The organism is Hymenobacter lutimineralis (assembly GCF_008271285.1).
GTDB lineage: Bacteria > Bacteroidota > Bacteroidia > Cytophagales > Hymenobacteraceae > Hymenobacter > Hymenobacter lutimineralis.
In genome coordinates this window covers 115,042-172,712 of the sequence record NZ_VTHL01000006.1, presented here as the reverse complement: position 1 = coordinate 172,712, position 57,671 = coordinate 115,042, and the positions used below count along the sequence as shown (strand labels likewise).

Genomic DNA, 57,671 nt, shown 5'->3' with positions numbered 1-57,671 from the left:
GCAATGTTCAGCCACAAACCCAGGGGCTGCAAAGGGTTGTGCGGCAGCTTCCAGTTGGTGCGCAGGAGCCGGGAAAGCAGCCAGGCCAGCGGCAGCGTGAGGGGGCCAACAAAAAAGGTGATAAGCCCCTTTTGCGCTACCGGGCCGGGCAGCAGCCACACCCCCGTAATAGCCACCCACACGGCACTGGCCGCCAGGATGAAGTCGAGGCCATTTTTGGCTTTCACCGATACTTCGAGCCGCAGCACGGCAAATTCGTGCTCGAAAGGAGTAGCGTAGTTTTCCATAACGTAGGCGCTGGGTTTTTTAAGCAGAGAAAACGATTCGACCAAACGAGGACATTGCTGGCCTGGCCGCAGGCCAGGCCAGCAATGCCGCAAGATGGCGAGTTACTTTTTTGCTACCGCCTGCTCCCGCAGAAACGCGTCGGCCTGTTGGAAAAACCACTGCATATCGTCGTACATAAGAAAGTGCTTGCCGGCTTCCGACATTTCCACGCGGTGCCGGGGCAGCTGGGCATATTGCTGCTCGAAAATAGCGCGGGTGCTTTCTTTGGTCGAGCCATAGGCCTGGTAGGCAGCCCAGGCCCCCAGCACCAGCACGGGCTGCTGAATGCGCGCTACCTCGGGGCGCAGGTCGGTGGTGTACATGTCGTACATGGCCTGGGCCACGGTAGCGGGGTCGGAGGCCAGGCCCCAGCGCGTTACCTGGGTAATGCGGGCCGTATCCGTAACAAGGCCGCTCACCATCTGGCGCTGCTGGGCAGGCTGGGCCTTGCTCTTGCTCATTTGCTGGCGCATGCCCTCGGCCATGGGGCGCACCATCTCTACCGTGGCGGCCGGGTTCTGCACGGCGCCGATAAACGGCAGCGAATCGACAATAACCAGGGGGCCTACGGCCTCGGGGCGGGTGCTGCTCATCCAGAGGGCTACAAACCCGCCCAGGCTGTGCCCCACTACGGTGGGCTTGGCTAGCTTCTGCGTCTGGATGTAGGCAAGGAGCTGGTCGCGCACGTTCTGCAGCAGTTGGCTGGTGCTGGCCGGCGCCGCCGTGCCCCCAAACCCGGCCAGCGACACAATGTGGCACTGGTACTGCTTCTGGTAGTGGGCCACGGTTTCGTCCCACACCGCGCCGGGGCAGGTCAGGCCCGGAATCAGGAGCATGGGCTGGCCTTTGCCCACCACACGCACCGTAAAGCCGGGGTGCGCAGCAGGATTATCGGGCGTGGCGGTGGCTTGCTCGGATGTGAAATGCAAGGCAGCCGCGGCGGAGCGCGGGGCGCTGAAAGCCGCAGAGACTAGCAGTAGGGCGGCGCAGACAGGGCGGAGGGCAGTGGTAAGTTTCATAGGAAGTAGGGCTTTGTGGCTGATTGATAAATCAAATCTAGCACCCCGGCCTTCCTGCCTGAAACTACTTTTTCGCGAACGGTAAATACCCCGGCCGAACTGCCGAAAAGCCCCGGCGAACGGCACCACGGATTCGCGCGGATTTTTCGGATTCCGCGGATTTTGTAGTCGGTGCGCTTTATCCGTCTGTCATCCTGAGCGTAGCGAAGGACCTTATCACGCCTGAACGAAACTGTTCTAACGTGATAAGGTCTTTCGCTACGCTCAGGATGACAGACAACAAAAAGGCCTCGCACCATGCGAGGTTTCTTTATTGAACGACAATTGCCCCCGAAATCCGGGGAATCCGAAGCCGCCGCCGGATGCGTGTCTCCGATGTCTAGATAATATTGCGCAGGTCGTTGCGCAGGTTTTCAATACCCTGCCAGATTTCTTCCCAGGTCGAGCGGTCGGTGGGCGAGGCGCTGTCCTTGGCGGGAGCATCAGCCGCGGCGGGGCCCAGACGCTCCAGGAGCCCGGCGCGCTTTACTTCCAGCGCCGCAATGTGCTCGTGGTAGGTGTGCGGGGAGTTGGCGGTGGTGGTATGGGCCCGGTTGCGCAGGGTCTTGATTTTTTCGTCCAGCTCAGTAAGTGCCTGGCGAAGGTGGGCATCGGAAAGGTTTTCCGGTACGCGCACGTGCTGGGGGGAGGGAGTATGCGACATAGGGTGAAGAGGTTGAGCGGAATGGCGCCGCGGGTAAGTAAGCGGGATACTCAAACTACTGTTTTTCGCCGGGAAAGGATACCGGAATGTTACCAACCTCCCCGCAACACAACCATAACGCAGCGGTGAAGCACCGCGCTCGGGGGGCGCCTACTTTTGCCTTCGTCCAACGCGCTATCTAGCCTGGCCTTATGAAACAGCTGCTACTTACGTTCCTGCTGAGTACCACGATTTTTGCCGCCCGGGCGCAGCAGCCCAGCCCCCTGGCGCTGGTCACCCCCGCCACCGAGCCCGGCTCGGCCGCCGCCCGGCCCGCTGCTCCTAAAGTATACGTGCTGGCCGAGGAAATGCCAGCCTTCAAAGGGGGCGAAAAAGCCCTGCTGCTCTTCATGCGCGAAAAGGTGCAGTACCCGGCCGAGGCGCTGCAGCAGAATATTTCGGGCAAAGTGTACGTGCGCTTCGTGGTAGACGAGCAAGGCCGCATCCGCGACGCCGAGGTAGTGAAGGGCCTGGGCCACGGCCTCGACCAGGAAGCCCTGCGCCTGGTGCGCATCATGCCCTGGTGGACGCCCGGCCGCGTGCAGGGCCAGCCCGTGCGCGTGTACTACACCCTGCCAGTAGCCTTTCGCACGGTGGATTAAGTATTGAACTGAAGGGGCACGCCCAGCTCCCGGGCCAGCGGGGCGGCGGCCGACTGGTACAGTTGGCTGAGCACCTCATTGATGGCCGGGGCTAGCTCCACGTGGTAGTCTTCGTGCAGCTTGTAGGCCTGCCGCAGGGTGTCGTGGGTGCGGCGGGCCAGGTGCTGGAGCAGGGGCTGGGTGGGGCCGTGCAGGCGGCTCACGGCTTCGGGCTGGTGCCGGAAGACGTTGCCGAGCAGGCGCAAACTCAGCTCAATTTCGCCCAGCAGGTCGTCGGTGATTTTGGTGTGGTAGGTGAGGCGCTGCTGGAGCTGGCGCACAATGTGCAGCAGGTCGTTGGGGGTTTGGTGGTAGCCGCGCACGGGGTCGTCTACCTGCTGCCGCAGGCGGTGGCGACGCTGCTCCAGGGCATCGTCACCTTCCAGCAGCCGGAAGCTGAGCTGCTCTACCAGCACGGCATCCTGGGCCACGAGGCGGGCCAGCAGCTGGTCTTTTTCTTTCTGAGGAAGGCTGAAAAGGGCTTTGCGAAGGTCGGGGGAGAGGGCCGGCATAGGTGTGATAACAACGTTAGCGAACTTCTGATTCCGCCTGAACCAGCCCCAGTAGCGCGGCCCGGTTTTTTTCTTCGTCAAACGCCCCTTCGCTCTTGGCCACCACCACCGTCGCCACCGCGTTGCCGATGATGTTGGTAATGGCCCGGGCCTCGCTCATAAACCTGTCTACGCCCAGCAGCAGGGCCATGCCCTCTACCGGAATAACTTTGGTGGCCGCCAGTGTGGACGCCAGCACGATAAAGCCCGAGCCCGTGACGCCGGCCGCGCCCTTACTCGTGAGCATGAGAATACCGATGATGGTGAGCTGCTGCCCCAGCGTGAGCGGCACCCCAAACGCCTGCGCCAGGAAAATGCTGGCAATGCTGAGGTAAATAGTGGTGCCATCGAGGTTGAAGGAGTAGCCCGTGGGCACCACCAGCCCCACCACCGGCCGGGCGCAGCCAAAGGCCTCCAGCTTGTCCATCAGCCGCGGCAGCGCCGACTCCGACGAGGACGTGCCCAGCACAATCAGCAGCTCCTCTTTGATAAAACCCAGCAGCCGCCACAGGCTGAACCCGTAGTAGCGCGCCACCGCGCCCAGCACCCCAAATATGAACAGGGCCATGGTGCCGTACACCGTGAGCATGAGCTTGCCCAGCGGCAGCAGCGTATCGAGGCCGTACTTGCCAATGGTAAAGGCCATGCCCCCGAAGGCGCCGAGCGGGGCCAGCTTCATCACCATGCCCAGCACCGCGAAAAACACGTGGCTGAGCTTTTCAAAGGTGCTGATGAGCGGGCCGCTCACCGTGGGCGCTACGCGTGTAAGGGCCAGCCCAAACAGCACGGCCACCAGCAGCACCTGCAGCACGTCGCCCTGGGCAAAGGCCCCCACGAAGCTCTCCGGAATGATGTGGGTAAAGAAGGCTACCCAGTCCATGTGGGCCGCCTTCTCGGCGTACTGCTGGGTTTCAGCGGCCTTGGCCGCCACACCCCGCGTATCGATGCCCGCGCCGGGCCGGGCCAGGTTGGCGGCGGCTACGCCAATGAGCAGAGCAAAGGTGGTAATGAGCTCGAAGTACAGCAGGGCCTTGCCGCCCACACGCCCTACCTTCTTCAGGCTGCCCATGGAGCCGATGCCCAATACCACCGTCAGGAAGATGATGGGCGCAATCAGCATCTTGATGAGGCCGATGAACACGTCGCCGAGGGGCTTGAGGGCCGCGCCTACGGCCGGAAACAACGCGCCTACTGCTATGCCCAGCGCAATGGCCGTGAGTACCTGAAACGTGAGGTTGCGAAAGTGTTTGGGCATACTGAAACCGGCCAATTAGTCCCGTAAGGTAGCTACTTGCCGCTACACCCGCCGGGCTACCTAGCTTACTCCTTATCCGTCCTGGGTATTCAACCGGGATACTTCCGCCAGCACCCCCAAGTAGTACTATCCTGTGATGAAAGCCTGCTCTGAAGCCCACCAGGATTCGTTGTTCCTTCGATGTAGGTTCGATGAAGCTTCGTATAAGCTTCGATGCAGATACGAAGGCGCATTAGTTGGACGATACAAAGAAGCTTTGCCAGCAACCCACCGGTAAGCCGGGTTACCGACAAGCTGGCTAGACTACGCATTTGTACCTGCAGAACGACGTAGAGACGCGACACTTCGCGTCTCCTCATTGAATGACCCGGAGCCGCTTAGCCTACAAAACGTCAGCAACGACGAGACGCGAAGTGTCGCGTCTCTACACCGTTCTACGGAATCAGAAAAATAAAAAAGCCCTGCCGGAATGGCAGGGCTTTCGATGGTAGCCCGCTGCTACCCCTTCTTCTTACCCGGCTTGGCGTCCTTGCCGCCGGCGTAGGTCACGCGGTAGATTACGCCGTTGGTGTCGTCGGTGATGAGCAGGGAGCCGTCGGTGTGCTGGATGATGCCGCACACGCGGCCGAAGTGGGCTTTGTTGTTATCCACCAGGAAGCCGGTCAGAAAATCCTCGATGCCGGTGGCTTGGCCCTGCTCGTTGTAGCGCACCCGCACCACGCGGTAGCCGCTGGGCTGGGCGCGGTTCCAGGAGCCGTGCATGGTCACGAAGGCGTCGCGCTGGTACTCCTTGGGGAACTGGCCACCGGTGTAAAACACCATATCCAGCGGGGCCGCGTGGGCGGCGTAGAGCTGCACGGGCTTCACGGTGCGGGCGGCGTATTGCTGGGGCGTTTCGCCGGCGGGCTGGGGGTGAGGCGGGATTTTGCCGTCGGCGTACACGTAGGGCCAGCCGTAGTCGGCGCCTTCCTTGATTTCGTTGAGCTCCTCGCGCTGGTCCTCGTCGCCCAACCAGTCAATGCCGTGGTCGAAGCCCCAAAGGGCCTTGGTGCTGGGGTGCCAGTCGAAGCCGATGGTGTTGCGCAGACCCTTGGCCACTACGCGGCGGCCCGAGCCATCGGTATTGATTTGCAGGAGCGTGGCCTGCTCCTTGTTGCGCTCATCGCAGGCGTTGCAGGTGCTGCCCACCGAGAGGTAGAGCTTGCCATCGGGCCCGAAGTGCATGGTGCGGTTTGGGTGCTGGCCGGCGTCGGGTAGGTCGGTGTACAGGGTTTTCAGCTCACCCAGGGTGCCATCAGCCTTGATGTCGGCCACCAGCAGCTCCCGAATGGTGGTGAGGTAGAGCTTACTGCCCTGCAAAGCCAGCCCGTGCAGGTCGGGGCGGCGCGCCACCTCGCGCGTCACGTCGGCCTTGCCGTCCTTGTTCGTGTCGCGCAGCAGGGTAATGGTGCCCTTGGTGCGGTCGGAGAAATACACGTCGCCGTTGGGGGCCACCGTGAGCATGCGCGGGTTGCCGGTTTTCTCGGCAAACTTGCTCACCGTGAAGCCGGCTGGGGCTTTCAGCTGGCTTACGCGGGCATCGGTGGCCTCTACCTGCTGGGGCTTAAACACGTTGACGGCGTAACCGTCTTTCACGCTTTGCTGGTAGTCGTTTTGGGCCAGGGCCGCGGAAGCGGAAAGCAGGCCCGCTGCTAAGAGGGAATGTCGGAGGAAGTGCATCGTTGAAGTGCTGAGGAGCTTTCTTCAACTGCGAACAAAGGGCTGGGGTTGCGTAGCAGGTCGGGTAAATGGTCTGTGCTGGGAGTGCGAGGCTGGGTCAGACGCGGGCTAGTTGCCGCAGCTTCCGGGCGGTTCTATGTGCTTTTTAATTTAAGCTTAGTTCGGCGCTTTAGCCTGTGAGGTCAGTTGGACAGGGGGCAGGGCCAGACTCTGACCAATAGATGGGGGAACTTATAGCCGTTTCAGGAACGGTGCAGAGACGCCTACTTGCGTCTGGGCGTTCGCGCCGCCTGGGCATCAATCGTTCAACGAGGAGACGCAAGTTGGCGTCTTTACACCTGCTACACCATCCGTAAATCCGCTATAGGCTCTGGGGGTGGTCTGCCTAGTTATGCAGAGCTATTATTTGCTTAAAAAATCGTATAAAATACCAAAAATATTGTGCATGGAATGGACCAGGGCTGTTAGGAAAATAGCAGATTCAATAGCCCGGGTATACTGCTGGGCCAACCCATTAAACAGATAAGCATATAGTACACCGGAGACAAATGATTTGACTATGTAAGCGGAGTTATAATAATGCGAAATAGAAAAAAGTAAAGCTGAAAACAGAACATAGTATACAGGATAAATCCGCAACTTTTTGCATAAAAAATAAATCAAATACTGAAAAACTGCAACTTCAGTCAATGGGGCAAGTATAGTCAGAATAAAGATATTTATTGCATCAATATCGGTAAAATATTGCGGCGGATTAAGATTTGGGAAACCTGCATATACAAGCAGCTTTGGCGTAATAAGAGAATTGAGTATAAGAAGAACCAAGACAGTAACTGCCTTTTTTAAAGGTGCCATTTTAAGGTAGCATGCTTTTGAACGTGTCCCAATTCTTGAATATGAATATCGCTATAATGAAGGAAAATATACTAATCAAAATTGAGTACTTGTTCTTTCTCATGGGATTTTCTCTTGGACTTTAAATTTGATCCTCACAAGGTACAAAGCCCCAAAATCTGACGATTTCGTGCACGGAGCAACCATCACTTGTTTACTTCATAGCCAAGGTTGAAGCCCGACCGGGCAGGGGGATAGGGTTTGCGAAACCGCTGAGAAGATAGATTATACAAAATGAGGCAGCCCAGAATCTGCCTGGGCTGCCTCACTTTTTAGCATCCGCACATTACTTTGTTCACGGCGTAGTCTACAACGGCCGCAGTCTGGCCATAGATTGCGTACATACCCAGAAAGCGGAGCGCTACCCCAGCGTCGTGTCCAAAGCTTCCGCCGGATGTTTCAGCAAGATCTTGTTGAGTCAATTCAACTACTTTAAAATCAGAAGAATCCATTGTTAATGATTTTTTGAGAAAAAAGGTTTATAGTTTGGGGCCTTACGCTGAACGGCATTCAGTTACACCAACTATTTGATTGGAACAGCGCAAATCAGTCGTTGATTTGCATGACTGTTCTACTGTCCGTAGGGCCGCCTTATGCTCATTTAGTTAGGGCAGCTTCCTGATAGACCCGCCTTGAAATCGTCCCAGTCGGCAAGTATTTGTACGCCTGCAGCTGCGGCTACTCCACCAACAATTCGAATTACCACAGGCCAGAAGCCCCCATTAATACCAGTTAACTCGGTGGTATTAATTTCCACAACCTCAAAAGAATCCAGATGAAAATTTTTCATATCAATGTTTGCTATACACGCATGGCGTGTGCTTAGGAGAAAAAATACAACAGATTGTAGGTCGCGACACGTACTGCTGTTTACTATGCAAACATGATACTCCGGTTCATATCAACCAATAGTAGAAGTATATTAAAAAACAAGTTGCTAGGTAGTATAGTTGGCGGTGGTCTAAAGAGAGGTGATTATGATTTTGCAGATAGAATCAGTAGCCGCGAAGAAGGAGTGTCGGAGCGAGGGCATCTTGAAGTGCTGAGGAGCTTTCTTCAACTGCGAACAAAGAGCTGGGTTTACGTAGCAAACCAGGCATATGGTCTGTGCTGGAAGTGCGAGGCTGAGTCAGACGCGGGCTAGTTGCCGCAGCTTCCGGGCGGCTAGTAGTGTCAGCACTAGCAGGAGCAGTAGGGAAGAAGCGCGCCAGGGGGAGGAGAAGAGCAGGGCGTAGAGCCCTATTTCGTTGTTGGGGGTGTAGCTGGCCGTTTCGGGAAACACTGCTGGAGTAGAAGTATCGAAGGACATGGACATTCCCAAGCATTCTACCGGCCCTAGCAACGGCTGCGGATGAAGGACAGCTGCCAAGCCCGGGCTGAGAGATTTGTGAACCACGAATCCAACGTTGGGGTAAGTTTGTAATCGGGCCACCGTAGTGACCAAAGCAGCATAAAAAGGGTGAGGTTTGACTAAAACGGACAGATACGACTGGCTGGTAGCATTACCCGCTGAGGTTATAAAAGCATCTAGCTGCTGATAAATAAAATAATCTGCCCACATAGAATCTCCCACATTAAGAGTGGGCTCACTATACTCCTGTTTGGCAGCCAAGACATCCGCGTAAAAAGTAGGCCCTAATGTGGGTGGATACAGGGCAAACACTTGTTCTGGCTCTCTATAATTATCGTGATGCCTGGAAATTACCCCACACCCCAGCCACAGCAGCCACGCCAGCGCCAGCAAACCCGGTGGGAAGAATAAGTGCCGACGGTGGCGGCGCGGCAGATGCAGTGGATAAGGCATAACAGCAGTCAAGTACAGAATAGCGCAACGGGTTACTATACGCTGTGGCTCCGGCTTTTCGTATGCCTGTTGCGAACGGCCCGCCAACATATCGTGGCCAGAATAGTTAAGCTAGCTTCACAGTAGTACCTTGCCGGGCTTCTGTCTGCCTGACCTATCCGCTTTTGCCCTGTTGCGCTTATGACTACTCCTAGCCTGGAAACGGACCCTATAATCCTACGTGAAATAGAATCATTTACCAGCGTACTGCACCAAAATGGAGTACATGCGGCCCTGGAGTTTCTGAACCGCCGCACCCCGCACCGCTACACCGGCATCTACCGCTTCGATGCCGACGTGCTGCGCAACGAGGCGTTGTTTGACCGGTATCAGCCCACACCTCAGCAGGCCGGGCCCGTGCCCATGGCCGTTACCTATTGCTCCCTGGTGGGCCAGCGCCAGCAGCCCCTCGAAATCCAGGACGCCAGCACCGATGCCGACATCCAGGGCCTGATCGACACGCCCGTGGTTTCTTACTGCGGGGTGCTCATCCGCGACGCCGAAGGCCAGCCATACGGCACGCTCTGTCACTACGATATGCAGCGCTGCCAGGAGCGTACCACCGACCTCCCGCTGCTGGAAGCCGCCGCCGCGCAGCTCTACCGGTATATCCGTCCGGCCAACCTCTAAGCCGGCTTCCGCGTTCGGGGCAATACCTTTTCTTTGCCCACATGCTTTTTCGCTACTCTTTGCTGCCGCCGCTGCTGTGGCTGCCGGTGCTGCTCTGCGCCCAAACCCCTTCCCCCGACACTACCCGCACCGTGCGTCTGCCCGAAGCCACCGTAACGGGCTACGGGCAGCAGCTGCCGCTGCGCCGCACCGCCGCTGCCGTGGGTGTGGTCGATGCCGCTGTCTTTGCCCGCTTTAGCGCGGCCAACCTCACCCCGGCCGTGAACACGTTGCCGGGGGTGCGCCTGGAGGAGCGGGCTACGGCCAGCTACCGCCTCAGCGTGCGGGGCAGCACGCTCCGCTCCCCGTTTGGGGTGCGCAACGTGAAGGTGTATTACAACGGTCTGCCCTTCACCGAAGCCAGCGGCAGCACCCCCCTCAACCTACTCGATGCAGCGACCATTGGGCGCCTGGAAGTCATTAAGGGGCCCGCCGGCTCGGTGTACGGGGCCGGCACGGGGGGCGTGGCGCTGTTCTCTACCCCGGAGCCCACCCCCGGACTAACCCGGGTTGAAGGGGGGATTACCGTCGGCTCCTTCGGATTGCGCCGGGCTACCGTGGCCCTGGAAACCGCCGACTCCCTGCAGAGCCTGCGCGCCCAGTACGCCCACCAGACTCTGGACGGCTACCGCCAGCACAGCGCCCTGCGCCGCGACGTGCTGACCCTGGATGGAAAGTGGCGCCCCAACTCCCGGCAGACCGTTTCCGCGCACCTGCTGTATTCCGATATCAACTACGAGCTGCCTGGCTCGCTCACCCGGGCGCAGTTTGCGGCCAACCCCCGGCAGGCCCGGCCCGCCACGCCCACTGCGCCCGGCACCGTGGAGCAGAATGCCTTCTACGCCTCGCGCACGGCTTTGCTGGGCGGTACTTATGAGTACCGCTTTAGTGAGCAGGTCACACTTACCAGTACGCTCTACGGCAGCGGCAGCGCTATCCGCACCCCCTTTCTGGTCGACTATGAGCGCAACACCCAGGTAGGTGGGGGCGGACGCACGGCCCTAGGCTACCGCACCCGGCTGGCGGGCCGGGTGCTGCGCCTGGCGGCCGGGGCTGAGGGGCAGACGTCGTTTGAAAGCTCCCGCAACTACCGTAACCGCGGCGGCCAGCCCGACACCCTGCGCTACGACGACGAAATCCAGACCAGCACCGGCTTCGTGTTTGCCCAGGCCGACTGGGAGCTGCCCGCCGGCTTTCTGCTAACGGCCGCCGCCAGCTACAACCGCCTGCGCTACCGCCTGGGCCGCCTTTCGGGCCGGGCCCGCGCCGCCGAGGAATACCAGCTCACCCGCCGCTTCCGCCCCGAGGTGTCGCCGCGGCTGGCGCTGCTGAAGGAGCTGACGCCGCTGGTATCGGTGTATGCCAGCGTGAGCTCGGGGTTTTCGCCGCCCACGGAAGAGGAAATCCGCCCCTCGGATGGCTCCGTGAACCAGCAGCTGCAGGCCGAGCGCGGCACCAGCTACGAGGTAGGCACGCGGGGGCAGCTCGGGCAGAACCGGCTTTCCTTCGACGTGGCTGCTTACGATTTCCAGCTGCGCCAGACCATTGTGGCGCGCTCTAACGACCAAGGCGTGCAGCTGTTCTACAACACCGGCCGCACCCGGCAGCGCGGGGTAGAGGCGGCTCTCAGCGGCTGGCTTTGGCGTAAGCGGTTCGTGCGGAACCAGTATTTCCGAGGCGGGAGTCATCAGCAGAATTCCTACCAATATGGCCTGCGGGCCTGGGCTAGCTACGCCTACAACCACTACCGCTTCGGGCAGTACGAGGCGGGCGGCAACAATTTTAGTGGCAACCGCCTCACGGGCGCGGCGCCGCATACCCTCTCGGCGGGCCTCGATTTCTCGGAACGCCTGGGATTTTACCTCAGCCCCACGCTCAGCCACCAGGCCCGTATTCCGCTGAACGATGCCAACACCACCTTTGCGGCCGGCTACTGGGTGTTTGGGGCCCGGGGCGGCTGGCGCCACCCACTGCCCGGCCGCCTGGAGGCTGACCTCTACGCCGGCCTCGACAACGCTACCGACCGGCGCTACAGCCTGGGCAACGACCTGAACGCCTTTGGCAACCGGTTTTTTCAGCCGGCCCCGGGCCGCAGCTACTACACTGGGGCGCAGCTGGCCTGGCGCTGGTAGCACAAAGCTAAATTGCTGGAAGAAAACGGCAGGAAGCCGGATTAGCGGCCCGACAAGGGGTGGCTGGTCCGGCTTCTCCGTGCTGGTACGGAGGACAGCTACGGGGTAGGGGGTAGGGCAAAATGCCGCATGGCTCGGATTGCGGACGGGGGGGCAGAATGCCCACTTTTACCCCAGCCGGAGCCCCGCCGAAGGTTGGGCCGGGAATCCTGCTTACTAGTCGTTTTTGTCACTTTTCGCTGCTTTCTATGCACCTGTTGTCTACTGCTTTCCGCGCGTTGCGCCGGCCCTGCCTGCTGGCGGGCCTGGCTTTGCTTCCCAGCCTGGCCCTGGCCCAGAACCCCGACGATGAGGGCGGCCCCGCCCCCGACGATGCCACCGCCGTGCCCATCGACGGCGGCGCCAGCCTGCTGCTGGCGGCCGGAGCCGCTCTGGGCGTGGCCCGCCTGAAAAAGCGCCGCTAGTTACCGGCTGCCTTTCTGTTTTACTCACCTATCACCCCACCACCACTACCATGAAAAAACTGTACGCTTCCCTGCTGCTCGGCCTGAGCACCCTCCTCGTTGTTTCGGGGGCCTTTGCCCAGACCATCCGCCGCGTCAATAACAACGGCATCACGGGTACCAATATCTACAGCACCATTCAGGCCGCGCACGATGCCGCCGCCGCCAATGATATTATTCAGGTGGAGCCTTCGACGACCACCTACGGTAGTCTTACCTGCACCAAGAAGCTCACCATCGTGGGGCCCGGCTATTTCCTGGATCTGAACACCGGCCTGCAGGCCAGCCCCATTCCGGCCAGTGTGTCTTCCATTGATTTCCAGTCGGGCAGCGCGGGGTCATCGGTGTCGGGCCTGACGCTTTCGAACATCTACTTGCGGGCCAACACGGTATCTATCACCCGTAACAGAATTGATTATCTCTACGTGGGGTACTATGGCGAAAGCAGCCAGTGCATGGTACGGCAGAACTACATCTATTATATGACCACGTACGGCTATACCAGCAATGACCTGCTGATTACCAACAATATTTTCACCTATTACGTGGCCCTGAGCAACGGTGCTACCAAAGGCGAGTTCAACAACAACACGGTAATGGCCAACGCTGGAGCCTCGTTTGATGGCTTCACGGTGAAAAACAACTACTTCGGCTACTCCTTCACGCCCACCAGCAACACGTCCTGGAGCTATAACAAACTCGCCCAGGCTTCCTTGCCCGCCAGCGGCACCCAGAGCAACAACACCGCCAACGTGGCTTACAACACCATTCTGACCTGGGGCTCCGGCACTCAGTACGACGCCTGGTATAAGCTCAAAGCCGGTGGCCCCGGCATCGGTGCCGGCGAAGGCGGCGTGGACATCGGCGCGTTTGACTCGCCCACGGGCTACGACTACAAGCTCTCGGGCATCCCGGCGGTGCCCAGCATCTACGAGTACAACCAATCGGTGAACGGCAACACGCTGAACGTGACCTTGAGCACGCGCTCCAACAACTAACCGGCCCGCCACTATGCATACCGCAACCCACTCACGCAGGTGGGGGCGGGCTGGATGGGGCCGTTGTGCCGCCGGACTCGTGCTGCTCCTGAGCAGCCTGCTGCCCGCGCGCCTACTGGCCCAGAACATCACCCAGGCTGAGTACTACCTGGATGGCGGCCCCGGCAACGGGACGGCCACCGCGGTACCTATTGCCTCGCCCGCCCCCAACCTCAGCAACCTGGCGTTCAGCCTTAACCTGAGCAGCCTCTCCGCCGGCTTTCACTCCCTGGCCGTGCGCACCAAAGACGCCAACGCCCAGTGGAGCCTGGTGCAAAGCCGCTCGTTCTACTACGAGCCGCTGGCGGCCACGGCGGCCAACCTCAGCCGCATCGAGTATTTCATCGACACCGACCCCGGCCTGGGCAGCGCCACCAGTGTGCCCTTCACGGCGGGAGCCACCGCCAGTGGGGTAACGTTTGCGGTGAACCTGAGCAGCCTGAGCGCCGGCTTTCATTCCCTGGGTATCCGCGCCAAGGATGCCAACGGCAAATGGAGCCTGACCTCTCAGCGCACGTTCTACTACGAGCCCCTGGCCAGCACTACCTTGCCCAACATTACCCGGGTTGAGTATTTCGTTGACACGGACCCGGGCTTTGGCAGCGCCACCAGCGTGCCCATTACGGCCGCCAGCAACGTCAGCGGCGTTACGTTTGCGGTGAACCTGAGCAGCCTCAGCACGGGCTTTCACTCCCTGAACCTCCGCACCCGGGATGCCAATGGTAAGTGGAGCCTGGTAACGAGCCGCACCTTCTACCACGAAACGCAGGCGGCTACGGCACCCAACATCACCAAGGTTGAGTACTTCCTGGACGCCGACCCCGGCTTCGGCAGCGGCACCAACGTGCCGGTCACGGCCGGTACCAATGTCAGCAATATCTCCCTGAACGTGGCGCTGGGCAGCTTGTCGGCGGGCTTTCATACGCTGAGCGTACGGGCCAAAGACGCCAACGGCAAGTGGAGCCTGACCACGGCCCGCACGTTCTACTACGAGCCCGTGCTAGCCGTAGCGCCCAACATCAACCGGGTGGAGTACTACTTCGACACGGACCCTGGCTTCGGCAGCGCCACCAACGTACCCATTACGGCCGCCGCCAACCTGAGCAGCGTGAACGTGGCGGCCGACGCCACCGCCCTGGCCGACGGTGTGCACCGCCTGTTTGTGCGGGCCCGCGACGCCAATGGCAAGTGGAGCCTGGTAACCAACCGTCGCTTCCTGAAAAACGGCTGCGCTTCCTCGCCCAACTTCGCGGCCGAACTGCCAACTGGCAACTACGGCTACGGGGGCAGCACCAACGGCCTGGCCGAAACCGCCTTTAACACCGACCCGGCCTCGCCCAACACCAGCAACTCCTTCTACGGCTACAACGGCAGCCTGCTCCAGGCCGACCTAGGCAGCTCCCAGACCATCAGTGAGGTCCGCTACAAGCTCACGCCCAGTAGCTCCAGCAGCTTTACGGTGCTGGTGCAGACGGCTCCGAGCGTGGGCGGCACTTACACCACTGTGGATACCTACACGGCCAGCTTCCTGGCCAACACAACTACGCCCGTAGCCCGCACCCTGGCCACGCCCGCAAGCGCGCGGGTGCTACGCCTGGTGGTACAGAACGCGGCCGGGCAGTATGCCATTATTTCGGGAGTCGGTGGGTACTACTTCAACTGCGCCGGGCCTACCATCGTGTCCTTCACACCCACGGGCGGGGCAGGGGGCACCAGCGTAGCCATTACGGGCACCAACCTCACCGGGGCCACGGCGCTTACCTTCAATGGAGTGGCGGCCCAGAGCTTTACCGTAAATTCGGCCACCAGCATCACGGCCGTGGCGCCGGCTGGCGGCTCTACCGGGCAGATCTGCGTGACCACGCCCGGCGGCACGGCCTGCTCGGCGGCTTCCTACGTGTACCCACCCACCATTACCACGGGGACGGTATCGCCGCAGTCGTTTTGCAGCACCACCTATATCTCGGTGCCGTTCACCACGAATATGGCCTCCTATACGGCCGGCAATGAGTTTCACTTCCAGCTTTCGGATGCCAGCGGCAACTTCACCGAGGGCAGCCGCCTGTATGGCTACCTGAGCAGCCAGAACGCCAATGGCGGGGTGCTTACCGACTCCATTGCCTTCCGCACGCCGGTCGGCACGGGCTACCGCGTACGCGTGGTGGCCTCAAACCCGGAAATTACCGGCACCAGCAACAGCCAGAACCTGACGGTGCGGGCCACGCCCCTGGCTACGGCCGGCGCGGCCCAGACCACGGTGCCCTACAACGGCACCATCCAGCTCACGGCCGGCCCGACGGGCCAGAGCAGCTACCAGTGGTACGTGCGCTACACCAACGGCGGGGGCACCAGCTACGTGGGCAGCGGCCAGACCCTAAACCTGACCAAGGCCCAGCCCTCGCAGAGCGGCCGCTACTTTGTGTACGTGCAGAACAGCCTGGGCTGCCAGGACTCGGCTTCGGTGCGCGTGACGGTGCAGCCCTCGGCTCAGCCCATTCTGAGCATGGCCCAGTTCGGGTACTCGGGCTGCGCGGGTCAGCAGATCAGCTTTGGCTTTACGGTGCAGGGCAACAACTTCCAGCCCGGCAACGTCATCACGGCCCAGCTGTCCAACGCCAGCGGCTCGTTTGCCACGCCTACCAGCATTGGCACGGCGAGTTTTGAAGGCCAAGGCTCCGGAGCTATTTCGGTGACCATTCCGGACGGCACGCCTACGGGCACGGGCTACCGCATCCGGCTGGTGAGCTCCAGCCCCGGCGTAACCAGCCAGAACGACAACGGCTCCAACATCAGCCTGACCACCAAGCCCACCGCGGTGCCTTCCTCGAACTCGCCGGTGGCTTACGGGGGGACTATTCAGCTCACAGCCCAGACGGTGGCCGGGGCTACCTACCAGTGGTACGGGCCCAACTTCTTCTCTACTCAGCAGAATCCCACCATTACGGGGGCCTCGCAGGGCGCCAACCAGGGCACCTACACGCTGTACGTGACGGTGAATGGCTGCCAGAGCGCGGGCGTGGCTACGCAGGTGACGGTGAACCCCTCCACGGACCCTATCCTGACGATGACCAACCAGCCAAGCGGTACGCTCTGCGGGAACACGGGCATTACCATGAGCTTCTCGGTGACGGGCAACTCCTTTGCGGCGGGCAACACCATCACGGCTCAGCTGTCGAATGCCAGCGGCTCGTTTGCGGCGCCTACTAACCTGGGCAGCGTGGCTTTCACGGGCCAGGGCAATGGGTCATTCGCCATTTCGCTGCCGGCCAATACGCCGGCCGGCACGGGCTACCGCCTGCGCCTCGTAGGCTCCAGCCCGTCCGTCGTCAGCATCAACGACAACGGCTCGAACCTGACCATTAACCCAGCACCAGCGGCTGTGGCCTCCAGCAACTCGCCGGTAGCCGACAACGGGACCATTCAGCTTTCGGCGCAAACCGTGGCGGGGGCCAGCTACCTCTGGGGCGGCCCGAATGGGTTCAGCTCCACGCAGCAGAACCCCACCATCGACTTCGCCAGCCAGGCCAATGCCGGTACCTACACCCTGACGGTGACTCTGGGCACCTGCGCCACGAAAACTAACACAACCGTGACCGTGCAGCCTGGCGCACCTACGCTCACGCTGACTAGCAACGCTGACCGGCAGATCTGCGCCGGCAACTCCGTGGGCCTGGGCTTCACGGTGGGCGGCAGCGGCCTGACCTCGGGCGGCACCGTGACGGCGCAGCTTTCCAACAGCAGCGGCGCTTTCACTTCGCCCACTACCATTGGCTCGGTGAGCTTCACGGGCGCGGGCAGTGGCTCCGTGAGCGTGACGGTTCCGGCCGCCACCACGGCTGGCACGGGCTACCGCGTGCGGCTCGTAAGCACCAACCCCGCCCTGACTTCCACGGAAAGCGGGCTGTGGAGCATCACCAACCTGACCACGGTAACGGCTTCCTCGAACTCGCCGGTAACGGCGGGTGGTACCATTCAGCTCACCTCGGGCGGTGTGCCCGGCGGCGCCACGCTGCAGTGGTCGGGGCCCAACGGCTTTAACTCCACAGCGGCTAACCCCACTATTGACTTCGCCGGCTCGGCCAACCAGGGCACGTACACGCTCACGGTTAGCCAGAACAACTGCTCGGTGGAGCGCCAAGTGGCCGTGACGGTGAATAACCCCGTGGCTTCCGTTACGACGGGTTCGGTATCGGGTGGGTTCTGCCCCGGTTCGGGATTGAGCGTGCCGTTTACCAGCAGCGGCACGTTTGCCAGCGGCAACCAGTTCCGGGCCATTCTTTCCAACAGCAGCGGCTCGTTTGGCTCGGGCACGCAGGTGATTGGCACGCTCAGCCAGAGCGGGGCCGTCACCAGCGGCACCATTGCGGCAACCATCCCAAGTGGCGCGGCGGCCGGCTCCAACTACCGCATTCGGGTGGAAGCCACCAATCCGGCCGTGACCAGCGCCAACGACAACGGCAGCAACCTGACGGTGCAGGCCGTGAGCTACACCTGGACGGGTGGCTACAACACCGACTGGTTTGACACGCGCAACTGGAGCTGCGGCCAAGTGCCCACCAGCACCAGTACCGTCACCATTGGCGTAGGTACCTACTATCCGGTGATTGTGGGCGCGGGTGCGGTGGTACGCAACATCACCGTGGTGTCGGGGGCTTCGTTCCGGGTATCGTCGTCGTTCACGATTTACGGGAACGTAGTGAACAACGGCACCTGGACCAGCGGCGGCTCCTACGTCTTCGCCGGCTCGGGCACGCAAACCGTGGGCGGCTCCTCGGCGGTGTACTTCGGGGGCGTGACCATCAACAGTGGGGCTACCATCAGCCTAGGCACCGGCATTTACGTGGCCGGCAACTGGGTAAACAACGGCGGCTTCGTGGGGGGCACGTACTTCGTGAACTTCAACGGTACCGTGGGCCAGATCATCGGCGGCTCGGTAGTCACGAACTTCTACCACGTGGTGGTGTCGAATACGGTGGGCCTCACGCTGAACCAGAACATTTACGTGCTGGGCAACTGGACCAACAACGGCGTATTCGTGGCCGGTACCTACGGGACGACCTTTGGCGGCTCGGTGGTGCAGCTTATCGGTGGCACGAGCCTGACGAACTTCTACGGCCTGACGATTCTCAACAACGTGGGCGTGACGCTGAACGCGGGCATCGGCCTGGGTGGGCCGTTTGTGAACAACGGGGTCTTCACGGTGAACACGCAGACGGTGGTCTTCAACGGCACGGTGCTGCAAACCATTGGCGGCACCACCGAAACCACGTTCTACGACGTCATCATCAACAACACGGTGGGCGTGAAGCTAGTATCGAGCATCCTGGTGCTGGGTGACTGGATCAACAACGGGCAGTTCCTGGCCAACTCGTACAGCGTCATCTTCGGCGGTACGCTGGCCCAGATCATTGGCGGCACGCAGGTGACGAACTTCTACGACGTGACCTTCCAGAACCCCGTATCGGTGACCTTGCACCAGAACATCTACGTGCTGGGCGGCTTCGTGAACACGGGCGTGTTCTACGGCTACTACACGGCCGGCGGCGTGACCAGCGGCTACTGGGTGCGCTTCGGCGGCACAGTGGCCCAGGTTATCGACGTGAACAGCACCACCTACTTCTGGCACTTCTACGCCGATAACGCGGCGGGCATCAGTCTTGCCTCGCACATCTACGTAGCGGGCAACTTCTACCTGTACTCGGGCACTTTCGCGCCGGGCACCTACACCGTGTACTTCAACGGTACGGGCGGCGTGGTGCAGACGGTGGGCGGCTACGCGGGCCTGAGCTTCTACGGCTGGAACATCGGGAGTGGGGCCTCGGTCCGGCTGCTGCAGAACGTGACCTTGCTGGGCGGCTTCGTGAATGCGGGCACCTTCTACGGCTACAACCTGGTGGGCGGCGTGTACACGGGCTACACCTTCGTGTTCGGCGGTTCAGCGGCGCAGCTACTCAGCGGCGTGGGTACCTACAACTTCTGGCACGTAACCTGGAACAACGCCGTGTCGGTGACGCTCCAGCAGAACATCTACGTGCTGGGCAACTGGGTGAATACCCGCGGCTTCCTGCACGGCGGGTACACGGTGTACTTCAACGGCACGGTGGCCCAGACCATTGGCGGGGCGGTGAATACTACCTTCCACCACATCAGCATCGGCAACCTGGTGAGCGTGACGCTCAACCAGCAGATTGCGGTGCTGGGCAACTGGCTGGGTACGGGCAAGTTCCTGGCCGGCCTGTACGCGGTGTACTTCCAGGGCACCACGGCCCAGACGATTCTGACCGGCTCGGCCACGCGCTTCTACCACCTGTACTTCGACAACCCCACGTCCGTCACCCTGCTTTCGAACATCTACCTGAACGGGAACTGGGTGCATAACGGCGGCTTCGCGGCGGGTACTTACGAGGTGTTCTTCACGGGCACCACGCTGCAAACCATCGGCGGCACGGCCCTCACGCGCTTCCACCACATCAGCATCGGCACGGGCGCCAACGTGCGCCTCGACCGGGCCGTGACGGTGCTCGGCAACTGGACCACCCACGGCACCTTCGGGGCCAACGGCTACGTGGTGACCTTCGGCGGCACGGTGAATCAGCTCATCGGCGGCACGGTGATAGTGCCCTTCTACGGCGTCATCATCGACAACACCACCGCCGGCGTCACGCTGGGCCAGGACATCCGCATCGTGGGCGGCAACTGGACGAACAACGGCGTGTTCTCGCCGGCTACTTACCGCGTCATCTTTGAGGGCACGGTGGCTCAGATTATCGGCGGCACGGCCACCAGCACTTTCCACGGCCTCACTATCCTGAACAACGTGGGCGTGAGCCTCACCGGGCCTATCTTTATCAAGGGTAACCTGGTGAATGATGGCGTGTTCAGCTGCGCGGGCTACCTGGTGACGTTCAACGGCACGGCCGCGCAGAGCATCGGCGGCTCGGCCGTGACGGTGTTTGGGGGCGTGACCTTCAACAACGCGGTGGGCGTGAGTTTGCTCCAGGACATCCGGGTGCGGGGTGATTTGCGCAACCTGGCCGTGTTTGCGGCCGGAGCCCGCACCGTGTACTTCGACGGCTCGGCGGCCCAGGCCATCTACTGCCCCTCAGGTACGCTCACCTTCCACCACGTGGTGTTCAGCAACCTGTTGGGCGTGACGCTGCAGGACAACATCTTCCTGACCGGCAACTGGCTCAACAACGGCGGCTTCGCGCACGGCGGCAAGCTGGTGACGTTCAAGGGCTCGGTGCTGCAGACTATCGGCGGCTCGGTGGCCACGGTGTTCCATCACCTCACCCTGGCCTCGGGCGCCAACGTGCGCCTTGACCGGGCCATTACGCTGCTGGGCAACTGGCTCAACAACGGCGCCACCTTCGCGGCCAATGCCTTCACCGTGTTCTTCAACGGCACGGCTCTGCAAAGCATCGGCGGCACGGCCCTCAGCGTGTTCCACCACCTCACCCTCAACAACACGGTAGGGGTGAACCTGGACTTCGACATCGACCTGACCGGGAACTTCGTGAACAACGGCAAGTTCTGCGGCTGCGGCCACCGCACCCGCTTCCTGGGCACGCTGGCGCAGACCATTACCTGCTCCTCCGGCCAGACGCGCTTCCACGACGTGACGTTTGCCAACGTGGCCGGCGTGACGCTGCTGGATAACATTGGGGTGACGGGCAACTGGGTCAATAACGGCGGCTTCGTGGCCAATGGCTACCTGGTGCTGTTCAGCGGCACGGCTCTGCAAACCATCGGCGGCACGGTGCTGTCGGCCTTCCACCACGTGCAGATTACCAACGCCGTGAAGGTGCAGCTGCTGCGCGACATCACGGTGGGCGGCTACTGGCTCAACTCGGGCATCTTCGCGGGCAATGGCTTCGGGGTGACCTTCAACGGCACCGCCCAGCAAACTATTACCACCACGGGGGCCTCGGCCAAAACCACCTTCCACCACGTAACCTGGGCCAACCTAGTGGGCTGCCTGCTCGGCGGTGACATCTACGTGGCCGGCAACTGGCTCTGCAACGGGCCCTTCAACCCGGCTACCTACACGGTGTACTTCACCGGCACCGTAGCCCAGACCATGGGCGGCTCGGCCACGCTGCGCTTCCACGGCCTGAACGTGCAAAACACGGTGGGCCTGACCTGCAACGGCCCGGTGTACCTCTACGGCAACCTCACGAACGGCGGCCTGGTGAACGTGGGTACTTACACCTGGTACTGCGTGGGCACCTCGGCCCAAACCCTGGGCGGCACGACCACCACGCCCATCCGCTTCTACGACCTGCACGTGCAGAACGGCAGCGGCGTAGGCTGCACCTCCAACCTGGGCGTGACGCACATGCTCACGCTCACGACCGGCAACCTGGCGTCCGACGGCCACCTGACCCTGCACTCCAATGCCTCGGGCACTGCCATGGTAGTGAACCCCGCCGGTGGCGGCAGCGTAACGGGCCGCGCTACGATGGAGCGGTTTATCACCGGTCTGGGCGCCCCCGGCTACCGCCATTACAGCTCGCCCATGCAGCTCGGCACGGCCACTGTGCAGGAGTTTGCCGACGACCTGCCAGTGTTTGAACTGAACCCGGCTTATAACACGGTGGGCAATACCGTGAAGCCCTTCCCCACCTTGTTCCGCTACGAGGAAACCCGCCTCACGGCCGAGAAGAACACTTTCTCCCAAGGCTGGATGGTGCCTTCCGCCAGTGAAAACCTGGTGCCCGGCCGCGGCTACTCCGCCCAGACGCTGCCTTCCACAGTGGTGGATATTTCGGGTGTGCTTGGCAACGGCAACGTGAGCTACTCCATGACGCGCGGCGCCCAGCTGGGCGCCGGCTGGAACCTGGCCGGTAACCCGTACCCCGCCCCCATGGACTGGGACGTGGTGCGCCACACCAGCGGCATGCTCTCCGGCGTGGATGATGCCCTCTACGTGTTCGTGCCCTCGGGCAAGTACACGGGTGCTTACCGCGGCTACGTGAACGGCGTGGGCCAGAATGGTGGCAACAAAGATGTGGCAGCCATGCAGGGCTTCCTGGTGCGGGCCTCCTCGGCCTCGGCCAAGATGAACCTGACCAACGCTGTGCGCCACACGTCCTATACCAGCCCCGCCTATCAGCGCGGCACCGCCGAAACGCGCCCTGTCATCCGCCTCGAAGCCCGCAGTGCCCAGGGCTTGGCCGATGAAGCCGTCTTCTACCTGCAGGAAGGTGCCGGCGAAGGCTACCAAGCCAACTTCGATGCCTACAAGGTGACGCAGAACGGCGCGGGCCGCCCCACCATCTGGAGCCAGGCCGGGAACGATGCCCTGTCCATCAACGGGCTGCCGGCGCTGCCCGGCCAGGCTATTCCGCTGGGCGTACGGGTAAGCGAAGCCGGCCGGCACACCCTCGTGCTCACCAGCCAGCTGAACCTGCCTGCCGGTACCCGCGTGCTGCTCGAAGACCGGCTGCTCAACCGCAAGCAGGACCTCTCGCTCGACTCGGTGTACGCCTTCACCCTGCACCCCGACTCCGTGCGCCAGCGCTTCTACCTCTGGTTGGGTGCGGGCTCGGTAACGGCTACCGCGCCGGCGGCGCTGCAGGCCGGCACTGCCCTGTATCCCAACCCCACTACAACCGGCTTTGCCACGCTGGAAGTGCACGGGCTGAAAGAGCAGGGCCCAGTAACAGGTAGTATCTACAACAGCATCGGCCAGCGGGTACAGCAGCTCACCCTGCGCCCCCGTCAGGGCGTGGTGCGCCAGCAGCTGGACCTGCGGGCCCTGCCTACGGGCGTGTACACGGTGCGCCTGCAGGCGGCCGAGGGCACCGTTGTCAAGCGCCTCGTGAAAGACTAGCCGCCTCGTTTTTTCATGCATTCGAGCACCCCGGTGGGCTTCCTGCCGGGGTGCTTTTTAATTAAGCGCAGTGCTTAGGCTACTGGTGATGGTAGCTTCTAAGCGCCACAATAGGCAAGGCCTTTTGGTGGTATGAGAAAATAATATCTGTTTTGAGTAATATACCTTGGGTATCGGATAAAAATCTGGTTTCTGACGGTAGTGCTGTTCCCAAACTTCTGGTCGACATATACATGCGTGCTTTCGTTGTTGTAACTGCTGGTCTATTGGCGGTAGCCGGTCTACTGGACGCTTTTCCGGCGGCGGCCCAACCAGACGCGGGCCGCAATGCCCGCCTCGATTCGCTGGAGGCGCGCCTGCCCCAGCAGCCGCAGCCCGACACCAATCGGGTGAAGACGCTAAACGAGCTGGTGTGGGAAAACCGCAACAGCCGCCCGCAGCGGGCCCTGGCGCTGGCGGCTGAGGCCCTGCAACTGGGGCAGCAGCTCAGTTACCGCAAGGGCCTGGCCAAAACCTATATTCTGCGGGGTATTCTTTACGCTACCACGGGCCGCTACCGGGAGGCCATTGCCGATTTTGAAGCCTGCCGCCGGGAACGGGCCGCCCTTGGCGACTGGCAGGGCGTAGCCGGCGCCATCAACAACGTGGGGGAGGTGCTGGCCATGCAGGGGTATTACCGGCAAGCCGTGGAGCACTATATCCGGGCGCTGAGGCTGGAAGAAAAGTACGGCACCCCCGAACGCATTGCCGCCGACTGGGCCAACATCGGCATGGTCTACCAGCAAATGGGGCGCTACCGCGAGGCCCTGGCGTACCACCGGCAGTACCTGTATCTGCCCGGCCGCACCCGCGATGCGTACAACGATGCCCAGGCCCACAACATCGTGGGGCAGGATTTTGCGAAGCTCGGCCAGGCCGACTCGGCTCAGGTTCATTTTCAGCAGGCCCTGCGCATCAGCCAGCAGGCCGCCGACCGCCAGAACCAGGTGCAGGCTCAGGCTGGGTTGGGCGGTTTGGCCCTGGCCCGGCGGCAGCACGAACTGGCTCAGGCCTACTTTCAGAGTGCCCTCACCCTGGCCCGCACCCTCGACGACCAGGCGGCCGTAGCATCCCAGCTCAACTCCCTGGGAGAGCTGGCGCTGCGCCAAAATCAGCCGGCCGCCGCGGTACTCTATTTTGAGGAAGCGCGCCAGCTAAGCCGCCGTATTCGCTCGGCCGAGGCTGTACGTACAGCCCTGCAAGGCCTGGCTGCTGCCTACGCTCGTATGAGCCGCTACCCGGAGGCCTATCGGTATCAGCAGCAGGTGATGCAGGTAAAGGACTCGTTGCTGAACGAAGCCAGTGCCCGCCAGATTACGGAAATGCAGGTGCGCTATGACACGGAGCGCAAGGAAGCTCGCAACCAGCTGCAGGCTGCCCAGCTGCGCACCCAGCAGCAACTGCTGCGCCGCCGCAACGTGCAGCTGGTGGCCGGACTGGCCGTGGTAAGCTTGCTAGTGCTGGTCGGGTGGCTATTGTACACGCGGCAGCGCCTGCGCGAGCAGGTAGCCCACGAGCAGGAGCGTCAGCAGCAGGAACGTCAGCGCGTGGCGGCGGTGCTGGAAGCCGAAGAAAACGAGCGGCGCCGCATCGGCTCCGACCTGCACGACGGTATTGGTCAGCTGCTCACCGCCGCCAAGCTCAACCTCCACGCCCTCGAGCAGCGCGGCCCCCGCTCCGAGGAACAGGCTGCCCTGCTGCACAACGCCATCGACGTGGTGGATGAGTCCTTTCGGGAAGTGCGGGGAATTTCGCACAACCTCATGCCGAATGTGCTGTTGACGCGGGGTCTGCCGGCTGCCGTGCGCGACCTGGCTGCCAAGATGACTACCTACCACACCGGCCCCCAAATTGTGGTAGAGGTGTTTGGGCTGGAAGAGGAACGCTTGGCCTCAACTACGGAAAGCGTCCTGTTTCGCGTGATTCAGGAGTTGATGCAAAACGTCATCAAGCACGCGCAGGCCACGCGCGTAAACCTGCAGCTGGTACGCAACGAGCAGGAGCTGACCGTGGTAGTAGAGGATGATGGCATCGGCTTCGACCCATTGCAGCCCGGTAAAGGGGCTGGTATCGGGCTGCGCAACATGCGCACGCGTCTGGCTTACCTGGGCGGGGAGGCCCACATCGATGCCACTCCTGGCCATGGTACCACCATCACGCTGGAGGTACCGTTAGTGCCAGGCCAGAGGTACGTTGCTAGCCGTCCGCTGAGCAAGTCGGCCTAGTTATGCTAATCAGGCGGGGGCGGCTTCGCCCGTAGGAAAAGCCGCCCCCGCCTGCGGGATGCTCAGCGCGGCTATACCGAAATCAGCTTGTAGCGCAGCGCGTACTGAATCAGGCCCACAATGGACTTGGACTTGGTCTTGGTGAAGATGTTTTTGCGGTGGGTTTCCACCGTCCGCTCGCTAATAAAGAGCTTCTGGGCAATATCGGCGTTGGAATATTCGCCGGCAATCAGCTGCAGAATCTCCTGTTCCCGGAGCGTGAGCGGCACGGGCCGGTCGCCCTGCTCCCGCGTGACGGGCACGTCGAGGTGGTCGAGCAATGTGGCGCCTACTTCGGCATTGAAGAACGTGCGCCCGGCGGCCACCCGCCGGATGGCGGTGCTCAGTTCCGCCGCGTTGGTGTTCTTGAGCAGGTAGCCCGAGCCCCCGGCCGCCAGCACTTCCTGCACCGAGGCATGGTCGTGAAACATGCTGAGAGCCAGCACATGTACCCCCGGGTGCGCTTCCCGGATGGCCTGCGTAAGCTGCACCCCCGACATCTGCGGCATGTTCAGGTCCACCACGGCCACCTGCACTTCGGGGTGCTCGCGCAGGCGGCGCAGGGCTTCCGCGCCCGAGTTGGCCGTGGCTACTACGGGTAGGTCGGTTTCATCCTGCAACAGCACCCGCACGCCTTCCAGCACCAGCTGGTGGTCATCAACCAGCATCACGGGAATGGGCAGCGCAGCAACGGAAGCAGAGGCAGGATACATAAGGAAACTAAAACGGAAGGCTGATTACGTACCGAGGCACGGACCGTGGAGGCTGCAGGACAAGCTCTGGGAAGGCAGGGCCAAAGGGCGGCTACTTTACTCCAGCGGCATCTGGCCAAACCACAACGTTTTGCCAGTCTTGTTCTCGCCGAAAAATACCACTTGGCGGCCACCATCCCCAACCGGCAGCAAAGGAAATTTATTGCTCATGTAGTACTTGCCTTCCTTGGATACGCCAAACGTCTTTTGGGCGCTGATGGTGGCGCTGGCCAGCTCGATGCGCGTGACGCTGGGGTAGCTGATGGTTTCGCGCTGGGTAGGCTCAAACAGCCCGCCCCGGGCGCCATCCTCCGTCAGGCCATTCACCGTGCGGAACCCATCCAGCTCCTGCACTATCCAGTACACGCTCTTGGCATCGGGGGTGGCGCGCATAAACTGGCCCGTGGGCATGGCCTTGGCGGTGCTGTTGTTTTCGGCGCGGCGCAGGCCATACTGGGCCCGCAGCTGCCCTTGCTTGTCGAAGTGAAACAGCAGCAGGTCCCCATAGGTGGTTTCAATGGCGTCGTTACCGGAGGCGCGGCCATTGGCCAGGGTGTTGAGCATCTTGTTGCCCCCGCCCGATACTTTGTAGTTCTGCCCGCCCACGAAGATGTCGCCGTTGGGCGTTTCGGAGGCCAGGTTGATGCGGAATCTTTTGCCCGTGTAATCAGGGGTACGCTTCTGGCCCTCGGGCACGCGCTGCTTTTTCTCGAACTCCTTGAGGTCGGTGGCGGTAAGCCAGGCCACGCGGCCCTGCTGCACTTTCAGCAGCTGGAAATGCTTGCCCTTGAACTCGTCGCCGGTGGGCACTTCGGTGTGAAACTTTTTCTGGTCGTCGATGGCGGGACCGTAGGCCAGCACGCCGCCGTCGGCCATGGGCACAAAGCCTGCCACCTGCCAGCCGCTGTTCGGGGAATTCACGGCCAGCTTTTCCTTTACCTGTCCATCGGCCGAGACGCGCAGGTACTGGTAGTCGGTGGCTTTGTGAGCATCCTTAAGCTTACCGGCGCCTTTGGTGTAGGCCAGCATAATGGCCACATCGGGGGCCACTGTGAGCTGGCTGTCGTCGGCATCCTCGTCGGTATCCAGGGCAATGGGGCCCATTTCCACGAAGCACTGGGCCACATCGGTTTCCAAATAGGTGTCGCGCGCCAGTTCCAGCTGGCTGTTGAAGTACAGCAGGTGCAGGCCAATCTTCATGCCCTTCACGTTGCTAAGCTTCACGTTTTCCGAGGCCAGCACCAGCACACCCCCGTTCACGTCGTCGTCTACGTGGCTGAGGTAGTGGTAGCCGGCTCCGCTTTCCGTTTTGGGCTTTTCGGTGTTCAGCAGCTTCACCTTCTTGCGGTAGCCCCCGCCCAGCCAGCTCCACTTGTAGTCGATGCGCTTGCGGCGAAGCAGCAGGGTGCCGGCTGGGTTTTTCAGGGCACTCACGAAGCTGGCCCCCGGAATCATGCTGGCCGCGCCCCCGGCCATGCCCGTGCTGACTTCCATGGTCACGGCTTCCTTGCTGAAATTTTCGCCGCGGTAGCCTTTTACCTTTTCCATGGGAATGGTCGCCTCATCAATACCCAGCAGGTTGTACTTGGTATCGAAGTGGTAGGTCTGAGTGGCTACCTGCTTGTCGGTTGATTTTGTCACGAACAGCATGTCCACTTTCCCAGCCTCGTTGTTCACGTTCACCTCTGATAGGTAGCCGCGCTTGGCCTTGCCCGACACGTCGTGGGTTTTTTCTACCTCCAGGTGCTGGGCAAAAACGGGCGTACCCAGCGTGGCAGCCAGGGCGGTGAAAAGCAGGGTGCGGTGCGTAAACATTGGGCTGAACGTGAGGAAAAACAAGCAGTATTGCTTTCCTCAAAGGAACAGCGCCCAAAGGCCGGCGTCAATCCGCGCTACGGGGCATTTTATCTGCCAGCTACCCCGCAGTAAGGGCTCCGTGCTGGTACGGAGCCCTTACTGCAATTTTTTCGAAAAGAGCCACTGATTGCCGGCAAAGCGCCTTTCCAGCCCCAGGCAAGCATGCCGGGGCACCGAAGCTGGCCGGGTCTCTATTCCGTGGCTGGCAGGGCCAGCACCGGCAGGGTAGCATGGCGAATAACGTCGGCCGTGATGCTCCGGTGAAACAGGCTGCCCAGCACGCTGCGGCGGCGGGCCAGCAGCAGCAGCAAATCGGCCTGGGCATCGTGGGCGGCTTCCCGGATGCCTACCGCCACTTCCAGGTGGCGCACCCCGCGGGGGCGCACCTGCTCGAACCCGGTCAGGATGCCTGCTTGCAGCATGCGCGTATGGGCCGTGGCGCAAGAGTCACTTTCTTCCGGCTCTACCACGTGCACCAGGGTGAGCACAGCATCCGGGGCCAACAGTTGGCGCGGCAGCGCGGCTATGGCCGCAGGTAGCTGCACGGGGTAGTCGTCGGCGGAGAGCACCGCTGCCCGGGGAGGCACGGCGGCCGTGCTGCCCACTGGTACAATCAGCAGGGGAAGCCGGCACTCGCGCAGCAGGTCCAGGGAGGTGGTGTGCACCAGCGGGTCGGGAATAGCTTCGCTGTCGGGCTTGCCTACTACCAGCAGCTGGGGCTGGTGGTGAGCAATAACCTCGCGGGTAGCCTGCATCATCTGGGCCGAGGCTACTTCTACCCGCACAGGCACCTGGACAGCAGCCGTGCGCAAGGCCAGCGCGGCGGCAATTTCTCCCTCGCTGAGGTGAGGAATTTTCCCGGAAAAGGTTTCCGGGTCAAGCCAGGAGGTCCGGCGCACGTGCAGCAGCACCAGGGAAGTGTTCAGGTGCGCAGCCAGCGCGGCGGCGTAGGCCAGGGCCTGATCGGCAGCGGGCGAGAAATCCGTGAGAACGAGAAGAGGAGCAGCCATACGCAGGGCAAGATAGAAGGCAAGAGAAAAACGAGCAACCCTACGAGAAAGGCACAAACATACCAACGCCGCCCGGCAGCTGCCGGGCGGCGTGGAAGCCAAGCTTCAGCAGCTTAGCGGTTGTTGTCGTCGATGGGGTTGTTGAAGTCCGGGTACAGCCGTTCTTCGCCCTGGGTATCGGTATCGGGGTCGGGGCCCGTAACGGAGCTGCCGGTCGGGATACCGGTGGTTTCTTCTTCGAGTCGGGCGGAGGTATCGAGGGTACCTTCTTCGTCGCGCTTATAGCCGTACAGCTCCTCGCGGTGCTTGCGCTGCTCTTCCGTGAGGTGGGCGCCGGCCTTGGGGTCGAGGGCCCCGGCCGGGTCCTGGGGGTTGGGGTTGTCAGTTGCCATGGGAGGGAGAAAGTAAAATCAAACGAAAAGAGCCGGCTTATTTGCCCGGAATGCCTTTGCCGTGGTCGTCGCGCAGGGCGCTGAATTCGTCGGGGTTGTCGTTGCTGCCGTCGTTGTAGTTGGGCAGCCGGTCTTCGTTGGTCTCAGCGGGGCCATTGCTGTGGTTGGCGGGCTCGGCAGTTTCCCAGTTGCGGGTGCCGCTGCCATAGCGCGGGTCGTCCTTGGCCCAGCCTTCGCGCTGCTCGGTGTATTCGGCGTCGGACACGGCCCGTACTTCCTGGGAGTCCAGGTTCTGGGGCACACTGCCGCGCTGCTCGGGCGCCGGGGTAGAGGGAGCGGCTACGCCACCCGGGTTGGCGCCGGCCGGGCGCTGGCCTGAGGGCGAAGCGGTAGGCGTGGCGTGGCCAAACTCGCCGTACTGAGGGGTATGGTTGGTGCGCGGAGTGCCATCCTGCGAAAAGGCAGCATCATCGGGCGTAGGCGTCAGGTTATCGGGTTGCTCTTGCATGGGAGGGAAACGTGAGGGAGTACAGAGAATACATCAGGGTACGCAGGAGCGTACCGTCCAGTTGTGCCGGCGGGCACTAGCGAGGCCGGATAGCCCCGCGCTTGGTAGTTGCGTATACGAGGGGGCCACGCTAGTGGATATTTTTCGTTGGTTTTTCCAGTCACCTTTCCTTATATGCCCAACGCCCGTATTCAACACCATCCCCAGGATCAGGAATTTACCGCCGAGCTGAGCGGAGCTACTGCCGAGCTGGCTTACAGCCGTCCCGATGAGCAGACCATTGACTTCACCCACACCTTCGTGGATGAGGCCCTGCGCGGGCAGGGCGTAGGTGAGCAACTGGCCCGCCACGGCCTAGCCTTTGCCCGGGAGGAAAAGCTGCGGGTCCGGACCTCCTGCCGCTTCATGGAAATTTTCGTGAAAAAGCACCACGAGGAGTACGCCGATTTGCTGGCTGGATAAGCACTGCCCCGTCAACCCGTCCGAAAAGAAGCCGGCCCGGCTCTGCTCTTTCTTCGTGAAAGAACAAAGCCGGGCCGGCCCTTGGACTGGTGTGATGTTAGTGGCGTACCACTACCCGGCCCGTGTACCGGACGGGGCCAGCCTGCACTTGCACGGAGTAGAGGCCCGCGGGCAGCCCGGCCGTGCGAATGGTAGTGACGCTGCTGCTAGCCAACTGCGTGCAGACGCGCTGCCCCACCGTGTTGAACAAGCTGATGGTAGCACCTGCCGCGCCCTGGGGCAGACGTACCAGCACCGATTCGGAAGCCGGGTTGGGGTAAAGCTCCAGGCCGCCCAGCGCAGTAGTGGGGCGGGTGCCGGTCGTAGTGCAGGCTGTGCTGGTGTAGCTGCCTACGCCCGTAAAGCTGTTCGTGCCAACAGCTTGCCAGGTGGCGGCCGCAGCTTCGTTCCAGCGGACCGAGCCCATGGTTACCGTGGGCAGGCGCACCAGCGTGTTGTTGAGCGTAGTACCGCCAGCAACGGCCCAGCCTACGGTTGCGCCCGGGTCCTGGCCAGGCTGGCCGATAACGTCCAGGGTATCGGTGCCTGAGAACAGGGCTATAGCGTCGTTGCCGTTGAAGAAGGTTACCTGGGCCGTGGTGTTGTCGGCCTGGGTCAGCACGGCTGCATCGGAGCCCCCGTTGGCAATAACGTACACGTCGTGCGCGGCCAGGGTACCCGTCAGGCTGAACGAATACAGAGGAGTTTTGTCGCCATTGGCAAACAGCTCCACCCGGTGACCAGCCAGATCCACGGCATTGGCCGAGGGGTTGTAGATTTCCAGCACTTTAGTATTCCCGCCCGACGACTCAATATACTGCGAGAAGTACAGGGAGGCGCAGGGCGTACCGGCCGGCGTCAGGTCGTCGTTGACGATGGTAAGCGCGTGCGTGGAGGGCGTGCCGAGTACGGCATTGCCGCCGGTGGGCGTACCCAGGCGCAGCAGTAGGGTTTCGCTGGCTTCCGGGGTTAGGTCGCCGCGTACAATCACGCCCACGGTCTGCCGCTGGGGTACGGGCGCGTTGGTAAAAGTGAGCGTGGTTTTCTCCAGGGTGTAGTCCTCGCTGCCGGCCGTGGTACCGGCCGCGTCAAACAGTAGCGGCACCTGAATATCGGTGGCCGGAGCCGCTCCGCTCAGGATTACTTCAATGGTATAGACCGAGGTGCCGTCGTTGCCTTCCGTGGCGGAGCCGGTGGCTACCTGGAAGCTGAGCGTGGGCACGTCGCCGTCGTCGTTGGTAATGGTGAGCGTGTGCGTCAGGTTGGTGCCGGAAGCCAGGCCCGCTGAAAGGCTGCGCAGCTGCAGCTGTACTGTTTCACTGGCCTCGGCCGTAGCATCACCCAGCACCGTGATGGTGACGGGAACCGACGTGACCGTGGGTGAGAAGGTGAGTGTCTGCGTCGAGAAGGTGTAGTCTTCCGTCGCCGTTGCCGACGACTGCGCCCCCGCCACGGCCACTTCCACCGTTTGGGTGGTAGTGGGAGCCATATCCAGGCTCACGTTCACGGTATAGGTTTTCGTGCCGCTGTTGCCTTCGTCTATCGTGCCCGTCGCCGCCGCAAACGATACACTCGGGCTGGCCGCAAAGCCCCAGGCGCGGGCTACCAGCTCGGGATAAGCAATGTAAGGGTTGAAGTTGCCCTGGGCCTTGGCGGCGCGCCGGTTCCGCTCCGTCTCGTGCTTGTCTACCGGGTCCTGCAGGTGCCATTTGTAGAGTGTTTCCAGGTCGGCCACGGCCGTGATAACGCCCTTGCCCGAGTCGAAGCTCTGGCCGGCATGCATGGTGTAGAAATAGAAGACGGCCCGGGCCAGGTTGCCTTTGTGGTCTTCGCGGGGCTCAAACTGGGAGCCGGTATCCTCGCTGTACTCCTCGATGTTGGCCGTAGGCTTGGCGCTGGTGCCCTGCGTACCGCGGATCCACTTGGTGGTTTTGTCGTCGGGAATGTCGGCGAAGGGGTCGGAGCCCCGGTCGCTGTTCCACTGGTCGTAGGTGGGAAACAGGTGGTGGATGTCGGACTTCATCCGTTCCACCTCGTTAAACCACGACTGCGGCACGGTGTGCTCGCAGTTGATGGGAGCCACTCCCGTACTCGTGCCGGTGGAATCAAGCTTAAACGACAGCTGGTAGCCCGAGTACACGCACGTGAGCTTATTGTCGTAGTTATCCACGTAGTTGTACATGCGGCCCCGGGCCAGGTTGTAGCCCAGCACCTGGCGCTTGCCGTCGTACCAGTTTTCCCGAAGCCAGGTTTTGAGGGCCTCGCCTTTGAGGCTGGCGTCCGGCGCAGCCGGGAGCTTGGTTTGGGCATGTGCCGCGCCCGTAGCCAGCAGCAGCCCGGTCAGACACAAGGAGAAAAAGTGTTTCATACGCAATGGTGAGATGAAAAAAACCGCGGGCCTAGCCCGTAAATGTCGGGAATATGCGCGGGAAACTGCCAGCCGGCGGGCACAAAAAAAGCCCGGCGAAAAGTTTCGCCGGGCTTGCGTACCCCGTACGGGGGCAGAGGGTTAGCGCGTGGGCATCAGCACGGTATCCACCACGTGCGTGACGCCGTTGCTGGACACTATGTTGGGAATCGTTACGGTAGAGGTGCCGCCTTTGGCATCCTGAATCGTTACGCTGTTGCCGGCGCGGCGCACCGTTAGCATTTCGCCTTCCACGGTCGTCAGCTGCTGGCCGTCTTTCAGGTCGGCCGCCAGGTAGCGGCCGGGCACTACGTGGTAGGTAAGGATGGTGCTGAGCTTAGCCTTGTTTTCGGGCATCACCAGCGTCGAAACGGTGCCAGCCGGCAGTTTGTCGAAGGCGGCGTTGGTGGGCGCAAATACCGTGAACGGGCCGGCGCCCTGCAGGGTGCCTACCAGGTCGGCGGCCTTCACGGCGGTTACCAGGGTGGTGTGCTCCGAAGAGCCCAGGGCATTGGCTACAATGTCCTTGTCGGGCGTCATCATGGCGCCGCCCACCATCACGCCGGCCGAGGAGCCCATGCTGGCGTTGCTCATGCCGTTGCCCATGTCGGTAGAGGCTTTGTCGCCTTTCATGGGCTTGGTGGTGGCCTTCATCTTGTCGCCCTTGCCCGATTTGCCCTTCATCTTCTTCTTGCCATCCTTGGCGTCCTTGGTTTTCATCACCATGTCGCCATCTTTGGTCTTGGTCTTCTCATCGTCCGTTTTCGTGCTGGTTTGCGCGCGTAGAGCGGGGGCGGTGGCTACTGTGAGGGCAAGGCCCAGGGCCAGCGTGGAAAAGAGGCTTTTGATCATCATCGTAAGGAAAGGTTAAGTGAAGGGTGGGAAGATTTGACCCTTACATACGCAGGCCCGCGCAAAATGGCTTGCGCCGCCGGCCACCCCGGCACGGTCGGCGGTGCGGGCAATACAAACTAGCCTGCAGCATCCACCACGTAAAGTGCTGCCTGCTAAGCTCGACGGTTGCGGCGGGCCGCACCTGCCGGGCTCCATCTCCCGCAAAAAAAGAATAGCGGAAATCAGCCGCCAGAAAAGTAGCCGACGGGGGAGAGGCCGCTTTTTAGTGCTTGCCGGATTTCCGGCCCGATGGGTGCGGCGGGTAGTAAGCAAGCCTCGTGCTCCAGCGTCTGCGAAAAGCCGCTGGAGCACGAGGCTATATCTTTCACGGCTTTGCAAGTAAGCAGCACCCTTTGGCCCCGGGTACTGCAGCCGACCAACTGATTGAGGCCGTTAGCCGGCGGCTACTAAAATTTCCAGGCTTACAAACCGGCCCTGCTCAAACTGATACACCAACTGGCTGCCGGCCGGCCCAAGCACCTTCTGGTCGTCGGGCTGCACGGTGAGCGTAGCGACTCCCTGCTCCGAGCCTTGCAACTGAACCGGCACACCAAAAGTCTGGGCCAGCAAGGCCTGCGTTTTCGTTAGGTCGCTCATAGAATAGGGTGGGTGAAGGAAAGCGGATATGGAAAATGCTGAACGTGAAAGTACGGCCTCAGCCCGCGTTGGGGCAAGCTGCACGGCAGGCTGACTAGGCTGGTTGGCTGCCGGCTAGTGGGAGTTGGTGTTGGTAAGTAAATGGTAGGCTGGTTGCACCAGGGTACCCGCTGCTTGGGCTCCAGGCAGCGCCTACCGTAGCGCCGCTAAGGGAAGTTGCAGGAGCTCCGTAGTTTTCTTTTGAGCCTACTGAATTACCGCGGGCTCCAAGATGAAATCACGTAAATTCAGCTTCCAAGGGTCTTTTTTGCAGCTCGCGGGGCACCGATTCCGTTTGAGAAATGCACCGGGGCGGCAGCTGCTGCCCCGCCACGTAGCCAACCTCAGCTCCTATGAAACCCACTGCCCGCACCTCCGCCCAGCGCCCGTCGCTTGCGAGTCGGCCCACGCCGGCTCCTGTGCCCCGCAATTCCTTCTCCATCGAAGACCTACCCCTGCCCGGCGAGTAGGATCAGGATTTTCTTCCTCTGCTGGCGCACCCACTGTCAGCGGGACGCCTGGAGATACTTGGCCGCCCACGCTGGTAGCCCGCGCTGCCTGCGCTCGGGAGCCCCTCCACCCCGGAGGGGCTTTTTTGTAGCCGGTCGGGCCAAGCGGGCGGCAATAGCGCAGCAGGTTGAAGCAGCCTGCCGCCCGTCAATGGTCCGTAGCCGGGCAGAGCGGCACACCCGCCTCTGGTCCCGGCAACGCTGTTTTCTGCTTAAGTTCGGCCTTTCTTACCCTGGGTTCTGCGCTCGTGAATCAGTATATACGTCTGCTGTGGGTGCTGCTCACGGCCCGCTTTCGCCCCGCATGCCCGGTGCTGGGTCCTTGCTACACTTCCTTCCGGGTAGGCCTGACGGATCTGGATATGCTGCGCCACGTCAACAACGGTGTCTACTTATCCATGGGCGACGTGGGCCGCATGGACTTGCTGCTGCGCTCCGGCCTGTGGGCCCGGCTTAAACGGACGATGCCCTTCGCCGTAGTGGCGGCCGAAACCATTCAGTTCAGCCGCCCCTTGAACCTGTGGCAGGCGTTTCGCCTCGAAACCTGCGTGCTTGGTTGGGATGACCGGTTTTTCTACTTGCAGCAACGCTTTCTGCGCGGGGAGCAGGCCGTGGCTACCGCCGTAGTAGCCTTGCGGTTCCTGCGCCGAAGCGGGGGCACGGTGGGGCCGGAGGAAGTCTTGGCCACGGCCGGTCAGCAACTGGCGTCGCCGGTTCTGCCCCCGTGGGTAGCCAACTGGAGCACGGCCATGCGCGGCCTGCGCCAGCAATAAGTGGGGCGCTTTGTGCCCTTACATTTTCGCTCTTAAGTAAACCAGCGCATGAGTACAAGCAACGGCCCCCGGTTTCAGACCCCGGCAGGCGTGATTATCGGACGGCGCGATGGAGCTATGGTGCGGGCTACGGGTATTCGGTACGCCCGCGCGGCCCGGTTTCAGGCCCCCGTTCCGGAGCCCGATACCGCCGCACCCATGGAGGCCACTACGTCGGGCCCGGCCTGCCCCCAGGTAGTCGACTCTATTCTGGGCCAGGCGCTGGGGCCGGTGCTGGCGGGCGTTACCTACAGCGAAGACTGCCTGCGCCTCTCCGTAACCCTGCCCGCGGATGTGGTGCCGGCCGAACAACTGCCGGTCTTGTTCTGGATTCACGGCGGCTCCTACGTGTCGGGGGCCGGCGACCTGGCCTTCTACGACCCGGTTCACTTAGTGACGGAGCAGCGGATAATTGTGGTGGCCGTGACGTACCGGCTGGGGCTGTTCGGGTTCCTGGGCACGGCCAACGGTCCGGCGAACCTGGGGCTGTTGGATTTGCTGGCCGCCCTCCGCTGGGTACAGCGCAACATAGCGGCCTTTGGCGGCCACCCCGGCAACGTTACTTTGCTGGGCCACTCCTCCGGGGGCGACGCCGCGGCTCATCTCATGATTGCGGAAGGGGCGCAGGGACTATTTCAGCGCGTAATCCTGCACAGCGCCCCGCTAGGTCTGGCCCGCAACCGCTCCGCCATGACGCGCGCCATGGCCGCGGCCGTGGCGCCCTTGGCGGCTTCTGTCTCGACCGATGAGGTGCTGGCCCGCGAACCGCGCGCCTGGGCGGCCGCGCGTCGCTTTGGCTTGAAAAGCGGCATGCCCTTTGGCACGCAGTACGGCGCATTTCCGTTGCCCACCGAAGCACAGGCCGAGGCCGCCTGGCGCGCCGTGGCGAAAGATGTGGACGTGCTGATTGGGGACACAGCCGAGGAGCTACGTTTTTTTGCCGTCATCGACCCCAAGTTCAACTGGCTGCTCCGCGTGCCCGGGCTGGGCGCGCCCATCATCCGCCTGCTGGTAAAAGCCGGCTCCCACCGGATTTACTCCGGGCCGGCCACCACCTTTGCCCGGCGCCACGCCCGGGCCGGGGGCCGCGCCTACCGGTTCACGTTCATCTACCGGGCCCCGGGCAGCGTGTTTGGCGCCGCCCACACCATGGACCTGCCTATGCTATTTGGCACGCAGCAAACCTGGGCCGGCGTGCCCCTGCTCGGGCAGGCAAAGTGGGCCGACGTGGAGGCAGCGGGCCGCCGAGTGAGGCAGCTCTGGGCTGATTTCGCCCGTACCGGCGTGCTACCATCCCGCATGCTAATTCCAGAGGTGCTGGCGGTGCACCAGGTATAATCCCGCTCTTCGCCTCGCAGGTTATGACAAACGTAGGCTGAGGCCCCTCAGCGCGGCTTTTTTGCGCCGGCATTACAGTTTGAGGGAGGATGTTCTGACCAGCAAATCGGGCTGGAGGACAATGCGGCGGGGCGAGAACTTGCTGCCGCGTTCCTCCCGCATCTCCAGAAACAGCCGCACCGCCGACTGACCCATCTGCTCGCAGCGCTGGTCCACGGACGTGAGCATAGGCTCCGTCAGGGAGGTAAAGGTTTCGTTGCTGAACCCGGCCAGGGCAATATCCTGGGGCGACTTAAAGCCCTGCCGCTTGAGCTCCTGCAGGGCGCCCACCGCGGAAAAGTCGCTCGAGGAAAATACGGCATCCGGCGGCTGCGGCAGGGCCAGCATCTGCTGCATGCCGGCGCAACCGTCTTCCAGGGTCATGTCGCAGTAAAAAAACAGCTCCTCTTCGATGGGCAGGCCGGCTTCCAGCAGCGCGTCGATGTAGCCCTGGCGGCGGTTTTTATAGATGTTCAGGTGCTGAGGGCCCCCAAAGTGGGCAATTCGGCGGCAGCCCTGGGCAATCAGGTGCTTGGTGGACTGGTAGCCGCCTTCCCGGTCGTCGAGCACCACGGCATTCACGTCCAGGCCATCCAGCACCCGGTCGAAGAACACCAGCGGAATTTCCTGCTTGCGTACTTTCTCAAAGTGCCGGAAGTCCCGGGTCGTGCGCGACATCGACACCAAAATGCCTTCTACCTGGGCGCTTAGCAGCGTTTCGATGTTTTTCCGCTCGTGGGTCACGTCCTCGTTTGACTGGCAGATCATGATGTTGTAGCCCGCCTTGGTGGCAATGGTTTCGATGCCTTTAACTACTAGGGTAAAGAAGTGGCCGTCGATGTGGGGCACCAGCACGCCCAGCAGGTTGCTGCGGCCCTTGCGCAGGCCGGCAGCCAGGTGGTTGGGCTGGTAGTGCAGCTCCTTGGCCAGCTTCCACACCCGCTTTTTGGTGGAGTCGCTGATGCCCGGATGGTCGCTCAGAGCGCGGGAAACCGTCGAAACGGAAACTCCCAGCTGTAGGGCCAGATCCGTAATAGATGCTTTTGAGCGTGCCAAGGTATTGCGGCTAAAGAGAGAGGCCCTTTGTGCTGGCAGTAGTGCAAAAGGCGTGCAAAAATTTATGCAAAAGTACGCAATGATCTTGCAAGCCGGCCGGCTTCTTTTTCCAGCGCCGACGGTTGAGCTTAGGAAGCCGCTAGGGCAGGGGCTGCGGCCTGTAGCTGGGCCCCTGGCAGCGGGGGCCTTGCGTAGTCCAGGTTAGAGGATCAATGCACAGCTGGCGCTCTGTCATTTCCTTGTTCCAAGCATGATACACCAAGTATTCGGTTTTTCCATCAGGACTGAGAACGTGGGAGTGGTGGCCCGGGCCGCGCACGTGGCCCGCCACGGCGGCCAGCACGCGCGGCCCCTGGCCGCCGCCAGCCTCGGAGTAGGGGCCCATGATGGAGTCGGCAACGCAATAGTCCACGCCGTAGCGGGGCGTCAGGAAGTTGGCGCCGCTGTAGAAGCAGTAGTATTTGCCGCCGTGCTGGCGCACAAAAGGTCCTTCCAGGGTGTGCCACTCGGGGAAGGTCTGACCGCCGTACAAAGGCATGGTGCGGTTTTTCTCGAACACCGTCCAGTCGTGGCGGGCCCGCATGACCGTGCTGCTTTCCCCGGCCAGGCGCGTCATGTCCAGCAGCCGGTCCACTACCAGCCCGGTGCCGGGGCGGTAGCCATCCGCCGAGTCAATAAAGTCACGAGCATAAAACAGGTACCACTGCCCGTCGGTATCCTGAAAGGGGTGGGCATCGATGGTGAACTTGCTTGCAGGCACATCCAGCAGCGCCGCTTGGGTGTAAGGCCCTTGCGGGGTGGAACTGGTGGCTACGTGCAGGCGGTGGCCCACACTGGCGCCAATGGCCCCGCCACCCATGGAGTAGTACATGTAAAACGTGCCGTTGTGAAACACTACCTCGGGGGCCCAGAAGTCGGCCCCTTCGGCCCCGGCCGGGGGCATGAGGGCCCCGCCGGCCGGCTTCCAGTCGACCAGGTTATCGGAGGTGAGCAGGGTGAAGATGCGCCCATCAGGCGTGCGCCCCTGCCCGGTGGTGCCGAAGGCGTAGTAGCGGCCTGCGTGGCGTAGCACGAAGGGGTCGGGAAACTGGCCGGCATATACGGGGTTGGTATACATGCGGGCAGCTGCGGCGCAGGCCGTCTGGTTGAGCAAGGCCAGGGACGCCAGGCCAGCGGTGGCCTGCTGCAGGAAGGTGCGACGGGAAGGCATAGAAAACGGGAATGTAAAGCGACGAGGCCGCTGGGCTACTTCGGAGGCCGGGCAGCACAAGGAGTATAAGGAAATGGCGGAAGAAAAGGACGGGAGCAAGATGCAGATAAAAATGCAAACGTTTGCATATTTTCTTGGCGGGGCGTAGCTTGCGCCACCTCTCCGTTGGCTGGCCGTCGGCTCAAGCCCTTTCCGGCTGGTTCCGGGGCGGTTGCCAGATACCCCGTCACGGCTCGGGCTGCGCCGCTCGCCCCGGGTATGGGACGCACTTGTCTACCTGAGCCACAGGTAGCTGCTCTGCCCCTTTTTCCTGATTTTCTTCCTCGCCTGACATTGAAACCTGCATGAACAAGCTGCTGCTGATTCTTTTCCTGCTGACGTCAACCAGCACCTTCGCCCAGAAAACCAAAATCAAAACCAAAGGCCCAGCGGCTACTGTCGCCGCGCAGGGCCAGCGCTGGTCGGCGGAGCGGGCCAACGCCTGGTACCGGCAGCATCCCTGGATGTCGGGGGCCAACTTCACGCCCAGCACGGCCATCAACCAGTTGGAAATGTGGCAGGCTGAAACCTTCGACCCCGCCACCATCGACAAGGAGCTGGGCTGGGCCGAGGGCATCGGCTTCAACACCATGCGCGTCTTTCTGCACAGCCTGGCCTGGCAGCAGGATCCGCAGGGCTTCAAAAAGCGGGTGAACGACTACCTGGCTATGGCCGACAAGCACCACATCCAAACCATTCTGGTGTTTTTCGATGACTGCTGGAACAAAGATGCGAAAGTAGGCCTGCAGCCCGCGCCCAAGCCGGGCATTCATAACTCCGGCTGGGTGCAGGACCCGGGCGACCCGGCCTCCCGCGACTCGGCCACGTTCGTGAAGCTTAAGCCCTACGTGCAGGACGTGCTGCGCACCTTTGCCAACGACAAGCGCGTGCTGCTCTGGGATTTGTACAATGAACCCGGCAATAGTAATAAGGGAATTTCGTCGATGCCGCTGCTGCGCAACGTGTTTGCCTGGGCCCGTGAGGTAAACCCCAGCCAGCCCCTGAGCGTGGGCCTCTGGAACTGGGGCTTCAAGGAGCTCAACACCTTCCAGGCCCTGAACTCCGACGTGCTGACCTACCATAACTACGATGAGGTACCCGCCCACGAGCGGGTGATTGAGCTGCTCAAAACTCACGGCCGCCCCATGATCTGCACCGAGTACATGGCCCGGCCGCGTAACTCGCGCTTCGTTAACATCATGCCTCTGCTGAAGAAAAACAACATCGGCGCCATCAACTGGGGCCTTGTGGATGGCAAAACCAACACCAAGTACCAGTGGGACGTGCCCGTGGCCGACGGTGGGGAGCCTGGCGAATGGTTCCACGAGGTATTCCGCAAAGATGGCACGCCCTACCATCCGGACGAAACCGACCTCATCCGCAAAACCAACGGCAAGTAAACGGGGTGACACAGGCCTTTGGGCAACCTCAGCGGCTTCTGCGCAACCATCTGCGTCCTCTGCGGGAACCGCCATCAGCAAACACGGCAACTACCGCCTGAAAAAATGCTTGTATGAAACCATCGTCCCTGCTGCTACTCTTGGGGCTGCTGGCTGGCAATTGTACCCGCGCTCCGCAGCAACCCGCTGCCACGGTCACTGCAGCTACCTTCACCAATCCGCTGCTGCCCGCCGGGGCCGACCCCTGGAGCATCTACCACCACGGCTACTACTACTACACGCACACTACCGGCCACAACATCACGCTCTGGAAAACACCTTCACTGAGCCAGCTCAAAACCGCCCCTAGCAAAGTGGTGTGGACGCCGCCGGCCACCGGCCCCAACTCCCGCGAAATATGGGCCCCGGAACTGCACCGCCTCAACGGCAAGTGGTACCTGTACTACGCCGCCGACGCCGGCCGCAACTCCGACCACCGGCTGTTCGTGCTCGAAAACAGCGCCGCCGACCCGCTGGAAGGCACCTGGGAAGACAAAGGCCAGCTGACCGACGCCACCAACAAGTGGGCCATCGACGGCTCCGTGTTCGAGCATCGCGGGCAGCTGTACTTGGTGTGGTCGGGGTGGGAGGGCGACGTGAACGGCCGCCAGGACATCTACCTGGCCCGCCTGAAAAACCCCTGGACCATCGAAGGCCCGCGGGTGCGCGTCTCCACCCCAACCTACGCCTGGGAGCGAAACGGCGACCTGAATAACCCCAACGACCCGCCGCACGTGGATGTGAACGAAGGCCCCGAGGTGCTCAGCCACGCGGGCAAGCTCTACCTCATTTACTCCGCCAGTGGGTGCTGGACGGATACCTACGCCCTAGGCATGCTCACTGCCTCCGCCCAGGCCGACCTGCTGCAGCCCACATCCTGGACCAAGTCGCCAACGCCGGTTTTTCAGCAAAACGCGGCCAACAAGGTGTACGCGCCCGGTCACAACTCCTTCTTTAAATCTCCCGATGGCAAGCAGGACTGGATTCTGTACCACGCCAACGATGAGCCCGGCCAGGGCTGCGGCCGGTTCCGCACGCCCCGCGCCCAGCCCTTCACCTGGAACGCCGATGGCTCCCCCAACTTTGGCAACCCCGTGCCGGTAGGCCAGCCGCTAGCGCGGCCTTCGGGGGAGCAGTAACGGGTACGTGGATTGAGAAATACCAATAGAAGGGGCCATAAAAGCGCCTGTCATCCTGAGCAAAGCGAAGGACCTTATCACGCTAGAACAACAGGCGTGACAAGGTCCTTTGCTTTGCTCAGAATGACAGACGTTTCCAGTTAGTCAGTCACCCGTTTACACCGTTTGCTTGTAGTGCACGGCGGGCAGCTCGCGCAGGCGCTGGGCGGCCGCCTCGGGGGTGATGTCGCGCTGCGGGTCTCCCAGCATTTCGTAGCCCACCATAAACTTGCGCACCGTAGCCGAGCGCAGCAGAGGGGGGTAAAAGTGCATATGCAGGTGCCACTCCGGGTGCTCTTGCCCATCGGTGGGGCGCTGGTGCAGGCCGGCGGAGTAGGGGAAGGAAATCTGGAACAGGTTGTCGTAGCGAATAGTGAGCTGCTGCAGTATGCTGGCAAAAGCGTCTTTTTCTTCGTCCGAGAGCTGGGTGATGTCCGTGACGTGGCGGCGCGGCAGTACCAGCGTCTCGAAGGGCCACACGGCCCAATAGGGCACCAGGGCTACCCAATGCGCGTTTTCCAGCACCACCCGCTGCTGCTCCTGCAGCTCCAGGGTCAGGTAGTCGGTGAGCAGGCTGCGGCCGTGCTCCTGAAAGTAGGCGGCTTGTTGCACAGTCTCCTTAGCCGGCTCACCGGGCACAGTGCGCTGGGCCCAGATCTGCCCGTGCGGGTGCGGGTTCGAGCAGCCCATTACCTGGCCCTTGTTCTCGAAAATCTGCACGTAGTTGATATCGGGGCGGGCACCCAGTTCCCGGAACTGCTCCACCCACACGTCTACCACCCCACGGATGGCCGCTTCATCCATTTCGGGTAGCGTAAGATTGTGGCGGGGCGAAAAGCAGATAACGCGGCCCACCCCCGACTCAGCTTCGGCCCGCAACAGCCCACCCACGTTCACCGTGCCCACGGGCGCATCGGCGGTAAGGGCCGCAAAGTCGTTGTCGAACACAAACGTGCCCGTGTAGGGCGGGTTCACCGCGCCGCCGGCGCGCGTGTTGCCGGGGCAGAGGTAGCAGGTGGAGTCGTAAGCCGGGCGCTGCTCAGGCTCAGTGGTTTCCTGCTGCCCCTGCCAGGGGCGCTTGGAGCGGTGCGGCGACACCAGCAGCCACTCCCCGGTAAGGGCGTTGTAGCGGCGGTGGGGGTGTTCGGTGATGTCAAACTCAGCCATGAAGAAAGGAAACAGAAGTAAGTATTAGGAAACGGCAACCGGTGACAGCGCACCTACGCCATCGACAATCGTGGTTTGGTACGTTTCCAGGGCAATACCCGTTTGCTTTTCATAGGCGGGCAGCATGGCGGCCACAAACTCCTCTACGGCGTTGGCCGCCACCAGATTGATGGTGCAGCCGCCAAAGCCCCCGCCCATCATGCGGGCACCCACCACGCCCGGCAGGGGGCGGGCCAGCTCTACCAGGATGTCCAGCTCCGGGCAGCTAACCTCGTACTGGTCGCGCAGGCCGGCGTGGGAAGCGTACATCTCCTTGCCAAAGGCCGGCAGATCGTGGGCCAGCAGGTGCTGGCAGGCGCGCTCCACGCGCAGATTTTCCTCTACCACGTAGCGGCAACGCCGGTACACCACCTCGCCAAGCTCTACTTGGTGCTTTTCGAGCTGCTCCAGGGTGGCATCGCGTAGGGAGTGTACTTCGGGATAATACTGCTGCAATACAGTTACGCCCTGCTCACACTCCCGGCGGCGCGTGTTGTACTCCGAGCTAGCCAGGGAGTGTTTTACCCCGGAGTTACAGAGCACTACATAGTATGCCTCCGCGTCGAAGGGGAAATAGGCATAGTCTAGGGAGCGGCAATCGAGGCGCACCACGTGCCCGGCCCGCCCAAACAAGCTGGCGAACTGGTCCATGATTCCGCACTGCACCCCGGCGTACTCGTGTTCGGCTTTCTGGCCGAAGCGGGCCAGCTCCAGCCGGTCGAGGCGAGTGGCCAGCAAAGTATCGAGGGCAAACGCCAGCCCGCACTCCACCGCCGCCGACGAGGACATGCCCGCCCCCATGGGAATGTTGCCCCCAAACACGCAGTCGAACCCCTGCAGCGGGAGGCCGCGCCGCTGGAACTGAGCTGCTACGCCCAACAGGTAGTTGGCCCAGTGTGTGGGGCCGGGTGCCAGCTCCCGCACATCCGTGGTATAGGTTTCCTGGTTGTCGTAGGCGAACAGACGCACAGTAGTGCCAGCGGTAAGCCCCACGGCGAAGATAATTTCCCGATTGATGGCAGCGGGCAGCACAAACCCCCCGTTGTAATCGGTGTGTTCGCCAATAAGGTTGATGCGACCGGGAGCCCGCACGAGCAGGGGGGGATGCTGGAAACGGTCCTGGAAGGCTGCCAAAATCAACTCAGCTAGCATAGTGGTCAAGAGAAAGGTGGGGCCCAGTGCCGGGCATGGAGGAGAGGTGAAGTACTAAGGTGAGTATTTAGAACGGTCCGTGCAAACGTTTGTCAAAATTCTCCACGCCTATATTCAGCACGGGTTGGGTAAAATGGCGCTGACGCTCCGGTAAAAGCATTTTATAGGATTTAACACCACTTTAGTTATCCTCATGAGCTCAGCAATAGAAGTATTTCTTTTGATATTTCTTGACAATTGCTTGAATCGTGCTTATTCTTACGCTGCCTTAGCCCAGTAGCCCAACCTGGATCCTGCACGTCCTGGGTCAGAAATCCGGCTTTCATCCTGTTTTTCGTCCTTTTTCTTCAGTCTCACCGCAGCGTAGATCCTTCTTTGCAAACGTTTGCCTTGGCAACACTAGTGCAAACGTTTGCAATACTTCCTCCCCTTACCAATCCCACAAATTCTTTCCTATGAACAAATCTTACCTTAGGCTGGGGCGGCAAGCAGCACCGGCTTTCCTGTGCCTGTTGCCCCTGGCAACGGTGGCCCCGGTAGGGGCGCAAGCAGCCATACCCACGGCGGCCGTGAACCTGAGGAAGGTGCCCGCGCAGCCAGTGTCCGGTACTGTACTGGACGAAAAAGGACAGGCCATGCCCGGCGTAACGGTGCTGGAAAAAGGCATCAGCAACGGTGTAACTACGGACAGCAACGGCCGCTACACGCTTTCCGTGGGCGACAACGCCACCCTGATTTTTTCCTTTGTAGGCTACACCACCCAGGAGGTGGCGGTGAATGGCCGCAGCGACGTGTCCATCACGCTTGGCCAGGATACCAAACTGCTCAACGACGTAGTTGTGGTAGGCTACCTGCGCCTGCCCACCGAGCAGGTGACGGGCTCCGTGACACAGGTAGGGCAGGAGCAGATTCGGCGGGCGCCGGTGGCTTCCGTCACGGAAGCCTTGCAGGGCCGTGCGGCTGGGGTGCAGGTCGTTAACTCCGGAGCGCCCGGCCAAGACCCCATCGTGAATATCCGCGGGATAGGCAGCATTCAAGCGGGCAGTTCCCCACTTTACATCATCGATGGCGTGTGGACCCGCGAAATCCGCGATATCAACCCCAGTGACGTGGAGTCGTCCACGATTCTGAAAGATGCGGCTTCGCTGGCGCCGTACGGCTCGCGCGGGGCCAACGGGGTGATTATCATCACCACCCGTCGTGGTAAGCAAGGCAAGCCCGCCGTCAACTTCAACAGCTACGCCGGGGTACAGAACATTACGCGTACCTACGACCTGGCCGGCACCGAGCAGTGGGCCGATATTACCCGGCAGATGTACATCAACGCGGGCAAGGAAGGGGAAATATACAGTGGTGCCGCCAACCCGCCCGCCATCAATACCGACTGGCAGAAGGCCCTGATTCAGCGGGGAGGGGTGCAGAGCCACAACGTGGGCCTGAGCGGGGCCAGCGAGTCGGCTAACTACAATGTGTCGCTTGGCTATTTCAACCAGAAGGGCACCATCATCGGACCCAAGTTTGACCGCTACAGCGTGCGGGTGAACACCGGTGCCAACCGGGGCCGCTTCCGCATCGAGCAGTCGGCCCAGCTTTCCCGGGCCATGACCACCCGTGTGAACGGCATTCCGTTCATCGACGTGCTGCGCATGCTGCCCATTATTCCGGTAAAGGACCCCACAACAGTAAGCGGCTACGGCATCGGCAACACCAATCAGGTGACCTTCGGCACCAACCCCGTGGGGCTGCAGGATGTGTACCACAACACCAACCTGGAAAACCGCCTTATTGGCTCCCTTGCCCCGGAAATTAAGCTGTTTGACTTCCTGAGCTACCGCCTGAACCTGGGCATGGAGTACGTGGGCTTCGTGGACCGTACCGAGAGCAAGTACGGCCAAGCTGCGGGCCTACGCATGAACGAGCCGATTCGGCCTTCGCAGCTTTTCGAAAACCGGGGCGAGCGGGTGTTCTTGCTGGCTGAAAACACCCTGAACTTCCAGCGCAGCTTCGGCAAGCACAACGTGAACGCCGTGGTGGGGTACACCGAGCAAAAAAATACGTTCCGCAATACCATTGCCGATGCCCAGGGCTTCGGCACGGGCCCCACGTACTACTGGGCGTTTCCGGGGGCAACGGGTGCGGCCAGCGTGGGCGGCGAAACCCGCCGCTGGACGAAACGGTCCTACCTGAGCCAGCTGGCCTACGACTTCGACGACAGGTACCTGCTCACGGCCGCCGTGCGCCGCGACGGAACTTCGCTGGTTGACCCCGTCAACAAATGGGGAACCTTCTCAGCCTTCTCTTTAGGCTGGCGCATCAGCAAGGAAGCTTTCTTTGAAAATGTACCACTGGTCAGCGACCTGAAGTTGCGCGCCAGCTACGGTCAGCTCGGCAACGACAACCTCCTGGAATACCTGTACCAAGGCGTACTAAATACCAACGTAAACTACCCACTTGGCGGGGGCGGTTCGCAGCCAGTGCAAAATGGCTCTATTCAGGCACAGCTGGCCAGCAAAAACCTGAGCTGGGAAGAGCGCCGCACGACCAACGTAGGCTTTGATGCAGGTTTCCTGGATAACCGCCTCACGTTGGGAGCCGACTACTACATTGCCCGTACAACGGGGGCCCTCGTGAACCCAACTATTCCGCTCTACCTGGGTAACCAGGGGGGAAATCCTTTCACCAACCTGGGCGAGTTGGAAAACCGCGGCTTTGAGTTTCAGGCCGGCTTCCAGAACACCACTGGCGACTTCCGCTACGGGGTGAATGCCAACCTGACGACGCTGCGCAACAAGGTAACCCGCCTCGCTTTTGAAGGCCAGAACTATTCCGGTGGCCCGAGCGGGGTAGCCCGTACCGAAGTAGGCCACAACATAGGGGCGTTCTACCTGCGGCACATGGTCGGCATCTTCCAGAGCGAGGAAGAAATTCAGAACTACAAAAGCGCTGATGGCAAAGTCATTCAGCCCGGCGCCAAGCCCGGCGACGTGAAGTATGAAGACATCAACAACGACGGGACTATTTCCGACCTCGACCGGCGCTTTATCGACACGGTGTTCCCCAAGCTGCAGTATGGCTTCAACCTGAACCTGGGCTACAAAGGCTTCGACCTCTCGGCCCTCTTCCAGGGGGTGTCGGGCAACGAAATCTTCAACGTAACCCGTTACTGGACCGACCGCATGGATGACAACGGGAACTTCCGCGCCGACATCCGGCCCTGGACGCCCACCAATCCATCTACCACCACGCCCCGACCCCTACTGGGAGGCGGCGAAAACGCGCTGCAGACCTCGGACCGCTGGCTGGAGAACGGGGCTTACCTGCGCCTGAAGAACCTGCAGGTAAGCTACTCTCTGCCCAAGCCCATGACGGAGAAGCTGGCTGGCATCGGCAGCGTGCGGTTTACCATCACGGCCGCTAATCTGTTCACCATCACCGACTACACCGGCTACGACCCGGAAATTGTGGGGGCTGGCCCGTTGGCCCGCGGCGTCGACGACGGCAACTACCCCAACGTGCGCACCATCACGGGCGGCCTGCAGGTAGGCTTCTAATCTCCCACCCACTTCTTGCTGATTTCACGCATGACCTTCTATAAAAAACGGCTGCTGGCCCTGCTAGCCGGCACCTTGCTGCTTTCCACGAGCTGCGAGAAAGACCTTCTTGACCAGCCCAACCCCAACCTGCCCACCGCCGAAACCTTCTGGCAGAACAGCCAGGACGCTAACAAAGGCGTGCTGGCCGCCTACAGCGGCTTGCAGCAGCTGGGGAACTACCGCCGCTGGATTTACTTTGCCTACGACCTGCGCTCCGACGAAGGCTTCTCCAGCAGCCCCTGGCCCGAACTGCAGAACTTCACTAAGTTTATCCTGGCCGACTACAACTTCGTCGTAAACACCGACGTCTGGGGGCACCACTACGTGGGCATCAACCGGTGCAACCAGGTCCTGGCCTACGTGCCGGCCATCGAGATGGACGCTACGCTGAAGGCACAACTGCTGGGCGAAGCCCGCTTTATCCGGGCCCTGCACTACTTCAACCTCGTGTCGCTGTACGGGCGCCCCGTAATGGCTACCGAGCCCGCTACGGCGGATTACCGTCCCGCGCAGGCGGCCTCGGAGCAGGAAGTCTGGGACTTCATTGTGCAGGACTTGGAAGCGGCAAAAGCCGGACTGCCCGTATCCTATTCCGGCAACGACATTGGGCGCGCTACCAAGGGTGCGGCCACCGCGCTGCTGGGCAAGGCCTACATGCAGCAGCGTAAGTGGGCCGAGGCCAGCGCGCAACTGGCCGAGGTCATCGGCTCGGGCCGGTACTCCCTGACGCCCGACTACCGCGACAACTTCCGCCACGACCGGGAAAACAACTCGGAGTCGGTGTTTGAGGTGCAGTTCACGGCCGAATACAGCGCCGACCGCGACGACGACTACGCCGGGGCCTCCGAGGCCAGCCAGCGCGCCCAGTTCTTCGGACTGCCCGGCAAAGGCTGGACCGACGGCGAAGCCCGCGCTTGGCTGATTGATGAGTTCCTGAAAGAGAAGACGGCTACCGGTAAAAAGGACCCCCGCCTGGCGGCCACGCTCTTCTTCAGCCGCACCCGCGCCGGCTACCCCAACGACCCCACCGACCCCGTGGACCAGGACGACAAGGCCTACGACAACCTAACCCTGGACCAGCGCTTCGCCACGGAAGCCTACAACCGGGGCCGCGTATACTGGCGCAAGTACGAAAACGACTACTGGAAAAATGCGGAAGGCTACTATTCGCCCATCAACCACCGCGTACTGCGCTACGCCGATGTACTGCTTTCCCAGGCCGAGTGCCTGAACGAGGAGGGCAAAACCGGCGAAGCGCTGCCGCTCGTGAACCAGGTGCGGGCCCGCGTGGGCCTGGCCCCGCTCGGCAGCCTGGGGCAGGAGGCCCTGCGTGCCCAGCTCATGCACGAGCGGGTAACGGAACTGGCCGGGGAAAGCTGGCGCTGGCACGACCTGCGCCGCTGGGGCCTGCTCGACAGCCAGGCCGGCATCGACGAGCTGAAAGCCCGCGACCCCGACTTCAACAACTTTGAAGTAGGGAAATCGGCCCTGCTGCCCATTCCGCGCACCGACGTGGACATTGCCAACCTGACCCAAAACCCGGGCTGGAAATAAGCTCCGCCGCACGCCCGGCGCATTGGCGGAGCCCTTGCGTCGGGCGTGTTTTCTTATCTGCCGCTACTTTTCCCTTGCTTATGTTTTCCCCTCTATACCGGGCGGCCAGCGTCCTGCTTCTTTCCTCACTAACGCTGCTGGGCTGCAAGAAAGACAAGCCGGCCCCCTACGTACCCAACGCGCCCACCACTAGCACCACTTTTAAGAACCCGCTCCTGCCCGCCGGCCCCGACCCCTGGGTGTACCGGAAGGATAACACCTACTACTACATGAGCACCACGGGCGGCAACATCACCATCCGCAAAACGGAAAAGATGTCGGAGCTGGGTTCGGGAGTGAGCACCGTAGTCTGGTCGCCCCAGCAGGGTGGCGTGAACCAGCGCGACCTGTGGGCCCCCGAGCTGTATTTCTTTGATGGGAAGTGGTACATCTACTACTCCGCCGACCCATTTTGCTGCGCCGGGCACCGCGTGCACGTGCTGGAGAATGCCTCCGCTGATCCTACCACCGGTACCTGGGTGTACAAGGGCCGCATTGCCAGCCCCAACCAGGACCTGTGGGCCATCGACGGCACTGTGCTGGAGCAGAATGGCAAGCGCTACCTGATCTGGTCGGGCCACGAAATTGAGGCGACCGGGGAGCAGCGCCTCTACATTTCGGAGATGAGCAACCCCTGGACGCTGGTGGGGCCCCGGGTGCAGCTATCCAAACCCGACTACAGCTGGGAAACCGTTGGCGACCCGGACGTAAACGAAGGGCCCGAAATCCTGAAGCACGGCGACAAAACCTTCCTGGTGTACTCGGCCAGCCACTGCAGCACCGACGACTATGCCTTGGGCATGCTCACCGCTTCAGCCACTGCCGACCCCATGCTGCCCGCCTCTTGGACGAAGTCGGCCACGCCGGTGTTCACCAAGAACCCGGCTGGCCAAGCATATGGCCCGGGCCACAACGGGTTCTTCCAGTCGAAAGACGGCACCGAGGACTGGATTATCTACCACGCCAATCCCCAGGCCGGCCAGGGCTGCGGCGACCAGCGCAGCCCGCGCATTCAGAAGTTCACGTGGAATGCCGATGGCACGCCCAACTTTGGTACGCCGGTAGCCCTGGGCACTGCGTTGCCCAAGCCGTCGGGCGAGTAAGCAGGCCAGGCCCGATTCCTTTTCGTTTTTAAACGCTGAGACCTTGCCACAACCCGTTTTAAGTACAACTATTCATCGTTTCGGGGGCTCATGGGCCTTGGGGTTGGCCTTGCTGGCGGCCTGCCAGCAGCCGGCCACCACCAGCCGCCCTCCCGAAACCAGCCGGCCGCAGTCCACGGCCACCGCGGCGGCTATTCCCAACCCCGTGCTGCCCGGCGACTTTCCCGACCCATCCGTAGTGAAGGTGGGCAATACGTATTGGGCTACGGCTACGTCCTCTAACTGGGGCCCCACGTTTCCGCTGCTGAAATCTACCAACCTCACGAGCTGGGAACTAGTAGGCCACGTGTTTCCGGGCGAGCGGCCGGCCTGGGCCGATTATTATTTCTGGGCCCCGGAAATCAGCCAGGAAGGTGCCAAAACCTACGTGTTTTACACCGCCCACAAGCGGGGCGGTAACCTGGCCGTAGGCGTAGCCAGTGCCGACAATCCGGCCGGCCCTTACACCGACCACGGCCCCCTAGTTGGGCAGCCCGACGGCTCCATTGACGGTTTCCCGATGCGGGACGAGAAAGGGCAGCTTTACCTGATCTGGAAAGAGGACGGCAACAGTGTGCAGCAGCCCACGCCCATCTGGGCGCAACGACTGAACGATACGCGCACGGCCCTGGTAGGGGAGAAGCAGGAGCTGTTTCGAAACGACCCCAGCACCTGGGAAGGCAACCTGGTGGAAGGGGTATCCATTGTGCAGCACCAGGGGTACTTCTATGCCTTTTATGCCGGCAACGGTTGCTGCGGCCGCGGCTGTACCTATGCTACGGGCGTGGCGCGGGCCAAAAACCTGCTCGGCCCCTGGGAGAAATACGCCCGCAACCCCATTCTTATCAACAACGACACCTGGAAGTGCCCCGGCCATGGCACGGCCGTAGAGCACCAGGGCCGCTGGTATATGCTTCATCATGCTTACCATACAGGCAGCCAGGAGTTCGTGGGCCGCCAGGGTGTGCTAAGTGAGTTTACCTGGGCGGCCTCCGGCTGGCCTGAATTTAAGGGCGGCAGCACACCAGCGGCTCCAGCGGCGCCCACGCCGGTGGCTTTCACCGATGAGTTTACGGGTAAGGCCCTGCAGCCTTCCTGGCAGTGGCCGGTAGAGCAGCGCCCTGCCTTCGCTCTGCGGGGCGGGCAGCTGCAGCTCACCGCCCGCCCCGACCATGCTGGGGCGGCCCTGGGTCAGTCGACTACCACGCCGGGCTACACCGCTACTACCACGCTGCTTAACCCAGCTAGCCTGCCCGCGGGCAGCCAGGCCGGCCTGGCCGCGCACGGCGACCCGGATAATCTGCTGTCGGTAGTAGCGGGTGGCGGCAAGGTGCAGCTCGTGCAAACGGAAAAAGGACAATCGAAAACCCTGGCCGAGGCGGCACTGCCGGCTACCAAAGCCTTGCGCCTTCGTTTGCAGGCCCAGCAAGGGAGCCGGTTCAGCTTTGCTTGGAGTGCCGATGAAGGCAAAACCTGGCAGCCCCTACCCGCCGATGGAACCACCGTTAATGGGGCATACCTGCCCCCGTGGGACCGGGGCATCCGGGCCGGGGTGCTGGCCCACGGGCCGGCTACTACCGTGGCTTCCTTCGAGCAGTTTTCTCTCGTTCCCAACCCTTAAAGAACGGGTGCTCCGACGTAAGGCTTTTTTGGAAAACCTCCTCGTCGGCGCCCCTGCTCTCTTCTTTCTCTCCTGTCTATGACATCTTTTTCCCGCACCGGGGTAGTGACAACCGGCCTGGCCAGCTTGCTGCTGACGGCCGCCTGCCAGCAGTCAGATACCACCACCGGTACATCGACTGATGCTGCCTCCGCTGCCGCTGCCGATACTACCCAGTCAGCCTCCCGTACCATGCCCACTTCCAGCGTCTTCGGCCAGATGGCCGATGGCACCCAGGTGCAGCTCTACACCCTTACCAATGCCCACGGCCTGAAGGCCACCATCACCAACTACGGCGGCACGCTCACCAGCTTGCTGGTTCCCGACAAAAACGGCAAGCTCGGCGACGTAGTCCTGGGCTTCGACAGCCTGGATGGCTATCTGGCTCCCGTTTATAAGCAGGAGGGGCCTTACTTCGGAGCCTTGATTGGGCGCTATGGTAACCGTATTGCCAAGGGCAAGTTCACCCTGGAAGGCAAGCCGTACACTATTCCCACCAACAACGCGCCCAACACCCTGCACGGCGGCAAAGAAGGCTTCGACAAAAAGCTGTGGCAGGCTACTCCGGGCACCTCGGCCGATGGGCAGACGCTGACGCTGACGTATCAAAGCAAGGATGGGGAGGAAGGCTACCCCGGCACGCTCAACGTGAAGGTGGTGTACACGCTCACGGCCGACGATGCCCTGCGCCTGGACTACACCGCCACCACCGATAAGCCGACGGTGCTTAACCTCACCAACCACAGCTACTTCAACCTCAATCTGGCTTCCAAGCAGGGAATCCTGGACCATGAGCTGACGCTGAACGCCGACCGGTTTACGCCCGTCGACAACACCCTTATTCCAACCGGGGTGCTGCAGTCGGTGCAGGGCACACCCATGGATTTCCGCCAGCCCCACCGCATCGGGGAAAGAATAAAGCAGGTGCCGGGCGCGGCCCCCGGTGGCTACGACCACAACTGGGTGCTGGCTGACGCCCAGCGCAGCAGCATTGAGCAGGCCGCCACGGTGTACGAGCCCACCACGGGCCGCACCATGCAGGTATTCACCGACCAGCCGGGCGTGCAGTTCTATTCCTCCAACTTCCTGAAGGGCAACCTCAAAGGCAAGGAGGGCGTGACCTACAACCAGTACGCCGGCCTCTGCCTAGAAACCCAGCACTTCCCCGATTCGCCCAACCGCCCCAATTTCCCCAGCACGGAGCTCAAGCCCGGCGAGACATTCCGCTCCACCACCGAATACCGGTTTAGCGTGCGCAAGTAGCCCGCCCTTTTCTCTTCTCCTTACGACGCCTGGTTTTTTGTACCGATGGGAAATGGATTTAATACCCTGGATCTAAGCGTGTTTCTGCTGTATCTGGTAGGCGTTTCGGCTTACGGATACTATGTGTACCGCAGCAAGCAGCAAGCCCAGGTAACCACGCAGGACTACTTCCTGGCCGAAGGCTCCCTGACGTGGTGGGCCATTGGGGCCTCCATGATTGCCTCTAACATCTCGGCTGAGCAGTTCATCGGCATGTCGGGCTCCGGCTTTTCGCTGGGGGTAGCCATTGCGGCCTACGAGTGGGTGGCGGCCATTGTCCTGATTTTCGTGGCCGTGTTCTTCATGCCGATCTACCTCCGGCAGAAGATTTACACCATGCCGCAGTTTCTGGAGCAGCGCTATAACTCCACGCTCAGCCTGATCATGAGCATTTTCTGGCTGTTCCTGTATGTGCTCGTCAACCTCACGGCCATTCTCTACCTCGGTGCCCTAGCTATCAATAACCTGACTGGCGGGGAGCATTTTCACCTGGTGCTTATTGGCCTGGCGGTATTTGCCCTGGTGCTCACGCTGGGCGGCATGAAGGTAGTGGGCTACACCGACGTGGTGCAAGTCACGGTGCTCATTGTGGGTGGCCTGGCCACGTCCTACATTGCCCTGACGCTGGTGAGCGAGAAATTCGGCCTCGGCCACAACATTTTCGCCGGTTTTCAGGCCATGATGCGCGACGCCGACGACCATTTTCACATGGTCTTTGAGAAACCCGGCCCCAATGCTTCGCAGGCCTACATCGGCAAGTACCTGGCGCTGCCGGGGCTGGCTATGTACGCGGCCGGGCAGTGGGTGGCCAACCTCAACTACTGGGGCTGCAACCAGTACATTACCCAGCGGGCCCTGGGCGCCAACCTGCACACAGCCCGCACCGGCATCCTGTTCGCCGGGCTGATCAAGATCATCATGCCCGTGATTGTGATGCTGCCCGGCATTGCCGCCTACGTGCTGCACAAGAACGGTAGCCTGCAGGCCGAAATGGCCCCCGGCGGCTCCTTTAACCCTGACAACGCCTACTCGGCCATTCTCAATTTCCTGCCCAATGGCCTCAAGGGCTTGTCCTTGGCGGCACTGACGGCGGCAATTGTGGCCTCCTTGGCGGGCAAGGTGAACTCCATTTCCACCATCTTCACCCTCGACATCTACAAGCGCTACCTGCACAAGGAAGCCACCGAGCAGAAGCAGGTGTGGGTGGGCCGCCTCACCATTCTGGTAGCCATGCTGCTGGCTGTGCTGCTCACTTGGGAAGACGTGCTGGGCATTGGGGGCGAGGGTGGTTTCATCTTCATCCAGAAGTACACGGGCTTTATCTCCCCGGGCATCGTGGCGGTGTTCCTGCTGGGCATGTTCTGGAAGCGCACCACGGGTACGGCAGCCGTGGCCGGGATGCTGGCGGGCTTCCTGCTCTCGGTGTTCTTCAACAACTTCGCCCCGAGCGTGCTGGGCCATGATAATGTGCTGTACACGGCCTTCCCCAATGCCCAGGGTGTCTACGAAATTCCCTTCCTGATCTGCATGGGCTGGTCGTTCTTCTTCACCGTGGTGCTGATGGTGCTGGTGAGCCTGGCCGGGCCCCACATCAACCCCAAAGCCCTGCACTTGGAGCCGGGCATGTTCAAGGTTAGCCCCCAGACGCTGACGCTGATTGTGATTACGCTGCTGCTGATTACGGCTCTGTACGTCAAGTTTTGGTAGGGTAGGTGCCTGTGGGGGGCGTTGCCTTCACAGGCCATTCCTGTTCGTTGCGCTTTCGTTTGGTATCAACTTATTCCTTTTTCACCTAATCCAACTCCCCATGAAAAACACTTTACGCCTGCCCAATCTGATAGCAGCCCTGCTGCTGGTCCTGCTCACCGCGCCGGCGCTGTGGGCCCAAACGCCCGGTATTGTCTCGGGCGGAGTATACAAGTTCACGCACAAAGGCGTGACGCCGGCCGTATGTCTCGATGTCGACAACAACCTAGCAACGCCCGGCACCCGCATTCACCAGTGGCTCGACAACGGCAACGATGCCCAGCGCTTCGTGGTGACGCTCCAGACCGACGGCAGCTACAAACTGATGCACCTGAACACCGACCAGTTCGTGCAGCCCGTGGGTGGTGCCACCGAGCACGGCACCCGCATCGAGCAAAACAACAGCACCGACGCCGATTACCAGCGCTGGACGCTGCAGGACATGGGCGAAGGCTACTACAAAGTGACGCTGAAAGGCACCAATCAGTGCCTGGAGGTAGCCGGCAACAGCCCCGACCCCGGCGCCGACGTGCAGCTGTGGGATGACAACGGCAACGACGCCCAGCGCTGGCTGATAGAGCGCATGGACGCAACCACCGGCAACAAGCGTGCGGCCGGCCCGGCGTTCAGCCTGACGGCTTCGCCCAACCCGTTCTCGCAGCAGTTGCGGGTAGAAGTGCAGGGCCTCGCCAACGGCCCGGCCCGCATCAGCCTGTGTGATATGCTCGGCCGCTCGGTGTACAGCGAAGCCGTGGAGCTGCGCCGCGGCCCGAACACGCTGCCCGTGCGTACCTCGGCACCCGCCGGCCTGTACGTGCTGCGTGTGCAGCAAGGCGCTTCGGTGCAGCAGCTCACGCTGGTGCAGCGCTAGTCGCAGCCTTAAGGTTATTTGGTAAAAAGAAAGCCCCTTGCGCGTAGCAAGGGGCTTTCTTTTTGAAGGTTGGTGCCAATCAGCTGCCAAGAAAAGCTACCACTTCACGGCGGCTGTCAAGAAGAAGCTGCGCGGGTCGGCGGGCAGGATGCCGGGGCCCGGGTAGCCCGTGGCGCGGCGGGTAAAGTAAATGGCATTGCCCAGGTTGTTCACGCTGCCTTCCAGCTTTAGCCATTTCCGCTCCCACGACACAGAGGCGTCCCAGATGTGGTAGGCCGGAATCAAGCCCACCACGGCCGAGTTGGCATCCGGCTGCGAGTCCTGGGGGCTGTTGGGGGCGTTGGTGGCTTCCGAGAACTGATCGGCCAGGTACGTGAACTGCAGCGAGGCCTTGAATGGTCCGTAGCCGCCCTGCATGCCGGTTTTCAGGTTTACCTGGGGCACAAACTCTACCTGCTTGCCCACCACCTGCGCGTTCTGGCTGGCTGTGTAGCGGCTGCGGATCAGGGCCGCATTCCCGAAAACCGACCAGCGCCAGGGCCCCGGCTCGGCGGTGGGGCGCAGCACCCGCAGCACGTCGGCCTCGGCGTAGGACTCTACGCCCAGAATGAGGGCCCGGCCGATGTTGCCGCGAAAGCGCAGGGTGCGGTCGTTGGCATCGAAGGTCTGCACTTCCCCGATGCGGTTGTTGTAGCGCAGGGCAAACAGGCTCAGGTCGTAGGTGAGCCACTGGCCCTGCTCCCCGCGCAAACCCAGGTCGGCGGAGTAGCCCCGCTCGTCGCGCAGGTTGGGGTCGATGACCAGGGAGTTGTTGGCAATCTGCATGTCGCTGAAGGTGATGGAGCGGTAGTTCTGCGACACGTTGGCGTACAGCTCGCGCTCCTCCACGGCTTTGTAGCTCGCGCCCAGCCCCCCAATCAACAGGGAGCGGGGGCTGGTGCGCTGCTCCCGGAAGGTGTTGTTGGCGATGATGTTGCCGGCCAGGTCGCGCTCCACGCTGCCGTAGCTGCCCTCGGCCTGGGTGCGGATGTACTCGTAGCGCAGGCCCGGCGTAAGGGAAAACTTCGGCCCGAAGTAGAAGATGTTTTCGGCAAACACCGCCGCGTTGTAGTTGGGGAAGCGGTAGTCGGAATAGGCCGATTGGCTGCTCTGGCCTTCCTCGGGGCGCACAAAGCGGAAATCGGCCCCGCGGCCGGCCGGCCCGAAGCCCTGCACGCTGTGGTTGTAGCCCCGGTACAGGCGCGTGCCCACCAGCAGCACTCCGCTGTTGGCTTCGCTGAGGGTATAACGGTTCAGGTAGCGGGCTTCCAGGCCCACGTTGCGAAACTGCCCCGTAATTAGGTCGCGCAGTTGCGCCTC

The 57,671-nt window shown here is 61.8% G+C and carries 41 protein-coding genes (2 of these 41 only partly in view); 19 read left to right on the top strand and 22 right to left on the bottom strand.

Going from position 1 to position 57,671, the window contains the following annotated elements:
* The 3 genes from FY528_RS08180 to FY528_RS08170 form a co-directional block, all read right to left on the bottom strand.
* Window positions 1-287, bottom strand: the start of a protein-coding gene (locus tag FY528_RS08180; protein ID WP_149070502.1) for a DUF7010 family protein. Its footprint begins 322 nt before the window's first position; only the first 287 of its 609 coding nucleotides appear in the window; its start codon is at window positions 285-287; its stop codon lies off the left edge, out of view.
* 102 nt (window positions 288-389) lie between these two features.
* Window positions 390-1,346, bottom strand: a complete 957-nt coding sequence (locus tag FY528_RS08175) for an alpha/beta fold hydrolase (RefSeq protein ID WP_149070501.1) — start codon at window positions 1,344-1,346, stop codon at window positions 390-392.
* 379 nt (window positions 1,347-1,725) lie between these two features.
* On the bottom strand, window positions 1,726-2,049 hold the full coding sequence (locus tag FY528_RS08170) for a hypothetical protein (RefSeq protein WP_149070500.1): 324 nt from the start codon (window positions 2,047-2,049) through the stop codon (window positions 1,726-1,728).
* A gap of 191 nt (window positions 2,050-2,240) precedes the next feature.
* Here FY528_RS08170 and FY528_RS08165 point away from each other — a divergent pair, with 191 nt between their 5' ends.
* A complete protein-coding gene (locus FY528_RS08165; protein ID WP_149070499.1) occupies window positions 2,241-2,690 on the top strand; it encodes an energy transducer TonB in 450 nt (149 codons plus the stop codon).
* Here FY528_RS08165 and FY528_RS08160 read toward each other — a convergent pair.
* From FY528_RS08160 to FY528_RS08135, 6 genes are all read right to left on the bottom strand, one after another.
* Entirely contained in the window at window positions 2,687-3,241 is a 555-nt protein-coding gene (locus tag FY528_RS08160) for a hypothetical protein (protein WP_149070498.1), read from the bottom strand. The two genes, FY528_RS08165 and FY528_RS08160, sit on opposite strands and share 4 nt — an antisense overlap.
* Window positions 3,242-3,257: 16 nt before the next feature.
* Window positions 3,258-4,535, bottom strand: coding sequence for a C4-dicarboxylate transporter DctA (dctA, locus tag FY528_RS08155; RefSeq protein ID WP_149070497.1), 1,278 nt, complete (start codon window positions 4,533-4,535; stop codon window positions 3,258-3,260).
* Window positions 4,536-5,033: 498 nt separating this feature from the next.
* Complete coding sequence (locus tag FY528_RS08150) at window positions 5,034-6,254, bottom strand: PQQ-dependent sugar dehydrogenase (protein WP_149070496.1); 1,221 nt, start codon at window positions 6,252-6,254, stop codon at window positions 5,034-5,036.
* A 402-nt stretch (window positions 6,255-6,656) separates the two neighbouring features.
* Window positions 6,657-7,109, bottom strand: coding sequence for a CPBP family glutamic-type intramembrane protease (locus FY528_RS08145; protein ID WP_149070495.1), 453 nt, complete (start codon window positions 7,107-7,109; stop codon window positions 6,657-6,659).
* Window positions 7,110-7,749: 640 nt separating this feature from the next.
* Window positions 7,750-7,938 (bottom strand): class IIb bacteriocin, lactobin A/cerein 7B family, encoded by a 189-nt coding sequence (locus tag FY528_RS08140; RefSeq protein ID WP_149070494.1) that lies wholly within the window; start codon window positions 7,936-7,938, stop codon window positions 7,750-7,752.
* 339 nt (window positions 7,939-8,277) lie between these two features.
* Window positions 8,278-8,457 (bottom strand): hypothetical protein, encoded by a 180-nt coding sequence (locus FY528_RS08135; RefSeq protein ID WP_149070493.1) that lies wholly within the window; start codon window positions 8,455-8,457, stop codon window positions 8,278-8,280.
* Between the two features lie 675 nt (window positions 8,458-9,132).
* On the opposite strand from FY528_RS08135, the gene FY528_RS08130 reads away from it, so the two are divergent.
* The 6 genes from FY528_RS08130 to FY528_RS08105 all read left to right on the top strand — a co-directional run bounded on the left by FY528_RS08130 (window position 9,133) and on the right by FY528_RS08105 (window position 25,431).
* Window positions 9,133-9,621 carry a GAF domain-containing protein gene (locus FY528_RS08130; RefSeq protein ID WP_149070492.1) on the top strand — a complete coding sequence of 163 codons (489 nt, stop codon included), beginning with the start codon at window positions 9,133-9,135 and terminating at the stop codon, window positions 9,619-9,621.
* A gap of 41 nt (window positions 9,622-9,662) precedes the next feature.
* Complete coding sequence (locus tag FY528_RS08125) at window positions 9,663-11,792, top strand: TonB-dependent receptor family protein (RefSeq protein ID WP_149070491.1); 2,130 nt, start codon at window positions 9,663-9,665, stop codon at window positions 11,790-11,792.
* Window positions 11,793-12,040: 248 nt separating this feature from the next.
* Window positions 12,041-12,256, top strand: coding sequence for a PID-CTERM protein-sorting domain-containing protein (locus FY528_RS08120; RefSeq protein WP_232066295.1), 216 nt, complete (start codon window positions 12,041-12,043; stop codon window positions 12,254-12,256).
* A 50-nt stretch (window positions 12,257-12,306) separates the two neighbouring features.
* Window positions 12,307-13,293, top strand: coding sequence for a hypothetical protein (locus FY528_RS08115; protein ID WP_149070490.1), 987 nt, complete (start codon window positions 12,307-12,309; stop codon window positions 13,291-13,293).
* A 79-nt stretch (window positions 13,294-13,372) separates the two neighbouring features.
* Window positions 13,373-23,167, top strand: a complete 9,795-nt coding sequence (locus FY528_RS08110) for a DUF8693 domain-containing protein (protein ID WP_149070489.1) — start codon at window positions 13,373-13,375, stop codon at window positions 23,165-23,167.
* 233 nt (window positions 23,168-23,400) lie between these two features.
* Window positions 23,401-25,431: a tetratricopeptide repeat-containing sensor histidine kinase gene (locus FY528_RS08105; RefSeq protein WP_149070488.1), complete on the top strand. Its 2,031-nt coding sequence runs from the start codon at window positions 23,401-23,403 to the stop codon at window positions 25,429-25,431.
* Window positions 25,432-25,502: 71 nt separating this feature from the next.
* On the opposite strand, the gene FY528_RS08100 is transcribed toward FY528_RS08105, so the two are convergent.
* From FY528_RS08100 to FY528_RS08080, 5 genes are all read right to left on the bottom strand, one after another.
* On the bottom strand, window positions 25,503-26,183 hold the full coding sequence (locus tag FY528_RS08100) for a response regulator transcription factor (protein ID WP_149070487.1): 681 nt from the start codon (window positions 26,181-26,183) through the stop codon (window positions 25,503-25,505).
* Between the two features lie 96 nt (window positions 26,184-26,279).
* Window positions 26,280-28,037 carry a hypothetical protein gene (locus FY528_RS08095; RefSeq protein WP_149070486.1) on the bottom strand — a complete coding sequence of 586 codons (1,758 nt, stop codon included), beginning with the start codon at window positions 28,035-28,037 and terminating at the stop codon, window positions 26,280-26,282.
* Between the two features lie 233 nt (window positions 28,038-28,270).
* Window positions 28,271-29,089 (bottom strand): universal stress protein, encoded by an 819-nt coding sequence (locus tag FY528_RS08090; RefSeq protein ID WP_149070485.1) that lies wholly within the window; start codon window positions 29,087-29,089, stop codon window positions 28,271-28,273.
* A 113-nt stretch (window positions 29,090-29,202) separates the two neighbouring features.
* Window positions 29,203-29,481, bottom strand: coding sequence for a hypothetical protein (locus tag FY528_RS08085; RefSeq protein ID WP_149070484.1), 279 nt, complete (start codon window positions 29,479-29,481; stop codon window positions 29,203-29,205).
* Window positions 29,482-29,518: 37 nt separating this feature from the next.
* The gene (locus FY528_RS08080; protein WP_149070483.1) at window positions 29,519-29,989 is read right to left on the bottom strand and encodes a hypothetical protein; all 471 of its coding nucleotides are present in this window, start codon (window positions 29,987-29,989) and stop codon (window positions 29,519-29,521) included.
* A 174-nt stretch (window positions 29,990-30,163) separates the two neighbouring features.
* On the opposite strand from FY528_RS08080, the gene FY528_RS08075 reads away from it, so the two are divergent.
* Window positions 30,164-30,451 (top strand): GNAT family N-acetyltransferase, encoded by a 288-nt coding sequence (locus FY528_RS08075; protein ID WP_149070482.1) that lies wholly within the window; start codon window positions 30,164-30,166, stop codon window positions 30,449-30,451.
* Between the two features lie 97 nt (window positions 30,452-30,548).
* On the opposite strand, the gene FY528_RS08070 is transcribed toward FY528_RS08075, so the two are convergent.
* From FY528_RS08070 to FY528_RS08060, 3 genes are all read right to left on the bottom strand, one after another.
* Window positions 30,549-32,858 (bottom strand): endonuclease, encoded by a 2,310-nt coding sequence (locus tag FY528_RS08070; RefSeq protein WP_149070481.1) that lies wholly within the window; start codon window positions 32,856-32,858, stop codon window positions 30,549-30,551.
* Between the two features lie 141 nt (window positions 32,859-32,999).
* Window positions 33,000-33,752, bottom strand: coding sequence for a fasciclin domain-containing protein (locus tag FY528_RS08065; RefSeq protein WP_308418673.1), 753 nt, complete (start codon window positions 33,750-33,752; stop codon window positions 33,000-33,002).
* A gap of 432 nt (window positions 33,753-34,184) precedes the next feature.
* A complete protein-coding gene (locus tag FY528_RS08060; protein WP_149070480.1) occupies window positions 34,185-34,388 on the bottom strand; it encodes a hypothetical protein in 204 nt (67 codons plus the stop codon).
* Window positions 34,389-35,184: 796 nt separating this feature from the next.
* Here FY528_RS08060 and FY528_RS08055 point away from each other — a divergent pair.
* Both FY528_RS08055 and FY528_RS08050 read left to right on the top strand, forming a co-directional pair.
* A complete protein-coding gene (locus FY528_RS08055) occupies window positions 35,185-35,709 on the top strand; it encodes a thioesterase family protein (RefSeq protein ID WP_149070479.1) in 525 nt (174 codons plus the stop codon).
* A 48-nt stretch (window positions 35,710-35,757) separates the two neighbouring features.
* Window positions 35,758-37,086: a carboxylesterase family protein gene (locus FY528_RS08050; protein WP_149070478.1), complete on the top strand. Its 1,329-nt coding sequence runs from the start codon at window positions 35,758-35,760 to the stop codon at window positions 37,084-37,086.
* Between the two features lie 72 nt (window positions 37,087-37,158).
* Here FY528_RS08050 and FY528_RS08045 read toward each other — a convergent pair whose 3' ends face one another.
* Together FY528_RS08045 and FY528_RS08040 are read right to left on the bottom strand one after the other, a co-directional pair.
* Window positions 37,159-38,181: a LacI family DNA-binding transcriptional regulator gene (locus FY528_RS08045; RefSeq protein ID WP_149070477.1), complete on the bottom strand. Its 1,023-nt coding sequence runs from the start codon at window positions 38,179-38,181 to the stop codon at window positions 37,159-37,161.
* 139 nt (window positions 38,182-38,320) lie between these two features.
* Window positions 38,321-39,391, bottom strand: a complete 1,071-nt coding sequence (locus tag FY528_RS08040; RefSeq protein ID WP_149070476.1) for a glycoside hydrolase family 43 protein — start codon at window positions 39,389-39,391, stop codon at window positions 38,321-38,323.
* Window positions 39,392-39,735: 344 nt separating this feature from the next.
* Between FY528_RS08040 and FY528_RS08035 the strand changes: the two genes are divergently transcribed.
* Both FY528_RS08035 and FY528_RS08030 read left to right on the top strand, forming a co-directional pair.
* A complete protein-coding gene (locus FY528_RS08035) occupies window positions 39,736-40,830 on the top strand; it encodes a cellulase family glycosylhydrolase (protein ID WP_149070475.1) in 1,095 nt (364 codons plus the stop codon).
* A 113-nt stretch (window positions 40,831-40,943) separates the two neighbouring features.
* The gene (locus FY528_RS08030) at window positions 40,944-42,008 is read left to right on the top strand and encodes a glycoside hydrolase family 43 protein (protein ID WP_149070474.1); all 1,065 of its coding nucleotides are present in this window, start codon (window positions 40,944-40,946) and stop codon (window positions 42,006-42,008) included.
* 156 nt (window positions 42,009-42,164) lie between these two features.
* Here FY528_RS08030 and FY528_RS08025 read toward each other — a convergent pair whose 3' ends face one another.
* Window positions 42,165-43,214, bottom strand: a complete 1,050-nt coding sequence (locus FY528_RS08025) for a UDP-glucose--hexose-1-phosphate uridylyltransferase (protein WP_149070473.1) — start codon at window positions 43,212-43,214, stop codon at window positions 42,165-42,167.
* 24 nt (window positions 43,215-43,238) lie between these two features.
* Entirely contained in the window at window positions 43,239-44,405 is a 1,167-nt protein-coding gene (gene galK, locus FY528_RS08020; protein ID WP_149070472.1) for a galactokinase, read from the bottom strand.
* Window positions 44,406-44,860: 455 nt separating this feature from the next.
* Here galK and FY528_RS08015 point away from each other — a divergent pair, with 455 nt between their 5' ends.
* The 7 genes from FY528_RS08015 (at window position 44,861) to FY528_RS07985 (ending at window position 56,312) form a co-directional block, all read left to right on the top strand.
* The gene (locus FY528_RS08015; protein ID WP_149070471.1) at window positions 44,861-47,956 is read left to right on the top strand and encodes a SusC/RagA family TonB-linked outer membrane protein; all 3,096 of its coding nucleotides are present in this window, start codon (window positions 44,861-44,863) and stop codon (window positions 47,954-47,956) included.
* A gap of 30 nt (window positions 47,957-47,986) precedes the next feature.
* Window positions 47,987-49,552 (top strand): RagB/SusD family nutrient uptake outer membrane protein, encoded by a 1,566-nt coding sequence (locus FY528_RS08010; protein ID WP_149070470.1) that lies wholly within the window; start codon window positions 47,987-47,989, stop codon window positions 49,550-49,552.
* Between the two features lie 80 nt (window positions 49,553-49,632).
* Entirely contained in the window at window positions 49,633-50,694 is a 1,062-nt protein-coding gene (locus tag FY528_RS08005) for a glycoside hydrolase family 43 protein (protein WP_149070469.1), read from the top strand.
* A gap of 43 nt (window positions 50,695-50,737) precedes the next feature.
* Entirely contained in the window at window positions 50,738-52,354 is a 1,617-nt protein-coding gene (locus FY528_RS08000) for a family 43 glycosylhydrolase (protein ID WP_262383945.1), read from the top strand.
* Window positions 52,355-52,432: 78 nt separating this feature from the next.
* On the top strand, window positions 52,433-53,656 hold the full coding sequence (locus FY528_RS07995) for an aldose epimerase family protein (RefSeq protein WP_187632051.1): 1,224 nt from the start codon (window positions 52,433-52,435) through the stop codon (window positions 53,654-53,656).
* A gap of 45 nt (window positions 53,657-53,701) precedes the next feature.
* A complete protein-coding gene (locus FY528_RS07990) occupies window positions 53,702-55,402 on the top strand; it encodes a sodium:solute symporter family transporter (protein WP_149070468.1) in 1,701 nt (566 codons plus the stop codon).
* 100 nt (window positions 55,403-55,502) lie between these two features.
* Complete coding sequence (locus tag FY528_RS07985; RefSeq protein ID WP_149070467.1) at window positions 55,503-56,312, top strand: RICIN domain-containing protein; 810 nt, start codon at window positions 55,503-55,505, stop codon at window positions 56,310-56,312.
* Window positions 56,313-56,408: 96 nt separating this feature from the next.
* Here FY528_RS07985 and FY528_RS07980 read toward each other — a convergent pair whose 3' ends face one another.
* On the bottom strand, window positions 56,409-57,671 hold the 3' portion of the coding sequence (locus FY528_RS07980; RefSeq protein ID WP_262383944.1) for a TonB-dependent receptor domain-containing protein. Its footprint extends 1,215 nt past the window's final position; the window shows 1,263 of its 2,478 coding nt (coding positions 1,216-2,478); its start codon lies off the right edge, out of view; it ends in the stop codon at window positions 56,409-56,411.

Excerpts from the sequence above, each read along its gene's own strand:
- FY528_RS08175 (WP_149070501.1), bottom strand. The coding sequence starts at position 1,346 with ATGAAACTTACCACTGCCCTCCGCCCTGTCTGCGCCGCCCTACTGCTA.
- dctA (WP_149070497.1), bottom strand. The coding sequence starts at position 4,535 with ATGCCCAAACACTTTCGCAACCTCACGTTTCAGGTACTCACGGCCATT.
- FY528_RS08025 (WP_149070473.1), bottom strand. The coding sequence starts at position 43,214 with ATGGCTGAGTTTGACATCACCGAACACCCCCACCGCCGCTACAACGCC.
- FY528_RS08070 (WP_149070481.1), bottom strand. The coding sequence starts at position 32,858 with ATGAAACACTTTTTCTCCTTGTGTCTGACCGGGCTGCTGCTGGCTACG.
- FY528_RS08120 (WP_232066295.1), top strand. The coding sequence starts at position 12,041 with ATGCACCTGTTGTCTACTGCTTTCCGCGCGTTGCGCCGGCCCTGCCTG.
- FY528_RS08100 (WP_149070487.1), bottom strand. The coding sequence starts at position 26,183 with ATGTATCCTGCCTCTGCTTCCGTTGCTGCGCTGCCCATTCCCGTGATG.
- FY528_RS08090 (WP_149070485.1), bottom strand. The coding sequence starts at position 29,089 with ATGGCTGCTCCTCTTCTCGTTCTCACGGATTTCTCGCCCGCTGCCGAT.
- FY528_RS08065 (WP_308418673.1), bottom strand. The coding sequence starts at position 33,752 with ATGATGATCAAAAGCCTCTTTTCCACGCTGGCCCTGGGCCTTGCCCTC.
- FY528_RS08040 (WP_149070476.1), bottom strand. The coding sequence starts at position 39,391 with ATGCCTTCCCGTCGCACCTTCCTGCAGCAGGCCACCGCTGGCCTGGCG.
- FY528_RS08130 (WP_149070492.1), top strand. The coding sequence starts at position 9,133 with ATGACTACTCCTAGCCTGGAAACGGACCCTATAATCCTACGTGAAATA.
- FY528_RS08145 (WP_149070495.1), bottom strand. The coding sequence starts at position 7,109 with ATGGCACCTTTAAAAAAGGCAGTTACTGTCTTGGTTCTTCTTATACTC.
- FY528_RS08060 (WP_149070480.1), bottom strand. The coding sequence starts at position 34,388 with ATGAGCGACCTAACGAAAACGCAGGCCTTGCTGGCCCAGACTTTTGGT.
- FY528_RS08115 (WP_149070490.1), top strand. The coding sequence starts at position 12,307 with ATGAAAAAACTGTACGCTTCCCTGCTGCTCGGCCTGAGCACCCTCCTC.
- FY528_RS08075 (WP_149070482.1), top strand. The coding sequence starts at position 30,164 with ATGCCCAACGCCCGTATTCAACACCATCCCCAGGATCAGGAATTTACC.
- FY528_RS07990 (WP_149070468.1), top strand. The coding sequence starts at position 53,702 with ATGGGAAATGGATTTAATACCCTGGATCTAAGCGTGTTTCTGCTGTAT.
- FY528_RS07995 (WP_187632051.1), top strand. The coding sequence starts at position 52,433 with ATGACATCTTTTTCCCGCACCGGGGTAGTGACAACCGGCCTGGCCAGC.
- FY528_RS08015 (WP_149070471.1), top strand. The coding sequence starts at position 44,861 with ATGAACAAATCTTACCTTAGGCTGGGGCGGCAAGCAGCACCGGCTTTC.
- FY528_RS08030 (WP_149070474.1), top strand. The coding sequence starts at position 40,944 with ATGAAACCATCGTCCCTGCTGCTACTCTTGGGGCTGCTGGCTGGCAAT.
- FY528_RS08160 (WP_149070498.1), bottom strand. The coding sequence starts at position 3,241 with ATGCCGGCCCTCTCCCCCGACCTTCGCAAAGCCCTTTTCAGCCTTCCT.
- FY528_RS08050 (WP_149070478.1), top strand. The coding sequence starts at position 35,758 with ATGAGTACAAGCAACGGCCCCCGGTTTCAGACCCCGGCAGGCGTGATT.
- FY528_RS08080 (WP_149070483.1), bottom strand. The coding sequence starts at position 29,989 with ATGCAAGAGCAACCCGATAACCTGACGCCTACGCCCGATGATGCTGCC.
- FY528_RS08105 (WP_149070488.1), top strand. The coding sequence starts at position 23,401 with ATGCGTGCTTTCGTTGTTGTAACTGCTGGTCTATTGGCGGTAGCCGGT.
- FY528_RS08005 (WP_149070469.1), top strand. The coding sequence starts at position 49,633 with ATGTTTTCCCCTCTATACCGGGCGGCCAGCGTCCTGCTTCTTTCCTCA.
- FY528_RS08150 (WP_149070496.1), bottom strand. The coding sequence starts at position 6,254 with ATGCACTTCCTCCGACATTCCCTCTTAGCAGCGGGCCTGCTTTCCGCT.
- FY528_RS08140 (WP_149070494.1), bottom strand. The coding sequence starts at position 7,938 with ATGAAAAATTTTCATCTGGATTCTTTTGAGGTTGTGGAAATTAATACC.
- FY528_RS07985 (WP_149070467.1), top strand. The coding sequence starts at position 55,503 with ATGAAAAACACTTTACGCCTGCCCAATCTGATAGCAGCCCTGCTGCTG.
- FY528_RS08125 (WP_149070491.1), top strand. The coding sequence starts at position 9,663 with ATGCTTTTTCGCTACTCTTTGCTGCCGCCGCTGCTGTGGCTGCCGGTG.
- FY528_RS08085 (WP_149070484.1), bottom strand. The coding sequence starts at position 29,481 with ATGGCAACTGACAACCCCAACCCCCAGGACCCGGCCGGGGCCCTCGAC.
- FY528_RS08135 (WP_149070493.1), bottom strand. The coding sequence starts at position 8,457 with ATGTCCTTCGATACTTCTACTCCAGCAGTGTTTCCCGAAACGGCCAGC.
- FY528_RS08165 (WP_149070499.1), top strand. The coding sequence starts at position 2,241 with ATGAAACAGCTGCTACTTACGTTCCTGCTGAGTACCACGATTTTTGCC.
- FY528_RS08035 (WP_149070475.1), top strand. The coding sequence starts at position 39,736 with ATGAACAAGCTGCTGCTGATTCTTTTCCTGCTGACGTCAACCAGCACC.
- galK (WP_149070472.1), bottom strand. The coding sequence starts at position 44,405 with ATGCTAGCTGAGTTGATTTTGGCAGCCTTCCAGGACCGTTTCCAGCAT.
- FY528_RS08170 (WP_149070500.1), bottom strand. The coding sequence starts at position 2,049 with ATGTCGCATACTCCCTCCCCCCAGCACGTGCGCGTACCGGAAAACCTT.
- FY528_RS08095 (WP_149070486.1), bottom strand. The coding sequence starts at position 28,037 with ATGTTTACGCACCGCACCCTGCTTTTCACCGCCCTGGCTGCCACGCTG.
- FY528_RS08010 (WP_149070470.1), top strand. The coding sequence starts at position 47,987 with ATGACCTTCTATAAAAAACGGCTGCTGGCCCTGCTAGCCGGCACCTTG.